We start from the raw sequence: 57,671 nt of genomic DNA on the forward strand, positions 1-57,671 counted from the left end.
CTGAAAGGCGAAATCTTCTACACGCTCAAGGAGGCTCAGATTGAGATTGAAACTTGGAGGCGCCACTACAATACCGTGCGCCCACATTCGTCGTTGGGCTACAGACCACCCGCACCCGAGACAGGGCTATGGCCGGCTGCGCAACCCCGGCCAACTCCGCCGGCCACCCCAGCCGTAGCGCCACGACCGATCATGCACTAACATTGACACCGGACCACCTCGTGGGGGCTGGCCAGTCTCCATTGGGACTTCGGAGTTCGGTGAGGACTATGATGCGCTTGTCGCACGATACTCGGGCGAGAGTGCGCCGATAGCGTCGGTTGAGCATGATGATCCGTGCTGGTTCTTTTTCACGTCCGGCACGACCGGGCGCCCCAAAGCCGCCGTTCTCACCCATGGCCAGATGGCCTTCGTGGTGACGAACCATCTCTGCGATCTGATGCCAGGGACCACGCATCAGGACTCATCTCTTGTGGTGGCACCGTTGTCGCACGGTGCGGGTGTTCATCAACTCACTCAGGTGGCGCGCGGAGCCAAAACCGTGCTCCTCTCAAGCGAGCGGTTCGATGTCGATGAAGCCTGGAAGCTCATCGAGCAGTGGGAGATTACGAATCTTTTTACCGTTCCCACCATCGTCAAGATGCTGACCGAGCATTCCTCCGTGGACAAGTACGATCACTCATCTCTCCGCTATGTGATCTATGCCGGGGCACCCATGTACCGGGAGGACCAGAAGCATGCCCTCAAGAAGCTGGGAAAGGTGCTTGTCCAGTATTTCGGCCTCGGCGAGGTCACTGGAAACATCACCGTGCTTCCGCCGGCGCTCCACGAGCCCGACGACGGTCCGGATGTAAAGGTCGGAACCTGCGGTTACGAGCGGACCGGTATGCAGGTTTCGATCCAGGACGAGCAGGGACATGAGTTGGCACCCGGCGAGACAGGAGAGATCTGCGTCTGCGGTCCGGCCGTATTCGCGGGGTACTACAATAACCCGGAGGCCAATGCGAAAGCCTTCCGGAATGGGTGGTTCCGGACAGGCGATTTGGGGCATGTGGACAGAGAAGGCTATCTCTACATTACCGGTCGCGCCTCGGACATGTACATTTCGGGCGGATCGAACGTGTATCCGCGTGAGATTGAAGAGAAGATCCTGACACACACTGACATCGCGGAGGTTGCCATCTTGGGCGTGCCGGATAGGACCTGGGGTGAGGTCGGCGTAGCCGTCTGCGTCCTGAAACCGGCAGCGGATGTCGGCGAGAACGAGCTCCTGGCTTGGATGGAGGGCAAAGTCGCTCGCTACAAGCTTCCAAAGCGTGTGTTCTTTTGGGAAGCCCTGCCGAGATCAGCCTACGGCAAGATCACCAAGAAAGATATTCGGGCGGAGTTGGAGGCTCGCGGTTGCCTGCCATTATCGGGCACGACCTGAGATCAAGGCATCTGGTCCGCCACAGAAAAGCGTATGTCGATCCTGAGGAGAGAGGGAAGCATGGCTCAGCAGCAGACGGTGCTCGTGACTGGAGGGGCCTCTGGCATCGGGCTTTCAGTCGTTGAAGCTATTCTGGCCGAAGGTTGGCGGGCCATCGTGGCGGATCTCGAACGTAAGAATCTCGACCGCTGCAGGGATACTCTCTCACCGTCCAATAACCGCGTCCGGTTCGAGCGGATGGATGTCGCGGACGAAGATGAGGTTGTCCGCACCATTGCGGCGTGCGAGGCCGAGTTCGGACCAATCACGGGCGTTGTGAATTCGGCTGGAATCGGTCGAGACGTGCCTGCTCTTGATACCAGCGTCGATCTGTTCCGGAAGATGCTGGAGGTCAATCTGATCGGGAGTTTCGTCGTGTCACGTGAAGCCGCAAAGCTAATGCAGACACGGGGAGAGGGCTCCATTGTCAATGTTGCGTCCGTGTCCGGCGTCATGGGTAACAAGGGGCGCGTAGCTTATGGTGCTTCGAAGGGCGGTGTCATCACCATGACGAAGGTCATGGCTGTCGAATTGGCTTCTCTTGGGATCCGCGTGAATGCTATCGCACCCGGCCCGATTGAAACGCCGCTCGTTCAGAAGGTTCATACTCCCGAAGTGCGCGCGGCCTGGATGACGACCGTGCCTCAACGCCGCTACGGATCGCCGGATGAGATTGCAGGGGCGGCGGTTTTCCTGCTCGATCAGCGCAAGTCCAGCTACGTCACCGGCCAGACCATCTGCGTCGATGGCGGCTTCTCCATCGCCGGTATTCTTGATCCAGGACCAAGCCCTTAGACTACCCTCGGTAATGGGCATGGATGAGGTCAAGATGGGCGAGCGTCTAAAGGACAAGACTGCCATCATATTCGGGGCAGGATCGTCTGGGCCGGGATGGGGAAATGGAAAGGCGGCCGCCGTTGCCTATGCCCGGGAGGGCGCTAGCGTTGTCTGCATCGATCTCATCCAGGCCGCCGCGGAGGAATCAGCTGCTATCATCGGCAGCGAGGGCGGCACCGCTCTTGCCATATCGGCCGACGTTACGGATTTGAACTCGATCAATAATGCGGTCGAAAAGGCGATTGCGGAGTTCGGTAGGCTTGACATCCTTCACAACAATGTCGGAGTGACCCATATGGGCGGTCCCGTCGAGTTGAGCGAAGAGCAGTTCGCCGCTGCGCTTGATCTCAACATCGGGCCGATCTACCGGACCTGCAAATCGGTCATTCCGCACATGTTGCGCCAGGATGGAGGTGCGATCGTCAACATATCCTCGCTCGCAGCGATCCGATGGACTGGCTATCCCTATTTCGCTTATTCCGCGACAAAAGCGGCAGTAAACCAGGCAACCGTTGCCATCGCCATGCAATATGCCCGTCAAGGCATCCGGGCCAATTGCATCATGCCTGGTCTCATCGATACTCCGCTGATCTATAAGCAGATTTCCGGGCAATATGCCTCCGTAGAGGAGATGGTGGCCGCCCGTAACGCAGCTGTTCCTCTCGGGAAAATGGGAACGGCCTGGGATATTGCGAATGCTGCTGTCTTCCTGGCATCCGACGAGGCGAAGTTCATTACAGGCGTCTGTCTGCCTGTGGACGGCGGTCAGAGTTGCGCCGTATCGGAGTTTCGTTGACGATTACGCATGTTGCCCGGGAGTAAGGTATGACATTGAGAGCAATTCGCCACCCGGGCCCCATATCTCCCGAGCGCACAGCCGCCATTGCCGGGTCGTCCATCCCGCTGAAATTCACCCTTGAGCCGGGTCAGCCTGTCGATGTAGCGATTTCTAAGGGATTCGCGGATTTCGGGTGCGTCAGCGGGTTCGTGGAATTCAACGGTGGGCGGTGCGAGCCATTCCAGTTCGTCATGCCGGCTGCATCTCCGGACGCTCTTCATGCTGCCTGGTACAGCGAACCGTTTGCGCCTCCCGGTCCAGTCGACATTGAGCGCGCCTGTGCCATCGTCGGCTGGCGTGACAGCAAGTCGTTCATTCACTGTCACGGGATCTGGAATTCCAGCGACGGCCGCCAAATGGGCCACATGCTGGGACCAGCTACAATTGTAGCGGAGCCGATCATCGTAACCGGAATCGGATCACGAACCGCTGCCTTCAAGGCGCTACCGGATGCTGAGACGAACTTCACATTGTTCGAACCGGTGCCGGTCTTCGAAGACTCGGCAACGGCATCACATCCTCATGTGCTGCTGGCAAAAGTCAGGCCGAATACGGATGTCTGTCTCGCCATCGAAGCCATCTGTCTGCAACACGGCATCAAAGCGGCAAGTCTCTATGGAATCGGCAGCCTGAACGAGGTCCGCTTCAATAATGGAGCCCGTGTCGATTCCCATGCCACCGAGGTGCTGATCCGCACGGGCACGGTGACGACCATCGACGGATCACCAAGGGCAAGCCTCGATATCGACGTCGTGGACATGCAGGGTAGGATCTTCGCAGGTGAGGTCGTGCGAGGCGACAATCCAGTCTGCGTCACCTTCGAGCTAGTCATCGAACCGAAGTCAGACTGATCCCATCTGGCTTTGTATACTGCCGGTTAGCCTAGCCGGTAGGTTCCGTAGTGGATGGTTCCCGACCAGTTTGCTCCGCATAGGCTCTCGCCAGGACCGCGCAAACAAGCAACTGAATCTGATGGAATAGCATCAGAGGCAGGATGATCGCGCCGATCATGCTGGCGGGAAAGAGAATGCTGGCGATCGGAACGCCGCTGCCGAGACTTTTCTTGGAGCCGCAGAATACAATGGCGACCTCATCCCGCTGCGAGAAGCCGAAGAGGCGGCTTGTCATGGTTGTGATCACCAGAACCGCAGCAAGGAGCGCGCAGCTGAGGACAACGACCAGGATCATGTCCTTCGGTTCCAGCTGGTGCCATAGATTGTTAATGGCGGCTTCCCCGAAGGCGTAATACACGACCAACAGGATTGCGCCGCGGTCGACGATACCGGTGAGTGTTCGCTGTTTCTCCACCCATCGACCGATCCAGGGACGCACGAGATGGCCGATCAAGAACGGCACGAGAATCTGCAGGACGATCTCGCCGATGGCCTCGAAAGACACCCCTCCCTGCGTCTGCATGAAGAGCCCCATGAGGAGAGGGGTGAGGAAAACCCCTAGGACATTCGATGCCGACGCGCTGCATACGGCAGCCGCGACATTGCCGCCGGCGAGCGATGTGAACGTGATCGAAGATTGAATCGTGGATGGGAGAAGGCAGAGGTAAAGAATGCCCAAGGCGATGCCGGGCGCGAGATACGATTGCAGATATATCTTTGTGAGCAACCCCAGAATTGGAAACAGGATGAAAGTCGCGGCAAACACCATCAGGTGAAGGCGCCAGTGGATAGCCCCCTGGATGATGGCCTGCCGCGAAAGGCGGGCTCCCTGAAGGAAGAACAGGAGCGCGATCGAGCCGACGATGACCATCTTGAGAATAGGGGCGGCAGCTCCCGTCGCCGGCAGAACCGTTGCGATGATGGCCGTCGCCACAAGGGCAATGGTGAAGCGGTCGGGTCGAAGGAGGGAGAGGAAAGCCATCGAACATACACTCCTGGGCCGCTCTTAGGCCCGATGTCCGAAGAAGCGCGTATCTTGTTCCCGGCGGAGCCTCAACAGCGCCGATGTTTCATCTAGCTCAAGGTCGCTCATCCGGATGTCCTGCCCCTTGGAGATCGGTGCCGTCAGCCGGCAGTCGGCAGCGAGGTAGAACGGGGCAGGGGCCGTCGCAGCCAGCGGCCCAGCGGGTCGGAATTCGGCAGTGACCCCGGAGATCGTATGGTGATGCCCTCCCATGGAGAGGGCCGTTCCGGCTGGCAAGTCTTCGGTGGCGACAGCGACCAGATCGTAACGCGGGCGATAGTCGGAGCCATAGCCAGAGATCTGATGAATCGCGGCGTCGAGGATGCTCGTGGCTGCCTCGAGCCCAAGTAGGTGGCGCGGTAGGAATACCATGGCGGTTGAACCCGTCCGGCTGACGATATGCCCCTTCTGGGCCAGCATGTCCCAGCTCTTCGCATCGTCGCAGCGAATGACCACGAAGATGCCGCCCGCGAAGCTGATCTCGTCGGGCTTGCGCAAGCAGTGGAACACGTCGAGACGCCGGTCGCCGGAAAGAATGCCGCCGTTCTCGCGTTGCGAGAAAATCGTAGGAACTTCATTGATGCGCGCAAGAGGCGCATGGAGATCGAAACGATCCGGCTGCAGACCTGTGGCATTCGCAACGACCGTGAGCTCGCACAAATCCGGCACGGCTCGCTGCGGGAAATCGGCGATGGCGTTGCTTCTGGCAGCCAGGATTTCGCTGACATCGCGTCCGCCGAGAGCCCAATGGGGCCCCAGATCCACGTTGTCCGCAGACCGCTCATTGCTGATGAGGCGGCTGGTCGCAGGATCGAACACGAAATCGTACTCGCTTGACTTGCCAGCGGCAACGATATGGAAGCCCATGACCTCGGCCCAGGTGGCGAGGCCGATCAACAGGCTCGGCTGGTCACCATCGACTGTCGTGACGATGCGGCCACGCTCAGCCGCAAGCACTTTGAGACCGGGCCCCACGACGCTGTCGAGTTCCTTCGTGACAAGCGCAAGGTGCTTTTCGGCCTCCACAGCGATGACGGCATGGCGGGCTGCCGCTATCGGCCGTCCGGTCGCTTCGACGATGACATCGAAAGGAAGATCCGACACGAACGCGAGATCCTTGGTCGCGATGTAGTCTCCGCGCTCCCATGCGACCTTCGCATCGCGCGCCGACTCGCAGATTTGGATCTTTCTCGGATCGATGCCAGCGGCCTTCAATCCTGATACCGCGCTCTCGGCAGTGAGATCGACGGCTATGCGCGCATTCATCAGAGGAACCCGCTGCGCCTGGGCAAGGAAGCTCTGACCGAAACCGCCGGTGCCGACAACACAGGTTTCGACGGGGCGATCCGCTTTTGCGTAGTAATCATGAAAATTCATCGCGCATATCTCCCCTTCCGATGGGCGGTCACCATCGGCTTATTGTGTCGCTGAGTGCATAGGTTTTCTGAATGGAATCTCTACCGAAGCATGTTCCAGGCCTTCAGGAAGAAGTCGGGAGTTCCGAAGTTGCCTGATTTGAGCGCGAGTGCGAGATCAATCCCCGCAACCGAGCGCGTCCAAGGCACGCCGGGGTCGATCTCGGGCCCAATGGCCAGCGCATCGACATCGAGAGCGTTCACGACTGCGCCGGAGGTCTCGCCTCCGGCCACGATGAGACGGGTGAAACCAAGAGACGGGAGCGCCTTGGCAATTTCGGCAAGGGTGTTCTCGACGATCTCCCCGGCATTCATGCGTCCGAGCTTGCTTTGGACCTCCTGGACCTCTTCAGGCGTTGCTGTGGAGTAGATCAGGGCTGGTCCGTTTGCAGGCTGCAACGTCAGCCAATCGAGAGCCACCTGCGCATTCAGTGTCCCCGAAGCAAGACCCAACGCATCGAGCCGGAAGGCAGGGATGCCTGCATCAAGGGCCGCCTTGACTTGGCCCCTCGTCGCACTTGAGCACGATCCGGCGAGGATAATGCTGCGGCCGGCAGGAGCATCGAAACCTGTCGCGGAGACGGGAGCAGTCGAGCGCTCGCTGTCGCGGTAAGCTGCAGGAAGGCCCATGGCGACGCCCGAGCCACCGGTCATGAGAGGAAAATGGGCAGCCGCGAGGCCGATCGCCCGGAGATGGATGTCGCTCAGGGCATCGACGATGACGATCTGATGACCCGCTGCCTTCTCGCGCTTGAAGGCGGAGCGGATGGCATCTTGCCCTGCTTCCACATCTTCATAGGAGACGAGGCCTACCGAAAGATTTGTCTGCCGCTGCAGAACTCGCACGAGATTGGAATCGCGCATGGGTGTCAGCGGATGATCCTTCATGCTGCTTTCGTGCAGCGGCACTCCGTTCACGAAGAGGTGGCCCTTGTAGACCGTGCGGCCGTTGACCGGAAAGGCCGGGCAGGCAAGAGTGAAATCGCTTCCGGTGAAGGCGAGAAGAGCCTCTGCAACCGGTCCGATATTGCCTTCGTCCGTGGAATCGAAGGTCGAGCAATATTTGAAGAACAGGTGCTGAGCGCCGGCATTCTTAAGAGCCTTGGCCGCGGCCAGCGATTGCTCGATGGCTTCCTGCGCAGGGCTGGTCCTGGACTTCAGGGCGACGACAACAGCGTCCGCGCCGGACAAATCGAGGTCTGCACGCGGTACGCCGATCGTCTGGATAGTCCTAAGCCCTTCGCGGGCCAGCATGAGGGCAAGGTCGGTCGCTCCGGTCAAATCGTCGGCGATACATCCGAGCTTCATGCCACAGCTCCACGGGCGTTTGAGGATTGATCTTGGGTCCAGGCTGAAAGCCAGCCGAGACCATCTTGCGTCCGACCGCGAGGCTTGTATTCGGCTCCAATCCAGCCGCCATATCCGATACTGTCGAGGGACCGGCAGATATGGAGATAATCGATCTCGCCTTCATCCGGCTCGGCACGACTCGGGACAGCGGCGATCTGAACATGGCCGATCAACTCGACGTGATTCTTGAGCCGCCGTGTCAGATCGCCCTGCATGATCTGCGTGTGATAGCAATCTAACATGATTTTCACGTTTCGGCGGCCGACCTGACCGATGATCGATGCGGCTTGCTCGATGGTGTGCAGAAAATATCCGGGTTTGTCCCGGTGGTTGATCGGCTCGATCAGAATCGTCATGCCGGCCTGGTCAACCTTGTCGGCGGCAAGCTTCAGGTTCTCCACGAATGTACGCTCGGCGACTGCAGCGGAATCCGGAGAAATGAGTCCGGACATGCAGTGCACCGCAGTCGCGCCAATGGCATGCCCGTAGGAAACGGCCTGATCGACGGACTGCTGAAATTCGTTCTCGCGGCCCGATAAGGCTCCGAGTCCGAAATCGCCTGCTGCGGCATTGCCGACCGGTGTGTTCAGTCCAAGCATGGTGACCTGGCTGCGGCTCAAGGCGCTGCGCATCTCGGCGGCAGGCACTTGATAGGGCCAGTGCATCTCGACGGCTTTGAAGCCCGCTGCGGCTGCGGCTGCGACCCGTTCGATTTCAGAGTACTCAGTGAATAGAAAGCCTAGATTGGCTGAGAAACGAGGCATCGATTCATCCGCACTTGTGTGAATGGTGATGAGGAGTGGAACAACATTCCTGAGCGCTATCGGAGGTTTCTTCGGCGATCGGCTCGTCCAGCTTGAAATGCGTTACCAGATCCCGAACTTGCGCACGGGTCAGCAGGCGTGGGCTGAGGCCGTGGAGGAGGAGGCGCAGCTTCGCGGTTTCTTCCAGTTCTTCCGTGGCATAGACAGCAGCTTCTAGATCCCTGCCGGCCACCACAGGGCCATGGTTGGCGAGAAGGACGGCGCTGTATTTTCCTGCGAGCCCACGGATCGCATCCGCAACTGCCGGATCTCCCGGCCGATAGTAAGGAACGAGAGCCGTTCGGCCGACACGCATGACATAATAGGCCGTCATGGGCGGCAGAGCATTGGCCGGGTCGACATCAGGCAGCATCGAGACAGCGACGGAATGGGTAGAGTGCAGATGGACGATCGCGCCTGCGTCCTTTCGGGTTGCGTAGAGAGCCGAGTGGAGCGGTAATTCCTTCGTAGGTGCATCGCCCGAGAGAAGACGACCGTCGGCATCGAGCTTGCTCAAGCGGGCCGGGTCGAGAAAGCCGAGGGAGCTATTAGTCGGTGTCGTCAGCCAGCCCCCATCGCTCAATCGAACCGAAATGTTGCCGGATGATCCTGCCGTCAGACCACGCTCGAAGAGAGAGCGTCCGAAAAGGCAGATCATCTTACGAAGCTGGCTCTCATCGCTCATGTCTAAGCCTTTGAAATCTCAGGTATTCAAAAGGAAGCCGAGTGGCAGAAAATGTCAGATCGCGTTTTTGACGCGATCCCAAGTTTTTTCCATATGAACTGTCAGGATCTTCGACAGGCGTTCGGCATCGCGCGCTTCTAGAGCACTGATCATCTCTTCATGATCGGCGACGGCCCCGGCCCATTTTTCCGGCCCTTCGTTGCCGATGTAGCGGATCCGTTTCAGACGGGCCTGCAGAACGCTGTGAACCGAGACCAGAGCCTCGTTCTTGGAGATGCGGAGAATGGCCGAATGAATGCTCTGGTTCAGCTTGAAATAGGGCAAGCGGTCGCGCTTCTCGTACATGTCCATCATGCGATCATGCAGTTGCCGGACCTCACGGATTTCGGCGTCCGTGGCATGCTCACAGGCCAGTCGTCCTGCGAGGCCCTCGAGATTGCCGAGGACGATCAGGCTGTCATGAACATCCTTCGCGGAGAACTGCCGCACCACGGCGCCTCGGCCGGGCGATAGCTCCAGCAATCCCTCGCTGACCAGAAATTTGAGAGCTTCCCGCAACGGTGTCCGGGAGACCCCGAGCATTTTGCCCAGGTTGCCCTCGTGAAGTCGCGTTCCTGGGACGAGTTCACCCTCGATGATCATGTCGCGCACACGCGCCACGATGGCATCGTGAAGGGTCGGGCGGACGATTGGGCCGCGCGAATCGAACTCGTCGATCAGCTGGGCTGCAGCCTCAGATGCCATGGCTCGTTCCATCTTTGCCGTCTTTCCATAGTCCTGACGGGACTGGCCTCTCTATACAACCTTTCTCCGACTCCTCGCAAACAAAATTCTGTATGCAGCATACTTGTGTACGAAATTAAGCGCTGTTACTGTCCTTGCGTTATCCCGAGAAGAGGTTGCCGTGAGCGCTCAAACGTTATCGACCCCGTCAGCAAAGCCGACTGTCGCGTTCGCGATGGGCGACCCGGCAGGCATCAGCCCGGAGCTTGCTGCCAAGCTCGTTGCATCCGATGAGTTCCGCTCCGGAGCAGACCTCGTGATTTTCGGCGATCTGCGGATTCTGGAACAGGGCGCCAAGGTTGCGGGTGTTGATGTTGATGTGGAGGTTGTCGCGTCCGAGCAGGCGATCCCTGAGCACTCGACCCGTCCCGTCTTCGTCGATCTCAAGAATCTGAAACCGGATCAGGTCGTGCCTGCCACCGCCACGCTCGAAGGCGGCCTGTTCGCGACCGGAAACTTCCGGCGTGCTTTGCTGCTGGCCCAGTCGGGCCGCGCGGATGCGGTGTTCTTCACACCGTTCAATAAGAAGGCGATGCGCCTCGCCTATGACGGATATGACGATGAGATTCGCTTTGTGCGCGATGTTCTCAAGACGTCGGTCGCCGCGAGTGAGTTCAACGTTCTGGGCAGGACCTGGAATGCCCGTGTCACCTCGCACATCCCGCTGTCGCAAGTAGCCTCTGCCATTTCCGAGAAGTCGATCCTCAAGTCGCTGACACTGGCCGATCAGTGCATGCGCGCTGCGGGCTTCAATCCGCCGCGCATCGCGGTGGCGGGTCTCAATCCGCACGCGGGCGATGGCGGCAATTTCGGCACCGAGGAAATCGAGGTCATCGAACCGGCCGTTCGTCAAGCGCAGGCGCAGGGCTTCACCGTCGAAGGTCCGTTCCCGTCGGATACCGTATTCCTGCGCGCCAAGAATGGCGACTTCGATGCCGTTCTGACGATGTACCACGATCAGGGCCAGATCGCGATGAAGCTCATGGGCTTCGATCGTGGTGTGACGCTGATCGGCGGCTTCGAATTCCCGATCTGCACGCCCGCTCACGGCACGGCCTACGAGATTGCAGGCCGTGGTATCGCCAATCTCGGTGCCAGCCGCGAGGCACTCTCGCTTGCCATTCGTATGGGCGCCGAGATGCGGGCCCGCCGATCTCAGGCTGAAATGCCCAGATTATCGGCCGTCAATTCCTAAATAGTCAGTTCCGAGAACCGACGCCATCGGTTGGAAACATCACAGGGAGGAAGAACGATGCTTAAAAAGACTTCATTTTTAGTCGCCACAGCCGTCGCGGCGACATTCGGCGGCATGGCACAGGCGGATTGGAAGCCGACAAAACCGGTCGAGTTCGTGGTCACATCGAGCCCCGGCGGTGGCACGGACAACTTCGCTCGCGTCGTGCAGTCGATCATCTCTAAGCATAAGCTGATGGAACAGCCCATCGTCGTCACCAACAAGGGTGGCGGCAGCGGTGCGGAAGGCTTCATCTATACAAAGGTTGCGAATGGCGATAGCCACAAGCTCACCTTCGGCACGAACAACGCCTACCTCCTGCCATATGTGGCAAAACTCGCCTACAAACCCGATGAGCTGACCCCTGTCGCAGCCATGGCCCTCGACGAGTTCCTGCTCTGGGTAAAAGCGGACGCCCCCTACAAGGATGCCAAGAGCTATATCGAAGCGGTCAAGGCAAAGCCTGACAGCTTCAAGATGGGCGGAAGCCAGTCTAAGGACACGGATCAGACCCTTACCAGCCTGATCCAGGATGCGACGGGCGCCAAGTTCATCTACGTTCCGTTCCAAGGCGGTGGTGCGGCTGGTGTCCAGCTTGCCGGTGGTCACATCGACTCGAACACCAACAATCCGAACGAGAACGCAGGTCAGTGGAAGGCCGGCGCGATCACTCCGCTCTGCGTCTTCAGCCCGGCACGCCTGCAGGGTGGGGTCAAGGTGACGGCCACGATGGGTTGGTCCGACATTCCGACGTGTAAGGAAGCTGGCATCCCGATCGACCAGTTCCAGATGCCGCGCACGGTATGGTTGCCGGGTGGCGTTCCTGCCGAGGCGGTGGCGTTCTACGCCGATGTCCTCAAGAAGGTGAGCGCTACGCCCGAGTGGAAAGAATACATCGAGCGCACGTCCCAGACCGACCGCTTCCTGGCGGGTCAGGATTTGAAGACCTTCATCGCCTCGGATGACACCAAGAACCGCAAGGTCTTCGAACAGGAAGGCTGGGTCGTTCGCTAATCACGACAATCTTGTGGCTGGCGGAGGAAAACTCCGCCAGCCCTTATTCTATACGGCATTCATCGGACCGGGACGGACGCCATGATTTCTCGTTATACGGCTGAGGTCGGAACTGCGACTTTGACGGCGGGTTTAGGACTCACTGCGGTGGTCGGCGCTCTGGAGTTCGGGATCGGCTGGGGAGATGCAGGACCGGAGCCCGGCGCATTTCCTTTCTATATAGGTTTGTTGGTTGTTGCCGCCAGCATCGGCACCTTGGTCCAGGCCACTATCGGCCGACACGGATTGCGGTCGGTTTTCCTGCATAAGGAAGAGGCCAAGCGTGTCGCATCGTTCTTCTTGCCAATGCTCGCCTTCGTGGTGGTGGCGCGCTTCCTTAGTCTCTATGTGGCAACGACGCTCTATATCGCTTTCGTCATGTGGACGCAGGGCAAGTACCGGCTCGTCATATCCGTCGCCTCTGGCCTCGTTGCTGCCGTGATCTTCTATTTCGTGCTCGAAGTCGCCTTCCAGGTCCCGCTCCTGAAGGGGCCGCTCGAAGCCGCGCTGGGCCTCTACTAAGCTCCAATCCTGACGGAGACAGGTCGTGGAAAATTTCGCATCACTCCTTCATGGTTTTGGCGTCGCGCTGACAACCTACCACGTCATGCTGATGATGATCGGCGTCCTGCTGGGCATCCTCGTCGGGGTTCTGCCAGGACTCGGTGCGCCCAATGGCGTTTCGCTGCTGCTGCCACTGACCTTCACCATGGATCCCGTTGCCGCGATCATTCTGCTTACCAGCATGTATTGGGGAGCGCTTTTTGGGGGCTCGACCACCTCGATCCTTTTCAACATTCCAGGCGAACCGTCATCCGTCGCGACAACTTTTGACGGGTATCCCATGGCCCGGCAAGGACAGGCGACGCAAGCACTGACACTCGCCTTCCTGTCTGCCGGGTTCGGCGCTCTGGTCGGCGTGATTCTGATCACCGTGCTGTCGACCTGGGTCGCCAAGTTCGCCCTTCGCTTCAGCTCGCCGGAATACTTCGCCGTCTATTTCCTGGCCTTCGCCAGCTTCATTGGACTTGGCGCCGCGTCGCCGTTCAAGACGGTCGTGTCCATGGGCCTCGGCTTCGCCTTCGCGGCAGTCGGCATGGACACGGTCTCGGGTGGTTTGCGTCTGACCTATGGTTTCAATGAGCTTCTGTCCGGCATCAGCTTCCTCATCGCGGTCATCGGCCTCTTCGGCCTCGGCGAACTCATGATCACCATGGAGGAGGGGCTGCGCTTCGACGGCATCCGAGCTCGGGTCAAGGTGCGCGATGTGTTCAAGACCATCGCAACCCTGCCGCGCTATTGGGTGACGCTGCTGCGCAGCAGCGCCATCGGATGCTGGATGGGCATCACGCCGGGCGGGCCGACAGCGGCTTCCTTCATGAGCTATGGTCTCGCCAAGCGCCTTTCCCGTCGCAAGGAAGGCTTCGGACAGGGTGAGCCGGAGGGCGTCGTTGCTCCGGAGACAGCGGACCACGCCGCTGGCAGCAGCGCCATCCTGCCCATGCTCGCGCTCGGCGTTCCCGGTTCTGCGACCGCAGCCGTCATGATGGGCGGCCTGATGATCTGGGGCCTGAATCCTGGACCGATGCTGTTCATCGAACGACCGGACTTCGTCTGGGGCCTGATCGCCAGCATGTATCTCGGCAATATCGTCGCTGTGCTTCTGGTGCTTGCAACCATTCCGCTCTTCGCGTCGATCCTGCGTATTCCCTTCGCCATCATCGGTCCGGTCATCGTGGTCGTGTGCTTCATCGGCGCCTATACCGTTGCGGGCCGTCCGTTCGATCTCTGGCTGGCGCTGGCTTTCGGCGTAGTAGGTTACCTGTTCAAGAAGCTGGATTACCCGATCGCGCCGCTCGTGCTGGCGATGGTGCTTGGTGACAAGGCGGAGGACGCCTTCCGGCAATCCATGATCATGTCGCGGGGATCGCTCTCGATCTTCTGGTCGAACGGACTCGTCGCGACGCTCATGCTGATCGGTCTTGCGCTCGCTCTTGGTCCGCTCTTGAGCACCCTGCTGGGCCGCATGGTGAAGCCTAAGGCCTCATCCGCTGTCGCCTGAATCTGAGATTCAAAAAGGCCCATTCCGAATATGGGGCGGGCCATATTGCGAGGAAAATCCAATGCCGACGTCCACATCAGGCACAGTTGCGTTCCTCGGCATTGGTCTCATGGGATCGCGCCAAGCGAAACGATTGCTCGAAGCCGGCTACGCGTTAACGGTCTGGAACCGCTCGCGCGAGAAGGCCGAGGCTCTTTCGCCCTTCGGCGCGCGTGTCGTGGATACAGCCTCTGAAGCAGTGAGCGGTGCCGACGTTGTCATCCTCATGCTGGAGAACGGCAAGATCGTCACCGATGTACTGTTCTCGCAAGGTGTGGCGGAAGCCCTGAGGTCAGGCGCCATCCTGGTCGATATGAGCTCCATCAAGCCTGCCGAGGCACAGGAGCACGCGAAGCATCTCGCGGAGCGTGGCGTCCATCACATCGATGCGCCTGTTTCCGGGGGGACCACCGGCGCAGAGCAGGGCACTTTGGCGATCATGGCTGGCGGTGATGCAGATGTCTTCACCCGTGTCGAGTCAATTCTGAAGATCATGGGCAGGCCTGTTCATGTGGGCCCGCACGGGGCAGGGCAACTGGCGAAATTGGCCAACCAGATCATCGTCGGCGTGACTATCGGTGCCGTGGCTGAAGCGCTTCTGCTGGCGCAGCGCGGGGGTGCCGATCCCGCCAAAGTCCGAGAGGCTCTCCGCGGCGGCTTTGCCGAAAGCCGCATCCTCGAACTGCACGGCCAGCGCATGGTCGAGCGGGATTTCATCACGAAGGGGCGTTCGGTCACACATCTCAAGGATCTCGACAACGCCTTGGATGCCGCAGGGCGGATCGACTTGAATGCGCTGCCTTACACCACACTGACCGCCGATTTGTTCCGAGGTCTCATCGCGAATGCCGGCGATCTTGATCACAGCGGGTTACTTGTCGAGCTTGAACATAGAAACAACATCCTGCCCTCAGGTTGAGAGCCGACGGACGGACTTTGTCACGGCAAGATACTTGGTTTTGTCGTCCGCTGTGGCGCCTCGCTGAAATAAGCCGAGTATGTGTTCAAGCAAGAACGATTAGATGTTTCTAACGACAGGGGGTCTCTGGTTTGATCTGGACGAACTTTGCCCATCTGATTTGCTGACCGGACCGTACCCTAAGTCAAAATCAATGCTTTGAACCGTTTTGAGGCATCAGCCCGTCTCTACGGCTGATGTCTATGATGTTTATGTTAAATCGCAGACATTCCACGTCTCCGACCTCATCGAGCCGAACAGGTTGCGTGTCGAGTTCAACTTTTATTAATCTATGTTACCGTAAGGTAACATAGATTAATAAAATAGAAATCCTCAGTAAAACGACTCGACCTGTAGGCGCCAATTCTTATTACTGCCATCGCGACAGCAGTTTCAGGCGGGGACTGCCGAACACCTCAACGATAACGATCAATAGTGTCGCGTGACGGCACGGCCATCCAGGGCTCCAGACCTTGTGATCGGCCAGGGGGCATGACATGGCGGGTAGTCTCGAGGGAATTCAGGTTAAGATCACCCTGACTTTACAGGGATTTTTCGAAAGTGCGCCTCCATACGTGTTCACCTCAGTACTCGTCGGTCAGGGGGCTGAACTCGTTGTGCCGCTATCCGCAAGGATCCTGTCCGACACGGATGGAGACGGCGACATGGAGCCGGTTCAAGGGCCGAACGGCCTTTTGAGTGGCACCGTCACTATAGACATTTCCGGCAATCAGGTCTTCGCCCAGTTCCAAGGAACGGCTCAAGCGGCCGGATTCAACATCACCATCGAAGGCTTGGCGCCAGCAGGCGTGGCTCCGGGGACGATTGCCCAGCAAGGTTCGATGAGTGGCGTCAACACGGTTTACGCCCCGACCTATGATGCTGAGACCAAGACTTTGGATCTGGACTGGTACTTCCTAGGGTTCCAGCCCGGAACGAATGTCAATCAGACGGTCTTCTATGACAATCTTCTGGAAGATGCCCCGGACGCGGTCAATGATGCGTTCAATGCCACGGCGGGTGTGCTGCTGACGGGCAAGAACGTTCTCGCGAACGACACGGACCTCGACAATGGCGGTCCGCTTGGTGTCGTCGACCTGCAGACGATTACTGCGATCGATGGATCCGCGGCCGGTGTCGGTCAATGGGTCAATCTGGCTGGTGGCGGGCGCGCTCAGCTGAATGCGGATGGCACCTTGCAGTTCTCCGATGACGGCGACTTTGCCGACCTGAGGGCAGGACAGACACGCACCACGTCCTTCGTGTTACGGTAGCGGACTCGACCGGACGGTCCGATACTGCCACTGCGACCTTCACCGTCGAGGGCGTCAATGATGCGCCGACGGCCACTAATCTGACCCAATCCAAAAGCGGTACGGAGGACGGTGGAGCGATTTCTCTCGACAACATCGTCGTGACGGATGTCGACAGCGGTGAGACCGTCACCGCAACCCTAACCCTGAGCAACCCAGTCGCCGGCAGCCTATCCACCGGCACGTTTGGGGCCGCGACCGCGACCTACAACGCCGGAACGGGCGTTTGGACCGTCACCGGATCGGTCGCCGACGTCAATGCCGCGCTCGCTGCCGTGGCCTTCTCGCCGGCGGCCAACTGGGCTCAGGACGTCACGATCACAACCCAGATCCTCGATGCGGCTGGAACCGGCCCGGCGGACGGCGTCATCACCCTTGACGTGACCCCGGTCAACGACGCGCCGACATCCGCCGACAGCGCCGTGACCCTGCTTGAGGACACGTCGTACACGTTCAAGGCCGGGGATTTCACCTTCGCCGATCCGAGCGATGCTCCTCCGTCCAATGCTTTCATGTCCATCGTGATCGAGACCCTGCCGGTGCGCGGCACCTTGACGATCGATGGTGCCATGATCACGGCGGGGAGCGAAATCGACTTTGACGATATCGGCAGGCTGGTGTTCACGCCTGGTGCCAATGAAAACGGGGCGGGAGCCCAGTACAGCGGCTTCACGTTCCGGGTGAAGGACGATGGTGGCACGGCGAACGGGGGCAGCAGCACATCCATTCCCTACGCGATGCGTATCGACGTGACTGCGGTGAACGACGCAGCAGCCATCGGCGGCGATCTCGGAGGATCAGTCAAGGAGGACGCTGTCACGACTGCCTCCGGCGTACTGATGGTGGCCGACATAGATGTCGGCGAGGATGCGTTCCTTCCCATGGCTGACGTGCAGGGCACCTATGGTACCTTCTCGTTCGATCATCTGACGGGCGCGTGGACTTACGAACTCGACAACGCCCTCAGCGCCGTCCAGGCTCTGCGGGAAGGCGAGGTGAAGCACGACACCTTCACCGTGAAATCATCGGACGGAACCGAACGAATCGTTACCATCACGGTCAACGGCACTCAGGATGCCGATGTGATCGACGGCGTGGACGTAGTGCGGACAGAGGTTGACAACGGCGATGGCACGTTCTCGCAGGTCATCACGATCCCTGTCGTAACCGGTGGTCGAGGCGAGACGGACGGTGACGGACGGTACGCCGACATCCCGCTCATGAATGTCGGCGGGCGCAACCTGCTGACCGCTCAGCTCGGCGTCGGTATTGGCCTGACCGTCACCGGGCTTTCCGCTCCGAAGGCGGCTGGCTCCTCGCTCGACGATCTGATTCGCGAGATTCAATCCCACACGACCGCGGGATCGACCGACCAAGTGTCTCTGACCGGCGGCGGATCAGGCTTTCTCGCGAGCCTCCCGACCGACAGACCGCTTCTTGTGCAGAGCATCGTCGCAACTCAGAGCGGCGCCACCTCTGGCGTGCCCCTCGTTATCAGCGGCAGCAAGGATCCAGATGCCCCAGCGACTGCGCTTGTGATCGACGCCCGTGGCCTCGCCGCAGGAACTGTCATAGAGCTTCAGGACATCGCCTTCGCGACGGTCATCGGCAACGTGCAAGTCACCGGCGGCGCTGGTTCACAGGTGGTTTACGGCGACGGCTCAAGCCAGTCTATCGTGCTTGGAGCGGATGACGATACACTTCATGGTGGAGCGGGCGACGACTATGTCGGCTCGCTTAGTGGCAATGACTGGCTCTACGGCGACGATGGCAACGACACCGTTTCCGGCGGTGTCGGTAACGACTTCCTTTTCGGCGGTACCGGTGTCGACCGACTTGAAGGCGGCGACGGTCATGATCGGATCGATGGCGGAACTGGCGCCGATGTGATGATCGGTGGCCGGGGGAACGACACCTATATCGTCGACACTGCGGATGATCGAATCGCGGAAGTTGCCAAAGCTGGCACCGACACGGTGCTCGCACCGGTGAATCATCGCCTGGCTGCCAATGTTGAGAACCTCACGCTCTCGGGTGATGCCCTCTTCGGCTATGGCAATAGCCTGAGTAACGTCCTCCGCAGCACAGACCAAGGCAGTCGCCTCTATGGCCAGGGCGGCAATGACACGCTCTACAGCGGCAAGGGCGATGATCGCCTCCATGGTTCATCCGGAAACGATAGGGTCTATGGACGGGACAGTCACGATTATCTGACCGGCTCTTCCGGCAAGGACCGTCTCGATGGTGGTGCCGGAGAAGACTCCCTCTCAGGCGGTTCGGGTAACGACATCCTGATCGGAGGCGATGGCCGGGACAGCATCTTCGGAGGCTTCGGCGACGATGTGATCTATGGCGGACTCGGGGCAGACGTGCTCGAGGACAACTATGGGCGCGACACGTTCGTCTTCAACACACGGCTCGGCAAGGGCGAGGTAGACACGATCAAGAATTTTAATGTCGGTCCGGACACTATCCGGCTTGAGAACGCGATCTTCACGAAGGTTGGTGGTCGCGGCTGGCTGGACGCGGATGCCTTCCACATCGGTTCCAGAGCCTCCGATAAGGATGACCGCATCATCTATGATAGCAAGAAGGGCATTCTCTACTACGATAGCGACGGCTCTGGGTCGAAGGCGCAAATCGCCTTTGCCAAGTTGTCGAAGAATCTGAAGATGACGGAGAAAGATTTCTACATCATCTGAGCCGGTTCCAATGACGATCCCCTTTCCGAACATGGAAAGGGGATCAATTGGCCGTTTGAACTCTCAGTTCCCGATATTATCCGGAAGGAGCCCGCGGCTGCGTTCCAACAGGTCCGGGAGCCGAGGTGAGCCAAGGCGGCCCCCGAAATGTTCGCACTTCATGGCGGCCGCCACGTTGGCCATCCAAACGGTCCGGGACAGGTTCCAGCCGTTGATAAGGCCATAGACATACGCGCCGTGCCAGACATCGCCGGCGTTCAAGGTGTCTACGGCGCGAATGGGTATCGACGGGAATTCATACAGTGCGCTTGCCGCACTTCCCCTGTGCCATATCAATGCGCCTGCCACGCCGAGTGTCACTCCGACCACGTTTGCTTCGAGGCGCGCTGCGACCTCCATCAACGCCTCTCGGGGCGAGGTGCTTGAAACAAGGGAGAGCAGGGCAGGTTCCGAAAACAGAACGTGGTCTGCAAGAGAGATCATCTCGCGGAGCAATTCGGGAGGTGCAACATCGGCGTCGAGGATGGTTGGAACACCATGACGGCGCGCCTCCGTCAGCACGGCCTTTGCACCTTCAAGCCACCGCATGTCGACGAGAACGGCAGCGGCATTCGCGACCTCGTAAAGCGGGAGCCAACTCGGATCGGAATCGAGTGACGGATCGGTGTACGGCACCACCAGCCTTTCACCAGCGCTGTCGACGAGAATGGTCGAGAAGGCTGTACGGGCATCCGGGATCCTACGGATCCGGTCGATGCGCACGCTCTCACGGGACAGGTCGCGCAGGAAGCTGTCGCCGGCTGAATCGTCGCCAACGCGTGCCCAGAGTTCGACATTGGCCCCGAGGCGAGCGATGGTAGCCGCCGCGGCCGTCGCCATCCCGGAGGCTGCTTGGACAGCTTTTTCCGGCAGCACCTTGGCGCCATGTCCCGGAATCCGGTCAATCTTGAAGATGGTGTCCCAGAAAGCGCACCCGAGGCAAATCACCGGCTTCTGGTTCATCGCTTTCATCAATATCGATTCTCACCCCGGGTCAGATCGCATCGTCTATCGACACATTGGAAGGGCGAAGGCGGTTATTCAAGCCTGAGCGCCCGCGCCCGAGCGTTCATGATGTGCGCAATTGCGGCGTCCACGGCGGCCGGGGTATCCCGCTGCTTCATGGCCGCGATGATGGCGAGGTGTTCTCGCATGACCGGGATCACGAGATCCTCATCGAGGCTCGTCTCGTTCTGGCGAATGAGGCGGACCTTGATCCAGTTCACGCGGTAGGCTTTCGAGATGATGTCGTTGTTGAGATCATCGATGATCTTCTCGTGGAACTCCCGGTCCACCTGCTGAGCCTCGGCGACGAGGCCTTCCGTCAGCCCATTTTGAGCGGAAGCGACAATGGATTGATGCGCAGCTTCAATCCGCTCGATGGCGGCATCGCTGGCTATCTGGCTGAATGACGCGATTGCTTCGCGCTCGAGGATAAGCCGAAACTGAAATGCGTTTCGGATCAACGTGATGTCGAGGGGCAGGATCTGCAATCCGCGCTGCGGGACGGTGACGATCAACCCCTCCGCCTCCAATCGCGGGATCAACTCACGGATTGCGCCAAGAGGTTGTCCTGTGAGGGCGACCAATTCCCGCTGGGTCACGAACTGACCGGGTTTGATCTCACTTCGCAATAACTGTTCGGTGAAGGCGTCATAGGCCCGCTCACGCAGCTTGAGCTCCGAGCGGGGCGCGTGGCGGGCCATGTTCATGCAACAGCCTTGATGACGTTTCCGAATGGCTCGAGCAATGAGACGGCTCGTGCCGCGGCTTGTTCGTCCAGTGTCGGAAGCGGAGGCCGGGCAACCGCCCAAATAGGATCTCTGTGCACATGAGCCACGAGCGCTTTCACCATGGGAATGATCGGGTGACGGCAAATCTCATGGACCAATTCGACGATGCGCGGGTCGTCTCGGCCGTTCTCCGCAAGAGAAATCACGGCTTCCGGCAGAATGTTGGCAACCCCACAGATGGATCCGGCGGCACCTGCGGCACACGCCCGACCAAGATAGGTTTCATCGCCGACCAGGATATGGAGATCGGGGAAGGCGTTGATCAGGGCGAATGTCGCGTCGGGATTACAGGCGCTATCTTTGACGCCTCTGATAGCACCTGGATAGCGATCCTTCAGGCGCGATATGACCGTGTGTGACAGGGGTACGCCGGTCATGGCGGGGATATGATAGAGAATGACATCGCGAAGATCGCTCCCAACGGAATCGAACACGGCGGAATACCAGCCGAACACGGCTTCGTCCGGAGCTGGGCGGAAGTAGAAGGGCGGCGCAAGCAGGACGGCATGGGCACCGCGGCGCAACGCTTGGCTCGTGCTGATAGCGGCCTCCTCAGGCGAACAGGCGATCACGCCTTCCACCAGTTTTTCCGCCGGGATGCCAAGATTGACGATTTCGGCCGCGACACGCTCGCGCTCGGCCGCGCCGACGGAGGGACCTTCACCGGTCGTCCCGAATAGCGTCGCCGTCCGGCACCCGCGAGCGAGGCAGTCTTTGGCGTGTATGGCCAGACGTTGAACGTCGACCTTTCCATCCAGAAAGGGAGTGACAAGGGCGGGACTGATGCCAAAGCTGAGCGACAAGAGAGCCTCCGGTAACAGCTTCGGCGCCGGGCCGAGCAAGTGTTGTGTTGACACTAACATGTTACATGGTGCTTAATCGGTTGCAAGCGCTGAAAAGAGTCCGAAAGGACCGTTACATTACATCACGGAGGAAATGGGCAATGGCTGCAACAGGCGGATCGGTTACGCGTCGTACATTTCTCGCAAGCACAGCGGCGGCTGCCGCATATGGCCTCGGCGGCACAATGCCTGCCTTTGCGGATGTGAACTGGAAGAAATACGCCGGCACGAAGATCGGAGTGAATCTCGTCAAGAGCCCGCGCGGTGAGGTTCTTCAAAAGTACGAGAAGGAATTTACCGACCTGACTGGCATTGAGGTCTCATCCGAGCAGACGCCGGAGCAGCAGCAACGGCAGAAAGCCGTCATCGAGCTGAACTCGGGTAGCCCGAGCTTCGATGTGGTTCATATCAGCTATCACGTTCAGAAGCGCCAGTTCGAGAAGGCCAATTGGCTGGCCGATCTCAGCGCGTTCATGAAGAATCCGGAACTTACGGAAGCGAGCCTGACCGAAAGCGACTTCTCGCAGGCTGGCCTGCTCTATGCAAAGAATCCGCAGGGACAGATGTTGTCGCTGCCGTTCTCGGTCGATTACTGGATGGTCTACTGGAACAAGGACCTCTTTGCGAAGAAGGGCCTTTCCTATCCGCAGACCTTCGAGGAGATGGTGAAGGTCGCGGAGGCGCTGACGGATTCGAAGGAGGGGACTTACGGCTTCGTCGCACGCGGTCTGAAGAACGCCAATGTTCCCGTCTGGACAAGCTTCCTGCTCGGCTACGGCATCGATCCTGTCGACGCCAATGGCAATCTGATGACGGATTCACCCGAAGCCATTGAGGCTGCGAAACTCTATCAGCGCTTGCTCACCAAGTCTGCACCGACGGGTGTCGCCGGCTTCAACTGGTCGGAATGTCAATCCGCCTTCTTGCAGGGCAAGATCGGCATGTGGCTCGACGGCGTCGGCTTTGCGCCTCCGCTGGAAGATCCGGAAAAGTCGAGGGTCGTCGGCAAGGTTGGCTACGGCGTCATGCCGCGCGGACCGAAGGCTCAGGCCTCCGCAACCTTCGGCGACGGGATCGGCGTCACCGCCGCCAGCAAGAACAAGGAAGCCGCCTATCTCTATTGCCAATGGGCGGTTTCGAAGCTGATGGGCGCACGTCTCCTGCAGGCTGGTGGCGGCGTTCCGTTCCGCCAGTCGATCCTCAGCGATGCAGAAACCCGTAAGGGCGTGAAGATGCCGCCGGCCTGGATCGACGCGGTGGTGGAATCGGGCAAGATCAGCAAGCTCGGCCTTCCCGTCATCCAGCCGGTGACGGAGTTCCGCGATATCATTGGCATCGGGTTGACGAATCTTCTGGCGGGAGGAGGGGATCCGGCGACCGAAATGAAGAAAGCGACGGAGCAGTTCAGACCCATCCTCGAGCGCAGTGAGAAGGCTTGATGCGATCCGGACGGGAGAAGATCGGCATGGTGGAGCATGTTCATGTCCACCATTGCTGAACACCAGGTCACGCCGCTGACAAAGGCAGCGTCCGCTACGGACGCTCGCCCGAAAAGCACCTACTGGCCCTTTGTCGTTCCCGCCGTGGCGGTGGTGGGATCGGTGATCGTGTTCCCGTGGGTCTTCACGGTGTGGATGAGCATGCAGGAATGGACAGTCGGTGGAGCCCGTCGCTTCACCGGCTTGTCCAACTACATGCGGCTCGTATCGGACGAGCGCTTCCTGACCTCTGTCGGTCATACACTCATCTATACGTTCCTGGCCGTGATCCTGCCGCTGATCTTCGGTACCCTGGCGGCTCTCATCTTCAACTCCCGCCTGCCGTTCCGAGGCATCCTGCGCGGCGTGTTCGTCATGCCGATGATGGCCACGCCCGTCGCGATCGCCCTGGTTTGGACAATGATGTTCCATCCGCAACTGGGGGTGCTGAACTATCTCCTGTCCCTGATCGGTATCGGTCCGCAGGCCTGGGTCTTCAATCCCTCGACGGTGATCCCGTCGCTGGTTCTGGTCGAGACATGGCAGTGGACGCCGCTCGTCATGCTGATCGTCCTGGGTGGACTCGCGGCCATTCCGACGGAACCTTACGAAAGCGCCGCCATCGACGGAGCGACCATCCTACAGCGGTTCCGCTACATCACGCTGCCGATGATCGCACCGTTCCTGATGGTCGCCGTGATCATCAGAACCATCGATGCCCTGAAGAGCTTCGATATCATCTACGCCATCACCCAGGGCGGTCCGGGCACCGCGTCGGAAACGATCAATCTCTATCTCTACAGCGTCGCCTTCGCCTATTACGACGTGGGCTACGGATCGGCGATTGCGGTCGTGTTCTTTGCGATCGTCATCGCCCTGTCCCTTCTCATGCTCCATCTTCGCCAGCGCACGAAGTGGACCGATGTTCAGGATGGCGCATGAACCTCCGGAAAGCCGCTAATTCGCTCGGCATGCTATTCGTCGGCCTCGTGCTGGTCTCGCCGGCCGTGCTGTTCTTCCTTTGGATGATTTCACTCTCGCTGAAGTTCGAGGTCGACAATGCGGCCTATCCGCCGATCCTGATCCCTGAAAGATTTGCCTGGAAGAATTATACCGGCGTGTTCGAATCGAACCGCTTCGGCCTCTTCTTCATCAACAGCCTGATCGTGACCGGTGCCGCGACCGGGCTCGCTCTCCTCATCGGCGTTCCAGCCGGCTACGGGATCGCTCGCATGAAGGCGACCAAGGCGGCCGTGGTCGTTCTCATCGCGCGCATGACCCCTGGTCTGTCCTATCTGATTCCGCTCTTTCTGCTCTTTCAGTGGCTGGGTCTGATGGGCACGCTCGTGCCGCAGATCATCGCTCACCTCGTGATCACGGTCCCGATCGTGATCTGGATCATGATCGGTTATTTCGAAACGACCCCGCTTGAACTCGAGGAAGCGGCCGTCATCGATGGGGCCAACCGGTGGGATGTTTTTCGCCACATTGCACTGCCGATTGCGAAGCCGGGCATCACAGTCGCTTTCATCCTCGCGGTGATTTTCTCCTGGAACAACTTCGTCTTCGGCGTGGTGCTGGCAGGCCGGGAAACCAGAACTCTGCCAGTCGCAGTCTACAACATGCTCTCTTTCGAGCAGCTAAGCTGGGGGCCTTTGGCCGCGGCGGCACTGATCGTCACCTTGCCAGTTCTCATTCTGACCATCGTTGCACAGCGGCAAATCGTGGCAGGCCTTACAGCCGGTGCCGTGAAGGGTGGATGATGCAAGGAGCCTGAGAGGCAGGCTCCCTGCAAGATCAGTACTTTCGATTGACTCAATGGAGACAATCAAGAGCCGTGTCCGAGGGTCTCTTCTTACAACTGTCGTGGTGGGACTCCGCCCGCTGACTGAACGGAGAGAGCGCCCGCCTTGATGCCGGCCGCGAGGCTCTTCTCGAGATCGAAGGTTCCGAGCCAGGAATGGAGGAAGCCTGCGTTGAAAGCGTCGCCCGCACCGGTGGTATCAACCACTTTGACCGGGAGTGCTTCTGCCGAAACGCAGGTCGACGCATGGGATGCCATGGCGCCATGCTCGCCGCGCTTCAGCACCACTAGGGGAAAATGCTGCTGCAGAGCGTGCAGGATGGCCTTGACCGATGTTTCGCCGGTCAGCGCCTCTCCCTCTTCGACATTCGGGAGGAAGACGTCGATTCCTGTACACGCCTCAAAGAAGCCGGTATCCTGACGGATCAGTTGATCGTCCCAGCTCGGATCGAGCGAGACCGTCAGACCCCGATCCTTCGCCATGGCGATCACGTCGGGATTGTCCTTGAGAGTGGCAAATTCCGCGATGTGCAAATGCGCGATCTCGGGTGCCGAGAGGGCCTTCTCGAGCGAGGCCGGACGGGACGTGCCGGCGCGGCGGGACACGAAGGCCCGTTCGCCGTCCTTCACCAGAGCAACGGTCGGCTGAGGCCCGGCGTCGTGGAACCGCTCGACGAAAGTGAGATCAATCCCGCTGCCTTCAAGCTCCGGATTGAGGCTCTTTGAGAGAGGGTCCGTTCCAAGGCGTGTGAGCAGCGCTGAAGGCCGGCTAAGAGATGCAAGATGCGCCGCGGTGATATAGGCGCCACCGCCCGCGACGATCGTCACGTCCTCGGCAAAGCGCTCGCGACCAAGCGCCGGCATGTCGCGCAGACCCGTGAAGATGATGTCGCAATAGATCCGGCCAAGGCAGAGGACCTTGCTCCGCTTAAGGGAAGTCCCGGTCATTGGGCAGCCAATGCCTTCTCTGTCGCCTTGTCGAAATAATAGAGTCTCTCCGCCGGAGCATGCAGAGTCAGCTGCTCGCCGATTTTTGGAATCTGCCGGCCGGGCGCGGAACCAATGATGGTCTGATTGCCGCTTTCGATATGAACGAGGGTCTCGGAGCCGAGGGTTTCCACGACGACGACGGTGCCCGACACAGCCAAGCCCGGCATTCCGAATGATGCCGGGGCGAGGTCTTGCGGGCGAACGCCGACCAGAATCTCGGAGGTCGAGGCCGACAAGGATGGAACATGGACGGAGCCGCCAATCGACAGATTCGCTTGGGCCTCCTTCAATGCGGCCGGAAGAAGATTCATGGTCGGGCTGCCGATGAAGCGCGCGGTAAAGACATCGACCGGCTTTTCGTAGAGCTCCAGAGGCGAACCGACCTGCAGGATCCTGCCGTCGCGCATCACGACGATCCTGTCGGCCATGGTCATGGCTTCGACCTGATCGTGGGTCACGAACACGGATGTGGTACCAAGCCGATGATGCAGCCGCTTGATCTCGATGCGCATCTGGGTACGCAATTGGGCATCGAGATTGGACAGTGGCTCGTCGAACAGGAACGCGGCAGGGTCGCGGACCATCGCGCGTCCGATGGCGACGCGCTGGCGCTGGCCGCCCGACAGGGCCGAGGGACGGCGCTCCAGGAGATGCGACAGACCGAGGGTCTGTGCGACCTGTTCCACCCGCGCGCGTTTTTCGTTCTTCGAGAGCTTCGAGCGGTAAAGACCGAAAGCGATGTTCTCGGCCACGCTCATGTGCGGATAGATGGCGTAGTTCTGGAACACCATGGCGATGTTCCGGTCCTTGGGCTGGAGGTCGTTGACGACGCGTCCGTCGATCCTGATCTCGCCGTCGCTGATCTCCTCAAGACCGGCGATCATCCGCAGCGTTGTGGATTTGCCGCATCCCGAGGGGCCGACCAGAACGACGAACTCGCCGTCCTGGATCGCGAGGTCGATCCCATGGACGACCGCCGTCTGCCCATATCTCTTGACGAGGCGATCGATTTCGATGGTCGCCATTAGCGGTCTCCGAGCAGTGCGTTGAAACGGGATTGAAGGTCCTGGGCGGATGCCTCGGTGCGGCTCTTCGCGTTCTGCATCCGGGTCCGAAAGCCTGCAATTTCCTGATTGTAACCGGTAATCGCCTGGGACAGCGCCTTCGGCGCCGGTCCGCCGAACCGGTCGCGGACGGCAACGAAGTTTTCGGCCGAGACGATTTCGGCGAACTGGGCCGGATTGACGCTCGTGCCGCGACCCGCACAGTGTTGGAAGGCCTTCTGAAAGGCGTCAAATCCATCGCTCGCGATATCCCCGCCGATGGCAACGACGGAGCGTGCGACCTCTGCCGCAATCTCGTGCGCTTCGCGGAAGGACAGGCCTTCCAGGCGCACGAGGCTGTCGGCAAGTTCCGTCACGGTGATGCAGCTGCGGCGGATATTCTGGCGGACCCTGTCGGCATCGACCCGTAGGGATGGAACCAGCGCTGCGAGCAGATCGAGGACACGACCGCCGCTCTCGAAGGCGCCATAGCCGAAGCCCTGGCTCTCGCCTTCGCTGTCGTTCATGTCGGTGAACGGCGTGTTGTGCATGATCGTGAGCATCGCCTGCGCCCGTCCTACAGTCTGGGACGCGAGGTGGCGCATATGCTCGATCGGAACGGGATTGCGCTTCTGCGGCATGATCGAGGAGATCTGCACGAAGGCATTGGGAACATAGATCTGCCCGACCTCGAAGCTCGTCCAGAACTGCAGATCCTGGATGAAGCGGCCGAGATGCAGGAAGATCAGCTCGATGGCCGCATAGGTCGACGTGATGTAATCGATGGATGCGATGCAACCGTAGGAATTCTGCAATGGCCGGCTGAAGCCGAGCAGATGAGCCATCAACTCGCGATCGATGGGAAAGCCGCTCGTGGTGATGGCGGCGGCCCCCATCGGACTCCGGTCGACGATGTCGCGCGCCGCCTCCAGGCGGGCGATGTCGCGCAGCAGGGTCTCGAGAACGGCGGAGAGATAATGACCCAGAACGGTCGGTTGTGCCGGCTGGCCATGCGTATAGGCGACGATCAGTGTCCTGCTTTCCCGTTCCGCCACGGCGGCGAGGGTCTCGGCCAGATGCACTAGGCGCTCCAGCAACGGATCGATGCGATGCTTGAGACCGAGCTTGAACAGGGTGTGGTCGATGTCGTTGCGCGAGCGCGCCGTGTGCAGGCGTCCTGCGAGGTCTGGCCCGAGGCGGGCGCGAAGCTGCTTTTCGATGAGGAAGAAGAAGTCCTCGACCTCGCCAGTATAGGTCAGGCTGCTCACATCGACTTCGCGATCAATGGCTTCGAGAGCCTGAGCGATGGACCGGGCCTGCTCGATGGTCAGGATCCCGGTCTCGTGGAGCATGACGAGATGCGCCCGGTCGATGAGGCGGAAGCTCTCGACGTGATGATCCTTGGCGCCGTCGAACAGGGGACGCAGCACGGTCTCCTTGTAGACCGGATCCGGGAATTTGGATGTGTCGTTGAAGGGACCTGCATTCATCGGCTTCAGCCTTTAAGTCCGGCCAGCATCACGCCGCGGACGATGTAGCGTTGGAGGAACAGGAAGATGATGAGAGTGGGAAGGGTGGCGATGCTCGCGCCCGTCATGATCTTTTCCCACTGTATGGATTGCTCGACCGCGAAGCTAGAGAGCCCGACCGGCAACGTGTAGAGCTCTGCGCTCGTCGTCACGATGAGCGGCCAGAAGAAAGCCGTCCAGTTGCCAAGAAATGTGAATATCGCGAGAGCCGACAGGGCAGGGGTTACGAGCGGCATGGCGATCTTCCACCAGATGGTGAATTCATTCAGGCCGTCGATCCTCGCCGCTTCCAGGAAGTCATCCGGCACGCCCTCGAAGAACTGCTTCATCAGGAAGGTGCCGAAGGCCGTCATCATGCCCGGGAACATGATCCCCCAATAGCTGTCGAGCCATCCGAACTGGCTCGCCATGAGATACCAGGGCAGGACCAGCATCTCGGTCGGGATCATCAGCGTGGACAGGATGGCGATGAAAACGATGTACCGGCCGCGGAACTTGAACTTTGCCAGCGTGTAGCCGACGAGACTGTCGAAGAAGACGTTCGAGAGGGTGACGATCACTGCCACGATCATCGAATTGATGAACCAGCGTGTGAAGCGCCCGTCGCCCAGGATCTCGATATAGTTGTCGAGGGTCGGCGCTGCCGGGATGGCGCGCAGATCGTAGACCTGCGAAGCGTCCTTGAGGGATGTCGACAGCATGAAGAGGAGGGGCGTCACCATGATGACGCCGCCGATGAACAGGAGCGTCCAGGCGACAACCTTGCCGGGCCTGATCCGCGACATGGGCAGAGCCGATCTGTGGGACGATGCGACCTGGGTCATCAGCGGTCTCTCATGATGCGCAGTTGGACGAGGGAGATCACGAGCAGGATGACGAACAGGACGACCGTCTGGGCGGCTGCGTATCCCATCTCGTAGGAGCTGAAGGCCGTCTGATAGATCATCAGCACGAGCGGCTTGGTCGAATTCAGCGGACCGCCTGGATCGTTGGTGTTGATGTTGTAGACCTGATCAAAGATACGCAGGAAGCCGATGGACGAGAACACGACCAGGAAGACGAGGGTCGGCTTGAGCAGCGGAATGGTGATCTTGCGCAGGATCGCGCCTTCCGACAGGCCGTCGATCCGTGCGGCCTCGTAATAGGTCACCGGAATGGCCCGCAATCCGGCGAGGAAGATGATGATCTGGAAGCCGAGGCCGGCCCAGACAGCCGGCGCGAGAACCGCAGGCAAGGCCTGCGTGGTCGAGCGCAGGAACGGCTGCTGCGGAATGCCGAAGCCAGCGAGGATGTCATTGATTACGCCGATGGGCACGGGCTGGTAGAACCAGCGCCACACCCATGCCATCGCGGCTGCCGTCGTCAGAAACGGCAGGAAGTACAGCGCGCGGATGAACGAGTGCATGAACCGCACCCGGTCGAGATAATAGGCCACGACGAACGAGATCAGCAGGCTGATTGGCGTGCCGAGGATCAGGTACAGGAAGGTGTTGCGGAACACCTGCCAGAAGAGGGGATCCGCAAACAGCCTCGTGTAGTTCTCCAGACCGACGAAGGAGGCGGGCTTCGTGATGGTCCAGTCGGTGACGGACAGGTAGAAGGCCTGGAAGGTGGGCCAGAATCGGATCACCACATAGAAGATCAGCGGAACCGCGAGGAAGCCCCACGCCCATATCACCTGTTTCTGGCCGAGGCTCATCCTCGACCAGAGGCCGCCGGAGGCGGCCTCTCGATGTGCGACAACGGACATTGGTTCGATCCTCGCGGGCTATGGCTCAGCGCTTGGCGCGGTCGAGAATCGCCTGTTCGGCTTCGGCTGCCTTGGCGAGCGAGGTCTTCGGATCCACGCCGCCGATCAGGACACGGTTGGCCATGTCGATGGCGACCTGACGCTGGGCTGCCTCATCCTTGAACAGGGTCGTGTGGGCGTATTCCAGCCCCTTGAGGAACGGACCGTAGATCGGATGAGCGGCGTTCTCGGGCGTGAGAGCCGCAGCGCGCCGTGCCGGCAATTCGCCCACGACCTCCATCCAGATCTTCATGGCTTCCGGCGAGGAGACGTAGGTCAGGAACTTCTCGGCCGCCGCAAGCTTCTCACCCTCCGCCTTCGTGGTGATTGCATTGGCGAAATAGCTCGCATAGTTGCTGCGCACGCCCTGGGCGTTGGCGGGAAGTTCGGTCACGCCCCATTCGAAGCTTTTGATCGTGCCGAAGGAGCCGAGACGGAACGTGCCGTCGATGGTCATGGCGGCAAGGCCCGCGCGGAAGGCAGCCTGGCCCTCGTCCATGAAGCCCGTCTGGCCAACCTTATGCTTCTTCTGCAGGTCCGTGTAGAAGGTGAGGGCCTTCAGGCCTGCCTCGTCGTTGTAGGCTACCTTCGTGTCGTTCTCCGTGTAGGGAACGCCGCCGAACTGGCGGATCAGGACTTCGCGCCACCATTGGTGATCCTGCCCGCCCATGTCGAGCGTCATGCCGGCGGAGGTGATGTTGCCGCTGCCGTCGCGCTTGGTGGTTTTCTCAGCGGCGGCGACAAGCTCCTCGAGCGTCTTGGGCGGATTGTTGGGATCGAGGCCGGCGTCCTTGAAGGCCTTCTTGTTGTAGAAGAGCGCGAGAGACCGCACAGCGGTCGGCAGGCCGTAATAGTCGTTGCCGCGCTTCATGGCGCTCACGATCGGGAAGAAATCGCGTTCGATATTCGCGGCCGGGAAAGCCTCAGCACGCAGAGGACGGATCATCTTGCCGGCGATGAAATTGTCGGTCCAGCCATAGAAGAGCTGCACCACATCCGGTCCCTGACCGGCGAGAATCGCAGCAGCGACCTTCGTCTGGTAGTCGGCATAGGGGAAGGTGGTCTGCTTGACCTTGATGTCCGGATTGGCCTCCTGGAACTTCGCGATCAGCTGGGTCATCGCCTTGACACGTGTGTCAAAGACATACTGCCAGTATTCGATCTCGACGGCCTTCGCGCCGGAGGTGGCCAAGGTGACGACGCCTAGGGCGACGCTCGCAAGCATGTGACGAAAACGCATATCCCTCTCCATTCTTCTGGCGCGGGGCGCCGACATTTCTCTGGTGCGGCCTTCGAAAGGGCCGTTCCGGGGCCAAGGCTCCCTTAGAGTCATGAGACTGTCAATAAGATAATTCACTTGAGTTATTCATTGCTCCGGTTCATCGTCCTGTGCACGGAGTGGTGGAGATGCCGAGAAAAGCCAAAGCCGGGACGCCATCGACGATCGGAAGCAATCCGGAGCGGAATCGCTCCCACAACCGGCGTGTTGTGCTGGATGTGGTGCGTCAGCTTGGGCCGGTCGGGCGAATGGAAATTTCGCGCCATGCGCACTTAAGCACCCAGGCCGTCTCGAACATCGTCGAGGATCTCGTCGCCGATGGGTTGCTGATCAGGACCGGACGGCTCAGGGCAGGCCGCGGCCTGCCGCCGATCCAGTTCGCCGTCAATCCGAATGGCGGAATGACTGCCGGAATCGAGATCGCGGCCGACCATGTTTCCACGCTTCTGGTCGATATCGGCGGTCGTGTCCGCGCCCAGCGGAGCGTCCCGATTCCGCGCAACGATCCCGAAACGGTGCTTCCCGTCATCAAGGCCGAAATCGAAGCCGCGCAGGCGCAATTGAAGTCGCCCGTGCCGCAACTCCTCGGCGTCGGAGTCGTGATGCCCGGTCCGTTCAACGTCGAGGGCATGACGTCGGTCGGGCCGACGACCTTGTCCGGGTGGCTGGACTTCGACGCGGTCGCCAGTATCGGCGACATGCTGGATGTCCCCATTACGTTGGAGAACGACGCCACCGCCGCTGCCGTCGGCGAGCGCCTGCACGGCGCAGCCAAGGACCTGAAGAATTTCTGCCTGATTTATTTCGGGCAAGGGTTGGGCCTAGGCATCATGATCGACGGCCGGCCGTTTCGCGGGGCGAACGGCAATGCGGGCGAGATCGGGCATGTGCTGGTCGAGAAAGGCGGACGCCTCTGCTCATGCGGCCAGCATGGCTGCCTTGAAGCCTATGCCTCGTTCCATTCCCTCGCGCAGCAATCGGCAAAGGCTGGCATCCACGGAGTGGAATACGCGGATCTGGAACGCCTTCATCGCGAGAAGCATCCCGTCGTCCTAATGTGGATCGAGGAAGCGGCCGGCTATCTGGCGCCTCAGGTCGCCATGCTCGAAAACCTCTTCGATCCGGAGGCCATCGTCCTTGGCGGCGTTCTTCCGCCGGGTCTGCTGGAGGATCTCGTGCAGGCCATGCAGCCGCTTCCCCTGTCGGTCGCGCGGCGCAGGAACCGGAGCGAGGCCCGCCTGATCCATGGGCGCACCGGCCGCCTCACGGCAGCGCTCGGCGCTGCCGCCCTGCCGCTCCTGGAAACGATGACCCCGCGTCTCGATACCGCCCATGCAGCCCGACGTGACCAACCGAACGAGGAGATTTCTCTTGCTGGATGACCATAGCCGCCTTGCCCGCGCCGTTCATCAGCCGGCCCTGGTCCGCCTGCACCGTGCCTTGAGCCGGCTCCCATCTGTGCTGACCGTGATGAATACGGGAGCGCACCCGGACGACGAGATGAACGGCCTATTGGCAGCCATGCGCTTTGCCTATGGTATGCGGATCGTGGTTGCGTGTTCGACCCGGGGTGAGGGCGGTCAGAATGCGCTCGGGCCGGAGCGGGGTGGCGCGCTCGGGGCTTTAAGAACCGCCGAGATGGAGGAGGCCGCTCGCCGCATCGATGCCGATGTGGCTTGGCTCGGCCATGGACCGGACGATCCGGTTCACGATTTCGGATTCTCCAAAAGCGGCGACGACACCCTTCGGCGGTGGAGCGAGCAACGGATCATTGAGCGGCTCGTGCGGGCCTATCGCCAGTATCGGCCCGACATCGTGATTCCCACCTTCCTAGACGTGCCGGGACAGCATGGCCATCACCGCGCGATGACCCGTGCCGCCGAAACCGCGTTGGCTTTGGCGGCCGATCCTGCGGCCTATCCGGAACATGCGGAACGCGGCCTCACGTCGTGGCAGGTTTCGAAGTTCTATCTGCCGGCATGGTCGGGCGCTGGCTATGCCTACGATGACGAGGTGCCTCCGCCGCCCGCAACGCTCAGCATTCAGGTTGTCGGCGGAGATCCGGTGACCGGCCTGGCATACAAGCAGCTCGGCGAATGGTCGCGCGAAGCGCACGCTTCGCAGGGCATGGGCGTATGGCGCGACAATCCGACCGATCAATGGAGCCTTCATCTAAAACTCCAGGCTGATGCTTCGCCGGACCACGAGCGCGACGTCCGCGATCACCTGCCTACGAACCTTCGCGATCTTGCCGGCACGCCGGGTCTGACGGAGAAGGCGGGCGCTGCTCTGCGGGATGCTCAGGAGCGCATCGATGCAGCCATCGCGGCGTTCCCCGATCGCAAGGTAATCAGTGAGGCGCTCAGTCATGCGGCACGGTTAATTGAGGAAGCACAGACGAGCATGGATCGCTCGGCCAACGATCTGCTTGGGCATCGTCTCGACCGCAAGCTGCGCGAAATCGATGCGGTGATCTTCGAAGCGAATGCGAAGACGGCAAGAGCAATCTTCCACGGAGCAGCGCATCCGGGAGCGCAGGTCGACCTGGATGTGGCCATCGATGTGACCGATTTTAAGAGACTAACAATCGTGCCGTGGCTTCCCGATGGGATCGAGGCGGCCGAGATTTCCCGCGAACCGGGACATGTTCGCTATACGATCGCGATCCCTGAAGCGACCTCTTACACAGGACAGTATCCGGCAGCCTTCGATCCCATGGGCGGCAATGGCCCGGTCGGCCTTCGCGTCTCCGGCGAGATCCACGGCCGCACAGTCACGATAGATCTGGATCCCGAAGAGCCTCTGAGGATCGGCCCGCAACAGTCCCTGTCGCTCGATCCGGCCGTCGTGATCGTGAGGACCGATGCACCGGCATCCGGCATCCGGGTCCAGACATTGGGGGCGGAGCCGACCAACTGGCAGGTGCCGCAGGGCTGGACCATCCGGCGTCAGGACAACGATTGGATGATCGACCCGCCGCGTGAGATAAATCCCGGCGTTTCAACCCTTACCCCGATCCTCGACGGCAGGCCGGCTAGCACCATTCGGACCATCGCCTATCCGCACATCCGGCCGACCGCGTTCATTGCACCGGCTGAGCTGAAAGTTCTGGCCCTTGATGTAGCTCTGCCAAAAGGCGCGCGCATCGGATATGTCGGCGGCGGCAGCGACAATGTCGGAACGCATATGCGCCATCTCGGGCTCGATGTGACGGATCTGACAGAGGCGGATCTGAAGGCAGGTTCCCTTTCCGATTACACCACCATCGTCATCGGCATCTTCGCGTTCGGCTTGAGGCGCGACCTGCAGGCTGCGATGGGCCGCTTGCACCGGTTCGTGAAAGAGGGCGGCCATCTGGTGACGCTCTACCATCGCCCGACGGATGGCTGGGATCCGGATCGGACGCCGCCTCGCCGCCTCGCTATCGGCTCGCCGTCGCTGCGGTGGCGCGTCACCGATCCATCCGCTCCAGTGACGGTTCTGGAGCCGGATAATCCTCTGCTGACCTCTCCGAACAAGATTGAGTCGAGTGACTGGCAGGGCTGGGACAAGGAGAGGGGACTCTATTTCGCGGCCGATTACGACCCTGCATATGAAGAGCTTTTGTCGCTCAACGATCCGGGCGAGAATCCGCTGAAAGGTTCGCTGATTTCGGCCCGCATCGGTCGAGGGCGGCACACGCATGTGGCGCTCGTGCTGCATCATCAGTTGGACAAACTCGTGCCCGGTGCCTTCCGCCTTCTAGCGAATCTCGTTCAGCCTGTCTGACAGAGGACATGGAACCTGAGCCGGAAAGCAGGTCGAGCGCGCCTCCTGTTCCTCTGTGGATCAGCGCAGGATGGCTGTTGCTCGACATGGCCCTGGTCACGACCATGCAGGCCATCGTCAAGGCCGAGGGCGAGACCTATCCGGCCGTGCAATTGGTCTTTCTGCGCTCGCTCGTCGGGTTTATCTCGGTGGCGCCGCTGGTGTGGCGCCATCGCAAGAAGCTGACGGACCTGTCGAACATTCGCGGCCATCTCGCCCGCGTCGCCTTCAACTCCGCCGCGCTGACCCTCAATTTCGCGGCCTTTGCTGCTTTGCCTCTGGCTCTGGTCACTGCCATCGGATTCAGCCGGCCGCTCATGCTGCTGGTGATGGCGGCGATCATGCTGGGAGAGAGCGTGAGCCGGACGCGCTATGTTTTCACGGCACTCGGCTTTCTCGGCGTCATCATCATGGTGCAGCCGGATGCGATTCCGTGGAACATGGGGCTTCTCGCAGCTTTCGGATCGGTCTTCTTCGGCTCCCTCGCCGTCGTTCAGACAAGGCGGCTTGCCGGCGAAAATACTGTCATCCTGATGCTCTTCTATACGGTCGGTCTGATGATCCTGACATTGATCCCCGCTGCATTCGTCTGGGTGCCGATCCCGTGGAGTGCGGCACCGAACATCATCCTCATCGGCGTCTTGGCGCAGCTCGGCCAATATTGCTGGCTGCAGGCCTATCAGAAGCAGGAAGCGCGCCTCCTTGCACCGATCGGTTATCTGTCGATCCTCTTTTCGGGCTTCGCAGGCTGGATCTACTTTGGCGAGATCCCGTCCCTGTCCCTCGGCATTGGCGCCGCCATCGTGGTCCTGACCACGGTACTGGCCACGCCCACTGAGCGCTGGCTCGTGAACAGGAAAGAGGCGTAGAAGGCTTCATTGAAGTGACTTTTCTTATCCCAGCCAGGGCTGCCGCACCTGAGCTTGGGAGAAAGATCGCTGTTGATGTTTGCGTTGATCTGCGAACAAGCTGAAGCCCTGCTCGGGGCATGCCAACCCGCCCCTATGGTCAAGTGCCGGCCTCCGCTGCGTCTGGTCCGGGAGGCCCGCCCACAACACCCCGGCCCCACTTATTTGCCATGCAGGGCTCACGCCATTCCGTTCGTCAAAAATGCCAAGTGCTTGTCCCAAACGATCAAGCAAGATCGCCGGAAGTGATCACAATATGTCCTCCTTGTACTCCCGGGCTCATGCCTTGGGTGCACGAACTGGCGAAAGGGAGGATGGCGGTGAACGGGACTCTCTTGGCTATCTGCGCTCTCGCAGTGAGCGCTCTTCTCATTCCGGGTGACGCTTACGCTCAGCGGTTCGGCGGCCGCGGCGGCGGCGCTGGCGCCCGTATCGGCGGCGGTGGTTTCGGCGGAGGTGGAGGTTTCCGTGGCGGTGGCGCCGCCTTCAGAGGTGGCAACTTCGGCGGAGGCCAACGAATGTTCATTCCTCGAGGAGGGATGGGTGGTTCCCGAGTCGCGATCGGAGGCGGCGGTTTCCGTACCGGCGCAATTGCGGCTCCTCGGCCCGGTCGAGGGGATTTTCGCATGGCCGCCATCGGGAGGCCCGGCTTTGGCGCCCGAGGCCCGTATTACGGCCGCGTCGGAGGTGCCTATCGGCCCTACTACCGGGGCAACTACGGCCGCTACCCGTATTATCGCAACTATTATGGCAACTACTATCGTGGCTATCCGTATTACGGCGGATTACTGGCCGCAGGACTGACGCTCGGCGCTTTGAGCTACCCATATTACGGATATGGCTACAATTACCCGTACTACGGCGCTTATCCGTACGACGTGGCGGCCGCCGAGGACTGCTATTGGGTCCGTCGCCGTGTCGTCAATGCATATGGACGGGTCGTCATTCGGCGACAACAGGTCTGCAATTATTGAAGGCTGCCGGTCGCGAAGGGTCATCCCTTCGGTGATTTCGCGGAAGCCGGCCGATACCGGGAGGACTGATTACCGATGAGAAGGATCATCGCGCTCGCGCTCGTCCCAATCGTCACCACGGTGCCGGGACTTGCAGCTCCAGGCGTCACCACGACCAGCGTCAACTTCCGCTCAGGCCCGGGAACGCAGTTTTCCTCCCTTCGCACCCTTCCGGCCGGCACTGCCGTCGATATCGGCGATTGCGAGGATGCGGGAAGCTGGTGCGCCATCACCGTGGATGGACGAAGCGGCTTCGTCAGCGGCCGTTACCTCCAGGAGAACAAGGAATCCGAGGATTGGCCGCGGTCGTACGAGACCGGCAAGGGGCGCATGATCTTCTATCAGCCACAGTTCACCGAATGGAACGACTTCAAGTCCATTGAGGCACTGGTGGCGGCTCAATTCCTGAGAACACCCGAGGCCAACCCGGTGTTCGGCGTGATCGGACTGAAGGGCAAGACGTCCTATGACGAGGATGCCGGTGAGGTCGTGATCACCGACGTCACCGTTACCGAGTTGAACTTCTCGGGGCTCGGCCGCGACGAACTGGCGGCGCTTGCGGTCGAGACCGGCAAGATTCTGCCGACAGGCCCGATCACGGTATCGGAGACACGTATAACGGCAAGTCTCGCCGAACAGAAGCGCATGACCGACGTGCAGGGGCTTAAGGCCGACCCGCCGCCGATCTTCGTGTCGAAATCTCCGGCGATCCTGCTGCAGACCGATGGTGAGACTGCCTATGCGCCGGTCAAGGGCAAGGCAGGGCTCTCCTTCGTGGTCAATACGAACTGGGATCTCTTCCGCATCGATGACGGTGGCGCCCTCTATCTGCGCGACGACACACATTGGCTGAGCGCGAGCGCCATGACGGGTCCGTGGACATCGGTGTCCGAACTGCCCGCACTGCTGAAGGACCTGCCGGACGACGGCAACTGGGCGGATGCTCGCGGCGCCATGCCGCCCGAGGCCTACACCGGCGGTGCCATGCCGAAGGTGATCACCACGGGCAAGCCAGCCGAGCTGATCCTGTTCGAGGGTGAGCCCGCTCTCCAGGATGTTCCCGGGACGGCGCTCCAATGGGCGTCGAACAGCGAGTCCGACGTGTTTTTCGACAAGACCGGGAAGCAGTGGTACGTGCTCCTGTCCGGCCGCTGGTTCCGCGCGACGACGCTGGATGGGCCGTGGACGTTTGCCACCCCTGACCTGCCGGCGGATTTTCGCAATATCCCGGAAGACGCGCCCTATTATGCCGTGCGCTCATCCGTGCCGGGAACCTCGGAGAGCGAGGAGGCGCGGCTGAAGGCCAGCATTCCCACGACGGCACGGGTCGAGACCGGCTCGATCACGCCAACGATCGCCTATGCCGGAGACGCTCAGTTCGCGCCGATCGAAACAACCGATCTTGCCTATGCGACGAACACGACCGAGACCGTGATCAAGGTCGGAGAGCGCTACTTCCTGCTGCAGGATGGCGTGTGGTTCGTGGCCAACAATCCGAACGGCCCGTGGCAGATTGCCCGTGAAGTACCGGAAGCGATCTACCAGATCCCGCCATCCTCCCCTGTCTACAATGCCACCTATGTGCGCGTGTACGATACCGAGCCCGATGCGGTCTGGTACAGCTACACCATGGGCTACCTCTACGGCTTCCCGGCCTGGGGCACCTATGTCTACGGGACCGGCTGGGCCTATCCGCCGTATTGGTACAATTGGGCCGGCTACGGTTACCCGATCTATTATCCACGGCCGGCCACTTGGGGCCTCGGGGCCTACTACAATCCGGTCCGGGGCATGTATGGCCGCTATGGCTATGCCTATGGTCCCTATCGTGGGATTGCGGGGGCGCGGGCTTGGAATCCAGGTATCGGCACCTATGCCCGTGCAGGAGCAGCCTGGGGGCCGCGCGGCTCGGCTGGATTTGTCGGTGCGTATAATCCACGCACGGACGGAGGCGGGTTTGTCGCGGGCGGTCGCAATGTCTACGGCGCGTGGAAATCGGCCGGCGTGAAGCGCGGGTCCGAATGGGCGCGGGTGACGGCGCGCGACAACGTGGCAGGCGGCTCGTCGCTGCGCTGGAACACGTCCAACGGCCAGGGCTTCGTCCGCGAGGGCCGGCGTGGCGACCTCTATGCCGGTCGCGACGGCAATGTCTATCGCAACACCGGGGATGGCTGGCAGCGCTACGATGGTGGCTGGCAGGATGTAGCGCGGCCGGAACGCGGAGACCTGCTCCAGCGCGGCGAGGGGCGCGAAGGCCTTTCGCCGGAGGCGCGCGAGCGGTTCCAGGAGCGGGGCGGCGGAGAGGCGCTGAGAGGTCTCGCTGGAGCCGGAGCCGCCGGTGCGGCGGGCGCGGCACTCGGTCAGCGCCTGAGTGGCGGTGAGCAGGTTCGGCGGGACGCTGCCGACCGCGATGCAATCCGCGAGCGTGCGCAGCAGCGCCAGACGCCCCAGCAGCGTCCGGCAACGCAACAGCGGCAGGCGACACGGGAGCGTCCGGCTCAGGCACAGCGACCTGCTGCACAGCGTCCCGCAGCCCGCCAGCAGCTGCCGTCGAACGTCATGCGTGACGTCCAAGCCCGTCATGTCGGCAATCAGCGTCAGATGGCGAGCCGCCAGTTTTCCCGGCCGCCGGCGCAGTTCTCCCGTTCGGCATCCTTTGGGCCATCACGGAGCATGGGTCCGCGAGGCGGATTCGGGGGAGGCGGGCGCGGCGGAGGCTTCGGGGGCGGACGAGGAGGACGTCGCTAAAGCATTTTGCGGACAAGCGGAGTCACTTGTCCACACGATCTCACAATCTGTTCGCTCACATCGAACATTCAGAAGTCGCGCTGGACGCGCAGACGGCCTTCCCACGTATCTTCCGATCCGGTTGACCGGAAGGTTCCCGTCGGATCGCCGGAAGCCGTTGTCAGTGGAACGGCCACGCGCTCGCGCGGATCGACCCTGATGTAAAGCGCCTCGACGCCAATGCGGAATTCTTTCACCGGCATCCAGATCACGTTGGCGCCGACACGTTACTCGTCGAAGTCGACGAGGCCCGTGGTTGTCCCTGCCGTTCCAGCAGCGATCGTCGCGACGGTCGTAGGCACCACGTATTGCGCAACTCCCGGCGCATCGAAGCGCATCCAGGACCCGAACACGTTCGTCTGGACGGTTGGCGTCCAATTGTGATTGAGACCGCCGGCAATGGCATAGGCCTTGTTGGTCTTGAAGTCGCCCGTAAACGGATCGACGAAGGCGTCCGTGAATGGCATGGCGAGCGAACCGGCGCCGATGAACCCATTGCTGATCGGGCCAGCCTGGCCGGCATTGAGATAGCCGATCGCTCCGTCCGTATAGGTTGCCATCATCCATACGGTATCGCCGACCCCGAGGGCGGGCACGTTGGCATAGCCAAGGGCGGCCAGGGCGAAACCGTAATCCGTGTCCGCGTAGGTCGGATTGGGCAGACCGGTAATGGGGTTGATGACTGGGACGGTCACACCGCTCACCGTTGCGAGGCCGGCCGCCACGTCACGGATCTGGTGCAGGGCGCCGGACAACTGCACTTCGCCCCAGGTGCCTTTGTAGCGCATGTTGGCGACGACATCCGGCATGCGCTCGCCCGCATAGGTGGAGGCGATCGGAGCAAAGACCGGGAACGGGCTGGCGACCCCAAATAGCGGGAAATCGAGCTCGTTATTGACCTGACGCTCCGTGCCGTCCTCGAGCGACAGGGTGGCCGAGAAGCCGTTGCCGAACGAGAAGGTGTAAGCGAGCAGGTTCACTTCGGCATTGGCCGGATCGTCGAAGCGCAGATCGCCGAAGTTCGGGGTCGGCAAGTCCGGGCTTGTGAAGAACGAAACCGCGCGACCTGCAGTCAGGCCACCGAACTGGACGAAGGCTTGAGAAATCTCGGGGCTCGTGGAACTGAAGCCGTAAGCACCGGTGTTCCGGGTCATCTCCATGCGGATATAGGTGCGCAGCATGCCGTAAGCGGTGGCAGTCCGCGCGTCGAGGTTGATGCGGCCACGCCCTCGGAACCCGATCGTGTCCTGCGAGCGATCGACCGGTTCGACATACAGATACTCGGCTCGAACGCGGCCGCTGACACGGAGGCAGGTCTCGGTGCCGGGGACGTAGAAGAAGCCTGCGCCATGGGTAGAGCAGATCCGGACATACTCGACGGGAGCTGCGGTTTTGGCCGGCAGGTCGGCGGCCTGTGCGCCACCGCTGATGATCGCCGCGCCTCCAAGCAACAGAGTTCGAACTGACGCCATGGTACAAGCTCCAAGACAAAGCCTAGCCGTGCTGATGAAAGAGTGTGCAGACAGGCGAAGGCCGTCAAGCGAGTCTCAGAAGGCGCTTATCTGGCTTCGCCCTAATCCTCTGACGTGTTGCCGAGAAGCATCATGCCGCCGGGCGCCGAGCGCTCTTCAACTCAGGAGAACCTGAACGGCGATGATTTTGACGATGGTCATGCTCGGGAAGCAGATTGCATAGCCGATGTCGGTTCTTTCGGTCGGAGCCAGACGTCCGGCCGCAACCACGATGGCGGGATTGCCGGTCGAGCCCGCACAGACGCCGAGCAGGTCGTCGAAGGGAATGCGCAACAGGTATCCCCCTGCCAGCACGATCAGCACCAGTGTGAACAGAACGGCGGCGCCGCCAAGAAGGATCTGAATCCCGTTGGTCGCCACGGTCTGGACGAAGGGGCTTCCAGCGCCAATGGCGACCGAGCCGATGAACACCGACAGGCCGAGGTTCCGCAGGACCAGGTTGGCGACTACCGGTATTCTCCAGCCCAAGGGGCCGGTGCGGCCGAGCCAGCCCAGAACGAGCGCCATGACGAGCGGCCCGCCAGCAACGCCGAGGCTGAAGGTGCCGCCTCCCGGTAAAGGCACGGGAATCATGCCGAGGAGAAGGCCAAGAGCGATCCCAACGCCGATCGAAACGAAGGACAGCTCGGCATTGCCCTTGATGCTGTCCCCGAAGTGCCGCTGGACTTCAGCTTTCCGATCCGAGGGCACCGCAGCCACGAGCAGATCGCCGAACTCGATTGTCAGATCGGATGACGCCATAATGTCGACGTCGCCCCGGCGGATATGCGAAATGACGACGGGAAAATCGGGAAGCGCGATTTCGCGCATGTTCTTACCGACGAAGGTCGCTTTCGAAACATAGACACGCACGACATCGTAATTGGCGCGGTCTCGGCTTATACGCCCCGGGTCCTCGTGCCCCATGGCTGCCTTTGCCTGCTCGATGCTCGCCGGGCTGCCGACCAGAAGCAGTCCGTCGCCTTCATGCAATCTCGTCCCTGCAAGGGGCGGCGCGTTCACATGGTGCTGGCGGACCGCGATGATCTTGATGTCGGACGGCAAGACCGCGGAAACATCTTCGACGGTCTGGTTCTCGCACTTCGACTCGAGGGTCAGTTCTGCGACCCGTACGTTCTGCGAAGGTGCCTTGAACGTAGGTTTGACCAAGGCGGCCATGATGGTCATCAGAACGATTGGTCCGATGACACCGAAGGGATAAGACACTGAGTAGCCAATTGCGGGATCCTGGTTGCCCGCCGCCGCCAATGCCGCCTGCAGGGTAGGCGTGCTCGTGCCGGAGCCGGCGAACAATCCGGCCGCCGTCGCCATCGAGATCCCAAGGGGAGAAGCAAGCGACATGGCGACGAGGAGCGAGGCGATCACGGCAACGGCCGCAAGTGCGATATATTTGACACCGGGACCGCGCAGGCTCGCGAAAAACTGCAGTCCGTATTGGATACCCACACCATAGACGAACATTACGAGGCCAAGCGTTCCGACCAATCCGGGCGGCGCCGCCTTCGGTGCAATGGCACCGATGATCAAGCCGGTGAACAACACGGCTCCCGCGCCGAAGGAGACGCCGGCAATCGAGATCTGCCCGAGCGCATAACCGGTGGCGATGGCGAGAAACAGCGCCAGCAAGGGAGAGGCTTCAAGCAGCGTACGAACGATATCGAGCATTGATTTTCCTCATCTTGCGCGACAACCGGCCTCATGAAACTGACCGATCACCCGCGCTACCAAGTCCGGCGAGGGGGAGGGGGTATCGGAGAGTTCGTAACTCAGGCCCATCGCCTTCCATTTGAAGGTGCCCATCTGATGAAACGGGAGGACCTCGACCTACTCCACGTTGCTCATCGGCGCCACGAAACGGGCGATGCCCTCAACATTGGCGGGATCGTCGGTCAAGCCGGGAACCAAAACAAACCGCACCCAGACCGGCTTGCCGAGAACTGCCAGACGCTCCGCGAACTGGATGGTCGGACGAATGTCCTGTCCTGTCGTCCGGCGATAGGTTTCCGGGTCCCAGGACTTGATGTCGAGCAGCACGAGATCCACTTGACGTAGATACTCATCGTCGGCGCGCGCACCGAGAAAGCCCGATGTGTCCAAAGCCGTATGGAGGCCCATTCCCTTGGCGGCCGCGAAGAGCCGTTTGGTGAAGTGCAATTGGACCATCGGCTCCCCACCCGATATCGTCATTCCGCCATCCATGGCACGCAGCGGTGCGGCGTAAGCCTGAAGCGCGGTTCTGGCACGCTCGAACGAGACACGCGTGCCATCCTTGAGATGCCACGTGTCCGGGTTGTGACAGTATAGGCATCGCAGCAGGCAGCCACTCATGAAGATCGTCACGCGAATGCCCGGACCGTCCACGGTGGATCCAGTCTCGTAGGAATGGATCCATCCGAAATCGCCCCGGAGATCATTGAAGCCGGCTGTCTCCGGGGCGTCTGGGGATCGCGCCTGTTGCAGGGCGTACCGGCTATGGGCCCAGGGCTCGTCGGCCATGACCTCAAGCATCTCCATGGAACGTTCGACTGATGACATCCATCTGCTGTTCCCGGGTCAGGCGCACGAAGTTGACCGCATAACCCGAGACCCGGATCGTCAGTTGGGGGTATTTGTCGGGATGCTCCATCGCGTCGAGCAGGGTGTCGCGGTTGAGGACATTGAGGTTCATGTGGAACCCGCCCTGGCCGCAATAGGTGTCGAGCACCTTCACCGCCTGCTTGATCTTTTCCCCCTGGTCCAGGCGATTGAGGCTCGGCGTGATTGACACGGTGTAGCTGATGCCGTCCTGCGCATCCGCATAGGGCAGCTTCGCCACCGACAAACACGAGGCGAGCCATCCGTGGCTGTCGCGGCCATGCATCGGATTGGCACCGGGAGCAAAGGGCTCGCCGGTCTTGCGGCCATCCGGCGTATTGCCGGTATGCTTGCCATAGACGACGTTGCTCGTGATGGTCAGCACCGATTGCGTATGAACGGCATTCCGGTAGGTCGGATGCTTGCGAATCTTTCTCATGAAGGTGGAGACAAGATCGGCCGCAATGGTGTCGACGCGATCATCGTTGTTGCCGTATTTCGGGAAGTCGCCCGTGATCTCGTAACCGACGATCAATCCGTCATCGCGCCGGACAGGTTTGACCTCCGCATGCTTGATGGCCGACAGGCTGTCAGCCACCACCGACAGTCCTGCAATGCCGAAGGCCATCGTGCGCAGGATCTGCTGATCGTGGAGCGCCATCTCGAGGCGTTCGTAATAGTACTTGTCATGCATGTAATGGATGCAATTCATGGCATGGACGTAGGTCCGCGCCAGCCATTCCATCATGGTGTCGAACTTCGCCATGACATCATCATAGACAAGAATGTCGCCGGAGACGGGCGATGCCGCCGGGCCGACCAGCTCACCACTCACCTCGTCCCGTCCGCCATTGATGGCATAAAGCAGGCATTTAGCGAGATTGACCCGCGCGCCGAAGAACTGCATCTGGTTCCCGATGCGCATTGCCGACACGCAGCAGGCGATGCCGTAATCATCGCCCCAATAGGGGCGCATGAGATCGTCGTTCTCGTACTGGAGAGACGACGTCTCGGCCGAAATCTTGATGCAGAAGCGTTTGAAGCCGTCGGGCAACTGCTTCGACCAGAGCACGGTCATGTTGGGTTCCGGTGCCGGGCCGAGATTCGTCAGCGTATGCAGCATACGGAAGCTTGTCCGCGTCACCAAGGGACGACCGTTGAGATCCATGCCGCCGACGCACTCGGTGGCCCAGTAGGGATCACCCGAAAACAGGGCATCGTAGTCGGGCGTGCGCAGGAAGCGGACGATACGCAGCTTCTGGACGAGCTGGTCGATGAGTTCCTGAGCACCGGCCTCATCGAGAGCGCCGCTCTTCAAATCGCGCTCGATATAGATGTCGAGGAAGGATGAGATGCGGCCGATGGACATGGCCGCGCCATTGGCCTCCTTGATGGCTCCGAGATAACCAAAATAGGTCCATTGCACGGCTTCGCGCGCATCCGCCGCCGGGCGCGTGATGTCGGAGCCGTAATTCCTGGCCATCTCCGCAAGGTCAGCCAGCGCCCGCATCTGTTCGGACAGCTCCTCCCTTTCGCGGATAACATCGTCCGTTGGCCACTTAGCATCAAGCAGTGCCCGCTCGGCGCGCTTGGCCGCAAGCAATTTGTCTGTGCCATACAGGGCGATCCGGCGATAGTCGCCGATAATCCGTCCACGACCATAGGAGTCGGGCAGGCCCGTGATGATGTGGCTGCGCCGGCAGGCCATGATCTCCGGTGTATAGGCATCGAAGACCCCGTCATTATGGGTCTTGCGGTACTTGGTGAAGACGTCGTGTACAATCGGATCGGGCTCGAATCCTGCCGCCTTGAGTCCAGCCTCCACCATGCGCAGCCCGCCGTATGGCATGATGGCGCGGCGGAACGGCGCGTCGGTCTGCAGCCCGACGATCACCTCGTTGTCGCGGTCGATATAGCCGGGATTGTGGGAGGTCATCGAGGAAGGCGTCTTGGCGTCGACATCCAGGACACCTTTGCGGATTTCCTCCTTGAAATAGGGCTGCAGCTTTGCCCAGACGGCTTTCGTGCGCTCGCTGGGCGCGGCCAGAAACGCTTCGTCTCCGTCATAAGGTGTGACGTTCCGCTGGATGAAATCACGGACATCAACTGTGTTCTGCCAGCGTCCGGATGTGAAACCCACCCATTCATTGACCGAATCTGCCGCTTCGGAGGCACCAGCCTGATGATGGATTGCCTCGTGCTTTCCTGGCTGTTGCTTCGGCGTATCCGTGGACCTGTGAGCAGCAGTGGCTTCATCTGGCATGACGGCCTCCTCCCACGACGCTGATGGGATCTTCCTTCGATATCTTCCGCCGCTCACGCGCGGCCGCTGTGCAACTCAGCAGAGCACCAGGTTCTGGGCGAGCCCGACCTCGCTCGTTTCCTTGTATTTCGGGTTCATGTCCCGGGCGGTGTTGGCGAGCGTCTTGATCGTCGTGTCGAGATCCACCCGGTGCCGGCTCGCGATCTCGTTGGTGGCGATCATGGCGGCTGCCCAGGCCTTCACCGCACCGAAGGCACAGCGCTCGATGCAGGGAACCTGCACATAGCCGGCGACAGGATCGCAGGTCATTCCGAGGTGATGCTCGAGAGCGGACTCCGCTGCGTTCTCGATCACGCGCGGTGGGCTGTTCAGGACCTGCGTGATCAGCGCGGCAGCCATCGCGGAGGCGACACCGATTTCGGCTTGACACCCGCCTTCCGCCGCCGCGAGTGTCGCGTTGTGCTTGCACAGATAGCCGACGGCAGCACCGGCCAGCAGACCTTCCCGGATCTTGTCCATCGGCACCGCCCGGCCGCTCTGCGTCAGAGCATAGACGATAGCCGGCATCACGCCTGCGGAGCCGCCGGTCGGCGCGGTGATGACCAGATGACCGCGGGCATTCTCTTCGGAGGCTGCCAGGGCAAAGGCGGAAACCAGCCCAATGGCCCGGTCGCTCATATAGGTGTCGCCCATCGCCCGCTCATAGACCGTGGCGGCCTTGGAGTGGAGCTTGATCGGTCCAGGCAGGACATCGTCCTTGTAGGACAGGCCGGTCTTCACGGTGGCGATCATTGCGTTGGCGATCTTGTCGAGGAAGGCGTTGATCTGCTCCTCGCTCTTGCCGGACACGGCGATTTCGTTCGCCATCACCACATCGGCGACGGAAAGGTTGTTCTTCTCCGCGTGCTCGCGCAGTTCCTTCATCGTCGCATAGGGATATTTTGGCTGTCCCTTCTTGGGCGGCTCATAGCCTTTCCATTCGATGAAGCCGCCGCCAACCGAGTAGTACTCCTGCTCGTAAAGGACCTTGTCGCCGGCCATGAGGCGGGCCGTCATGGTGTTTGGATGCGGGAAATCGCCCTTCGTCGCATCGTAGACGATATCGGCCAGAGACAGGTTGAACGTCTTGTTCCCCAGCTTCACCGGATAGGTCTGATCCGGCTTGGCGATCATCTCGTCGAGAAAGCGCGGATCGACGGTCGCCGGCTCCTTGCCGACCAGACCAGCCAAAGATGCGCGCTCGGTTGCCTGTGGCGCTCAGGCTACCGAAAAGATGAACCTTGAGGCCCGTGGCCTGGGCCAGCTGATCCGCAGGGAGTTTTGTGCAGCGCTGGTAGAAATCGTAGGTGATGCGCATCGGCCCGATCGTGTGCGAGCTCGAGGGGCCGGGACCGACCTTGTAGAACTCGTCCGCCACGGTCATGACCGGTCCTTTCGACGTCTTGATGACGTCGAGATCTGGCGACAGGGCCGAACTCATCTTGAGACCGGCATCACCTCCCGCAGCGGCCTTCGCGGCCTGTTGTGCGGCAGCCTCCGTCGCAGCCTGCTGCGCGCGCGCCTCTGGAGCCCATGTCGTGCCGGTCATCACGGCTGCAGCGCCGATGGCGGCGTTGCGCATGAGAAACGCCCGGCGGTCGATGCCTGAGGGGGGGGCTGATCGGTTCTGACGATGCCGGAAACAGATCGTCGTCCTTGCTGGAGCGTGTCATTGGCGCGTCCTCCTGTTCGAGGTATGGAGACGCCACATGGATTCGAGGCGGCTCCGCCCTCGTTCATTAAGGCCAGGGAAGATTTCCCTTTCCTTTTGGCATCATGTTAGGTTGGGCGGCGACGTATGCTTGATCGATGGGGACATTCTCTTGACAGTTTGAGCCGTTGTTGCAGGTCCTGTTTGCTCACCAGACAGGCATCCCTCAGCGGCATCGATCCGATGCTCTGGGAGTGCCGCGAGTAGGCCGGTTCAGCTCAGGGATCAGCGGGCTTGCGACGCAGGATCGGCGAGCGCGGCGACCAATGCGGGGAGGGGTGGCTCATTCAGATTGGTCGCCTCCGCTGTGTCCGCCCCTTGTCCCGCTCCTCGGCCTGCCGACACCCGCATCATTGTCCGCACGACACGCCAGACGGCATGATTGCCCCTACCGGGGCTGATAACAGGCAGCAGCTGCCGCATTCACCCGTGGTGCGGGCTTCAGTAGTATCGGCGATACGCGACCCGGGGGCCATAGTAGCGTGGGCCGTAATAGCCGCGATAGCCGCCATAATAGCGAGGCCCGTAATAGACCGGTCTGGGATAGAAGCGCGACCCATAATAGACCGGACGCGGATAATAATAGCGCGGCGCATAATAGACGGGGCGCGGATAGGCATAGCCGGGCCATGGGCCGTAATATCCATAGCCGTAGCCCGGATACCCATACCCGTAACCGTAGGCCGGCGTTGCGGCTGCGGTGATCAGGCTTCCAAGGATCGCTCCGCCGATGAGCCCAGCGGCGACGGCACCGCCACCCCAGCCATAGTTGTAGCCGCGATAATAGCCCGGGCCTCGCCGGTATTGCGCATGGGCTGTTTCGGCACTGCCGGCCACGATCAAAGCAGCAGCGGCGATTGTTGCAAGTTTGCGCATGACAACCTCCAGGTCTCTGCGTGTACCCCTCCATGGTCTTAGCGGCTTCGTTTTTGGCCCCTCCCGATATGACCGAGTGCGATCGGTCATATCGGGAATCGATCGATCAGACATTGATGATGTAGCGGTAGTTCATATCGGCAGCGCTGCCAGCTCCGGTCAGAATGACACCGGTCTCAAACCGGTTGTCGTTGTTCAGATCCGAGAGCAGATAGCCGGTGTCCGTCTGAGCGTTGTACAGGAACACATGCGCGATGCTTGCGCTGGTGAAAGTTGACTCGGCCTGGGATGCTGCATCTTCAATGGAGGTTGCGCTTGTGCGGGCCTCGCGGTAATTGGCCGATGTCCCGGCGATTCGCATGTCAATCCAATCCGTGGCAGCACTCCAGTCGGTGATCGTGTCCACACTCGTGCTGGTGATGCCGGACGAACCTCGCATGAACACGAAGGCGTCATCACCCGTTCCTCCAGTGAGCCTGTCGCGTCCCGATCCGCCGTCGAGAAGATCATCGCTAGAACCTCCGGAGAGAGAATCCAGCCCCGAACCTCCATAGAGGTTGTCGAAATTCGCTCCACCGGACAGGCGGTCATTCCCGCTTTCTCCGAAAAGAAAGTCAAAGCCGTATCCGCCGATGAGACTGTCGTTGCCCGATCCGCCGTAAATGTCGTCGGGGCTATCTCCACCATTTAGATAGTCATTGCCATTTCCACCGACGAGAATGTCATAGCCCCAGCTGCCATAGATGTCGTCATTACCGCCGAAACCGTAGAGATCGTCATCACTGCCGAAGCCGTAAATCACATCGCGTCTGGATGTTCCGTCGATCAGGTTGGGCCAGTCATCCCCATAAAAGGTGGCCATAGTTTCCTCCGCATCTGCCCCCTCGGATGTCTCAAACAGTCCGGGCCTTTGTCGGAGATCAGTTCCTAGTAATTATACGCCATCTGCCTTTGACATTGTGGGAAAATGCTAGGGTCTCACGTGGGAAATTCGCGCCATTCTTCCCTTGCGATCACTCCCAGCTGGAGTGATATCGAGGCACGATCCGACAATGTTCCGCTCGTAGTCTCTCAGGCCACGGCCAAGCTCAACTTCCGTCGGACAAAAGGGCAGGGGGAGGTGTTCGATTGCTAGGACAGAGACTTGACAGTTTGAGGCGGATCTTCCGGCATGTGTGCTCGGGGAGGGAATCCATCATATCTTCTACCGACTGTGGGGTCAGCGCGAGCAACGCTGATAAGAGGTTCCGGTCGTGTCCCGCTCATTGAGGTAGCGCTTGAGAGATCCATCGGGCATCATGGCCATGAGAACTCTCACTTCATTGCCTGCCACTGCGTTGGCGCAATCGAGAAAGAGGGTGTGGCGGTCCTCTGTTGGCCTGGTGGACCGGATCCGACAGGATGCCATCGGTGTTCTCAGGCGATTGCCGGAGACGATGAATGCGGGGGCAAAAATGTCCACCGGCCTCCTGAAGGATGCCGCCTTGCCGTCGGATGAATAGACGTCGGCACAAGAGGGACCTTGCGCGAGCCAAGCCCCCTGGAACGCGGACAGACCTCCCTCGGCCGCGAGGGCGCCTGAAAGGGCAATTGACGCAAAGATCGAAGCAAAGCCAGCAACAGCAGGAAATCCCGCCACTCCCATTGTGACCTCCAAAGGGTCAGACATTGTCAAGCCGACCTACTCTTGGAAGATCGACCATGAGGCCATCGTAAGTACGTGAGAGCGCTACGCTTGATCGAAGAAGACAATTCCTTGACAGTTTGGGCCATAGGATTGTGATACGATGGATCAAGACGCCTTGATCCATCGGCCGCCCTTGTCGCTTTTGCGGGGTTTCCGCGTCTCCAAACGCAAAAACCCTCGAAGGCGGAGCCATTCGAGGGTTTTTCGTGTTGGTTGCGGGGACCTGAAACCACCGACGCTTAGAGCCGCAAGGTAGTTTGATCTCCGTCCGAGGACCGATTCAGATAAGTTGTGGTAGTCAAAACATAATTTCCAAAATGTGAGGAAGAATCGTAGAGGGTCTGACTTTTAACTAGAGGGTCCTGGGTTCGAGTCCCAGCGCGCTCACCAAACCTTTTCAGGTACTTAGCTGCTGATCCGGTTTGGTCCTGCTTCGCTTAAGGACTGCTTTTGACCCTAGCGTACCATCTATGCTGCGAGATTAGATGGACCTGGCGACAGAGCCGTCGACTGGTTTGTTCCGCCCGTCGACCCAAGCCTGATTCGGTCCCCGAAGTGATCTCTCGACTTGTACGGCAGCGGCTCGCGCCTGTTGCGGCAGACGATCACCCGCCAACTCGCCGGACAGCTTGACATCTGGTACGAGCGCGATGGCGTGTGCTGCGCCATCAACGTCCCCGTTGGGTCTGCCGGCCAGCAGGCGGCTTGAGCCGTGCGATGAGGCATCATCGGAAATGACGGACGACCGGCGTTTTGGTCAGTCAGGCGGCCAAGGCCCGCATCCGCTCCTTCACGGCCTCGAGTTGCCGGACGTAAGGCGCACGCCGCTCCCGGTGGCGCTCCTCGAGCTTGGGATCACGGTCTGCTTGAGCCACCCCTCCGCACCGCTTCCCCTCACGGCCTCGACATCGCTCTCATGCGCGGAATCGATGTCGGCCAGGGCGGCCAGGAGCGATTGCAGCAGCGGTAGGATTTCCGGCGTGTACATCCGAGAGGCGTCCTGGGTGCCCGAGGACGGTCCAGACGTGGTGGGCATGGACTTCCTCCGCTGCCTGCCATGTCAGTCAGGTGCCGGCCATGGTCGTGGTCATCCATCATAAGGAATTGGTTCGTCAAGGTTGCCTCTCCGACCGAAGGGTCGTCAGCAGGTCAATGTAGGGCTGTCGCTTCCTCTGATGGGCCGCCTGTATCTTTTGCTTGATGTAATTCTTCAGATCTTCGTCGGAAAAGACGCCGTCAATCCTGTGAAGTTCGACGTCGTTCTGATAATCAAGCTCGCCAATTCTAAGCAAGGCCTCTCGGACAATGCTATATAACTCGGGAGAGTATGACCTGTATCCAAAATTGGAGGTTCTGGGCATACAATCTCCTCCCATATACATCAATTCTTACTGCATAAAATGCTTTCTATACTTGGTTGGCTACCGGAGATTCGCGGCGAAAATGCGCCGGATCGGGTTGTCCGACATCGGTCCCGAGGCGCTCAGGGAGCCTCGCGCGTTCGGGCGACGCCAGCAGGGGTGCGAACGTTGATCCACGGAGAGTCGATCGCGGTGCCGAACCATGCGATCCACTCTCGGGCGTTGCCTGGTGATACAGGTGAAACAGCCGGGGACATTGGTGTGGGACCGGTCGCGACGGGCATGGTGACAGGGTGGGCTGTTCAACCCTCTGAAGCCATCCTGCCGCCAAACCCGACAGCGATTGTCGGGCCTCCTTTGCTCTTCGTGACGGGCGTATCTTATCTGTCCCATGCAGGCGCTTCCGCGAATTACCTAGCCGCGCCGCTCAGCTCCTCAACGGAGAAACGCAACCAGAGCATGGCCTGTCCCACGTCGTCGGTGACCTCCATATGCCAATCCGGGCCGTGCCAGGATTTTATGCCGCTGTCACGAATGATCTCACCGGCGGTCCGGACTGCTTGCCGTCGAGCCTCTCCAAGCCCTGGAAGCTCGATTCCATCCATATCGGGGTAGGCATGTCCATTGAAGGTATGAAAGAAATAGCGAGGCATGGGGTACTCCTCTGCCAACAGGCGGGAGCACTTGTCTCTCAGTCACCGGCGCCTGGATCATCCATGCCAGCGATAGGGGTCAACGGTTCTAAACTGCTTCCGTTCGGATCGGCTCTCGGAGAGCGGTCCATTCCATAAATGGCATTTTTCGACTTACGCCTGGTTAGAGTTAGAGGGGCAATGGAAATCGCACGCAGGTCCGTATCCCTTTCTCGACCGGTTCCTGCTCGACTTGGCCATCCAGTTGAGTGGTGAAGGCGTCGATGAGCGTCAGGCCGAGCCCACCCGTGCGCGGTGGCCCCATCCCGCGCCCGTTGTCCTCAACGGCAAGGTAAGCCTCACCGGTTTCAGGGCTCATGGTGAAGCTAACCCGGATCGCCCCGCCTTTCTCATCAAACGCATACTTGAGTGAGTTGGTAACCAGCTCATTGACGATGAGACCGGCAGCCACCGCTCGGTCGAGGGGGAGCAGCGCCCCTTGGTCGGTCTCGACCTCAATCGTCACCGTGTCCTGCCGTGGGTCGATATTGGCACAAAGAGCCCGCAGGTAGTCGCCGAACTCCACGTTGCTGACGCCCGCCTCAAACGACAGTTGGTCCTGTGCCAGAGCAATGGCGTGAACCCGGTCCATGACGCTCACGAAGCGATCCCGGTCCTCCGGTGTCGACGCATGACGCCGTTGGAGCACAAGAAAGGAGATGATGGTCTGGAGGTTGTTCTTCACCCGGTGCTGAAACTCGCGCAGAAGGACCTCAGCAAAGGCCTTCTCTCGGGCATGTTCGGCGACCGCTTCAGCCGCCTTGCGTTCGGTCTCCTGGCGCAACAGGGCGACTCCGAGAATGTTGGCCATGGTTGTCAGGAAGGTGACATCGCCGTCATTGAAGGTGCGCGGCTCCTCCGCATCGACCTCCAGCACGCCCCAAGTGCGTCCATCGATCCGCACGGGCACATTGAGAACTGAGATGATGCCATGCTCGCGCAGGATCGGCGATAGGCGGAACTCGGTGTCGTGCGGCAGGTCCTCGATGATGACCGCCGCAGCCGTCTGCATTGACCGGCCAGGAGGCGAAGCGTTGTCGAGGGCGAAGGTCGCGTTGCCCACCACACCGGGCTTCCAGCCGACGCCTGCCACGAGCAGGAGATCTCCTTTGTCCGGTCGGTAGCACAGGACTTTGACGTGCTTGATGTTAGTGACACGGGACACCTGGGCGGTAACGTGGTGCAACAGTCGGTCGGTGGGCAGGACCTCGGAGACGACCCGGCTGAAGGCGGCGAGCACACGCTGGTATTCCAGTAATCGCTTGAGTTCAGGGGCTGGATGGTCGCTCTTCCTGGGCACGGTTCCTCTCACATGCCTGCGGGCGCTTTCACTGCTGTGCTGGAAAGCAAAGCAACGGCGCTCAGTTCCATAGAGGGGCTTACGCGCAATTCGGGGCTCTCTGTCAGGTGCTTGCTGCTGAGCCATGGGATGGGTTTTCCACGACCAGCGAAAGCGTAACCCGCCAAACGATCTGTCCGGCCGCGTCCTTCATATCGACGGTAAAGTCACGCCGATAACCGTCCGACATTTCTTCCTTCACAATGTTGGGAAGGGCTTTTTTGGCCTCATCCTTGGCCGCTTCAAAGCCCTCCAGTTCCACCCCTTGACGGTCAGGCGTGAAGTCCTCGCCATCATGGATGTCGAAGAAAAAGCGAGGCATGGGCGCTCCGGCGCTTGAGAACAATGCCCGTTAACGCCGGAGGGCTCGCTCCCTGTTCCATAACGGCTTATCGGCATTCTGCCGCTCTCAGGTCGCCCATGTTTTCAAGACGCCAATCACCTGAGCCATCCTATAGGGCTTCGAGATGATGATCCCTCCCGGGACAGGCTGCATTTGCTCCGCATAACCTGTCACATACAGGACGGGCAGATCGGGAAAGTGCTCGCGATAGGCCCGGGCCACCGCCCAGCCATTGGCTCCTGGCAGGCGAATGTCGGTCAGCAGGGCATCGACGGCAATCCCGGCTTGCAGGAGTCTCAGAGCCTCTCCGCCGCTGGCCGCTTCAGTGACCTCGAACCCGGCCTCCTCCAATCCCGCCACAGCCATCTCGCGCTGGGTGACCTGCGTCGCTATCACGGTGGCGAGCGCCGTAATGCCGCGAAAGCCACCAGGACGACGCCAATGACGGCCAGCGCCCCGGGGAACACGCGCCTTCTGCAACAGCCGAGTGAGGGGTGCCAGCACGAAGCTCAGGAGAATGGCGAGCGCCACCGGAACGAAGACCTCGCGACCGAAGTACAAGGCCGCAATGACGAGGGCAATCATGCCAACGACGCCAAGGCCGGCGGAAGAGGGACCAGACGGGAGGATGTCCCGCTCGGCGAGCTTTGGTTTCAAGTCTGGCATCGATAGGGTTTCCGGGCCGCCGTCAGCCCTGGTGCATCGGCCCGGCCCAAGCCATAAACGCCGGACGACCGAAGCGCTCCCTTGTCCCGGGTTAGCACTGCGGGCCATTCCTCAGTAATCTGCCGGTTGGTGGGGGAACCGTTCAGACTCCGAGCCGTTGCCATATTGCGACGCAGCAAAAACCGTTCGCCGTTGCGAGGTAGTCTTCCTAGCGCCTGCGCCGCTGCTCTTCAAAGTCCAGTTGATTCCGCAGTCCGATCGCATCGGAGGGCTATTGCTGCGCCCTGCCGCTGCGATGCTTGAAGTTCGGCTCGGATACCGACGTCACCACTCAGTATTGCGTCTGGCTCCAATTTTTCATGAGGACGACATGACGACCATCAGGCAACTGCTTCAGACCGGACCGGCCAAGGCCAACGAGCTCTTCGCCAAGCTCGTGGATACCTCGGACGGTGCGGTCAAGACGCGCGAGAGGCTGTTCGCGGACCTCAAGGCTGAACTCGATCTGCTTGCGAGGCTCGAAGAGGAGCACCTGTTCCCGGTGCTCAGGAAACACAAGGCCACCAAGGGGCTCGTGTCCGAAGCGCTCGCCGACAACAAGCAAACCAGAATCCTTCTCGACGAGCTTGAAGCTACCCCCAAGGACAGCGAGGAGTTTGCTACCAAGGTGGCCGAGCTGCGCAAGATCCATCAGCAGAGCGTGCGCGACGGGAAGAACGCGCTGCTGCCGGCGGTCCTGAAGGCGCTGAGCGACGAGGAGGCACAGGCCATCGTCGATCGCATCGAGGCCGAGAAGGCCGAGATTGAGGAAGCCCGGCAGGTAGAGGCCGAACAGCGCCGCATCGAGGCGAGGCTCGAGCGCGAGCAGGAAGCGAGGCTCGTTGCCGAGCAGCAGGACGAGGCCGAGCGCGTGGAGAGCGCCCGCACGGCCGTCCGCCAGACCGTGGACGCCGTCGCACGGACAGGCGAGGTCGCCGCCGAGAGTGCCACGCAGATGGTCCGGACTACGGCAGAGGTCGCGCAGCGGGTCGCGACGGCGCCCATGAGCACCGGCTCGGTCCTCTGGGATTCGATGTTCAACCTGTGGACGGCGCCGCTGGGCCGTGCCGTGGCTCGACCCACCAATGGCCTGCCGTCCGCGCAGGCGGAGGAGGTCATCCCGCTCGCCGAGGAGACCCTGGTGGTGGGCAAGCAGACGGTCACCAGCGGCACCACCACCGTGCGCCGCGTGGTCGTGGAAACGCCGGTTCAGCAGCAGGTGTCGCTTTATGATGAGAAGGTCATCGTGGAACGGCGCAAGCCGGTTACCGATGCCGTGACGGGAGAGATCCTGACCGAGGTCACGATCGAGATGATCGAGACTTCCGAGGTGCCCGTGGTTGGCAAGAGCGTGAAGGTGCGGGAAGAGGTCGTCGTGCGCCGGGAGCGCACCCAACGGACCGAGACCGTGCGGGACACCGTCCGTCGGGACGAGATCGAGATCCAGCGCTCCGACGAGAACCACCGTTCCGGCAAGGCGCGATCCGCGATCGCCTCCAACCGCAAGTAAGGTCACGAAAGCAACGCCTCAGCATGCACACAGGTCGCGGTTCTTGACCGCGACCTGTGTGCCCGTAACCGGAACAGGAATCCGGCCACGTCAGGGGCTGCACCGGATCACCAGATCACGTGCCGTGACAGCCACCATGCTTCCCTTCGAGAAGCTGGTTTGCGCGATGTCGCACGCTATCTCTCGAGGAGAACGGACAAGCGCTCCCTAGCTCGAATAAGGCGTTCACCATGCATGACGCCTGATGTGCCACGAAGCGACCGTGTCAGCCGCCCACGGATCACGGCCCCAGGGTCGCGGGCCGGGGCATGAACCGGATCATGGGCGGAAACTCCGAACCAGCCCTGTTGATCGCCGCTGTCTTGGAGATCCACGTCGGCCAAATGGCTGACCTCCGAAAGGAAACTTCAGATGAAAGTCACGATGAACGTTGATTGCACACCGGAAGAAGCACGCGCCTTCTTCGGCTTGCCGGATGTGC

General features: G+C 60.7%; 52 protein-coding genes and 2 pseudogenes (1 of these 54 running past the window's edge). 24 read left to right on the forward strand and 30 right to left on the reverse strand.

What is annotated here, in order from left to right:
* From ACS5Q1_RS20460 to ACS5Q1_RS20480, 5 genes and pseudogenes are all read left to right on the forward strand, one after another.
* Positions 1–201 (forward strand): integrase core domain-containing protein (locus ACS5Q1_RS20460; RefSeq protein WP_473099903.1); only part of this gene is annotated, 201 nt, incomplete at its 5' end.
* Between the two features lie 34 nt (positions 202–235).
* Positions 236–1,429, forward strand: a pseudogene (locus ACS5Q1_RS20465) (acyl-CoA synthetase); the annotation flags it as partial.
* A gap of 60 nt (positions 1,430–1,489) precedes the next feature.
* Positions 1,490–2,263 (forward strand): SDR family NAD(P)-dependent oxidoreductase, encoded by a 774-nt coding sequence (locus ACS5Q1_RS20470; protein ID WP_473099904.1) that lies wholly within the window; start codon positions 1,490–1,492, stop codon positions 2,261–2,263.
* A 34-nt stretch (positions 2,264–2,297) separates the two neighbouring features.
* Entirely contained in the window at positions 2,298–3,101 is an 804-nt protein-coding gene (locus ACS5Q1_RS20475) for an SDR family NAD(P)-dependent oxidoreductase (protein ID WP_473099905.1), read from the forward strand.
* Positions 3,102–3,130: 29 nt separating this feature from the next.
* The gene (locus ACS5Q1_RS20480) at positions 3,131–3,994 is read left to right on the forward strand and encodes a PPC domain-containing DNA-binding protein (protein ID WP_473099906.1); all 864 of its coding nucleotides are present in this window, start codon (positions 3,131–3,133) and stop codon (positions 3,992–3,994) included.
* Positions 3,995–4,025: 31 nt separating this feature from the next.
* On the opposite strand, the gene ACS5Q1_RS20485 is transcribed toward ACS5Q1_RS20480, so the two are convergent.
* The 6 genes from ACS5Q1_RS20485 to ACS5Q1_RS20510 all read right to left on the reverse strand — a co-directional run bounded on the left by ACS5Q1_RS20485 (position 4,026) and on the right by ACS5Q1_RS20510 (position 10,057).
* A complete protein-coding gene (locus ACS5Q1_RS20485) occupies positions 4,026–5,018 on the reverse strand; it encodes a bile acid:sodium symporter family protein (RefSeq protein ID WP_473099907.1) in 993 nt (330 codons plus the stop codon).
* 24 nt (positions 5,019–5,042) lie between these two features.
* Positions 5,043–6,437, reverse strand: coding sequence for an NAD(P)H-dependent oxidoreductase (locus ACS5Q1_RS20490; protein WP_473099908.1), 1,395 nt, complete (start codon positions 6,435–6,437; stop codon positions 5,043–5,045).
* Between the two features lie 80 nt (positions 6,438–6,517).
* A complete protein-coding gene (otnK, locus tag ACS5Q1_RS20495) occupies positions 6,518–7,783 on the reverse strand; it encodes a 3-oxo-tetronate kinase (protein ID WP_473099909.1) in 1,266 nt (421 codons plus the stop codon).
* On the reverse strand, positions 7,780–8,589 hold the full coding sequence (locus ACS5Q1_RS20500; protein ID WP_473099910.1) for a hydroxypyruvate isomerase family protein: 810 nt from the start codon (positions 8,587–8,589) through the stop codon (positions 7,780–7,782). The genes otnK and ACS5Q1_RS20500 overlap by 4 nt, the downstream gene beginning before the upstream one ends.
* A 4-nt stretch (positions 8,590–8,593) precedes the next feature.
* Positions 8,594–9,313: a 3-oxo-tetronate 4-phosphate decarboxylase gene (gene otnC / locus ACS5Q1_RS20505; protein WP_473099911.1), complete on the reverse strand. Its 720-nt coding sequence runs from the start codon at positions 9,311–9,313 to the stop codon at positions 8,594–8,596.
* 54 nt (positions 9,314–9,367) lie between these two features.
* Positions 9,368–10,057, reverse strand: a complete 690-nt coding sequence (locus tag ACS5Q1_RS20510) for a GntR family transcriptional regulator (protein ID WP_473099912.1) — start codon at positions 10,055–10,057, stop codon at positions 9,368–9,370.
* A 214-nt stretch (positions 10,058–10,271) separates the two neighbouring features.
* On the opposite strand from ACS5Q1_RS20510, the gene ACS5Q1_RS20515 reads away from it, so the two are divergent.
* The 7 genes from ACS5Q1_RS20515 to ACS5Q1_RS20545 all read left to right on the forward strand — a co-directional run bounded on the left by ACS5Q1_RS20515 (position 10,272) and on the right by ACS5Q1_RS20545 (position 19,457).
* A complete protein-coding gene (locus ACS5Q1_RS20515; RefSeq protein ID WP_473099956.1) occupies positions 10,272–11,291 on the forward strand; it encodes a 4-hydroxythreonine-4-phosphate dehydrogenase PdxA in 1,020 nt (339 codons plus the stop codon).
* 57 nt (positions 11,292–11,348) lie between these two features.
* Positions 11,349–12,344: a Bug family tripartite tricarboxylate transporter substrate binding protein gene (locus ACS5Q1_RS20520; RefSeq protein ID WP_473099913.1), complete on the forward strand. Its 996-nt coding sequence runs from the start codon at positions 11,349–11,351 to the stop codon at positions 12,342–12,344.
* Positions 12,345–12,425: 81 nt separating this feature from the next.
* Positions 12,426–12,905 carry a tripartite tricarboxylate transporter TctB family protein gene (locus ACS5Q1_RS20525; RefSeq protein ID WP_473099914.1) on the forward strand — a complete coding sequence of 160 codons (480 nt, stop codon included), beginning with the start codon at positions 12,426–12,428 and terminating at the stop codon, positions 12,903–12,905.
* A gap of 25 nt (positions 12,906–12,930) precedes the next feature.
* Complete coding sequence (locus ACS5Q1_RS20530; RefSeq protein WP_473099915.1) at positions 12,931–14,445, forward strand: tripartite tricarboxylate transporter permease; 1,515 nt, start codon at positions 12,931–12,933, stop codon at positions 14,443–14,445.
* Positions 14,446–14,506: 61 nt separating this feature from the next.
* Complete coding sequence (locus tag ACS5Q1_RS20535; protein WP_473099916.1) at positions 14,507–15,403, forward strand: NAD(P)-dependent oxidoreductase; 897 nt, start codon at positions 14,507–14,509, stop codon at positions 15,401–15,403.
* 536 nt (positions 15,404–15,939) lie between these two features.
* Positions 15,940–16,716, forward strand: a complete 777-nt coding sequence (locus ACS5Q1_RS20540) for a hypothetical protein (RefSeq protein WP_473099917.1) — start codon at positions 15,940–15,942, stop codon at positions 16,714–16,716.
* Positions 16,717–16,856: 140 nt separating this feature from the next.
* Complete coding sequence (locus ACS5Q1_RS20545; RefSeq protein WP_473099918.1) at positions 16,857–19,457, forward strand: VCBS domain-containing protein; 2,601 nt, start codon at positions 16,857–16,859, stop codon at positions 19,455–19,457.
* Positions 19,458–19,520: 63 nt separating this feature from the next.
* Here the strand turns inward: ACS5Q1_RS20545 and ACS5Q1_RS20550 are convergent, their stop codons facing one another.
* The 3 genes from ACS5Q1_RS20550 to ACS5Q1_RS20560 form a co-directional block, all read right to left on the reverse strand.
* A complete protein-coding gene (locus ACS5Q1_RS20550; RefSeq protein ID WP_473099919.1) occupies positions 19,521–20,459 on the reverse strand; it encodes a PfkB family carbohydrate kinase in 939 nt (312 codons plus the stop codon).
* 74 nt (positions 20,460–20,533) lie between these two features.
* Positions 20,534–21,208 carry a GntR family transcriptional regulator gene (locus ACS5Q1_RS20555; RefSeq protein WP_473099920.1) on the reverse strand — a complete coding sequence of 225 codons (675 nt, stop codon included), beginning with the start codon at positions 21,206–21,208 and terminating at the stop codon, positions 20,534–20,536.
* Positions 21,205–22,092, reverse strand: a complete 888-nt coding sequence (locus tag ACS5Q1_RS20560) for a dihydrodipicolinate synthase family protein (protein ID WP_473099921.1) — start codon at positions 22,090–22,092, stop codon at positions 21,205–21,207. Before ACS5Q1_RS20560 ends, ACS5Q1_RS20555 begins: the two co-directional genes overlap by 4 nt.
* A gap of 140 nt (positions 22,093–22,232) precedes the next feature.
* On the opposite strand from ACS5Q1_RS20560, the gene ACS5Q1_RS20565 reads away from it, so the two are divergent.
* The 3 genes from ACS5Q1_RS20565 to ACS5Q1_RS20575 are packed head-to-tail and all read left to right on the forward strand — an operon-like array spanning position 22,233 to position 25,372.
* Positions 22,233–23,570 carry an ABC transporter substrate-binding protein gene (locus ACS5Q1_RS20565; protein WP_473099922.1) on the forward strand — a complete coding sequence of 446 codons (1,338 nt, stop codon included), beginning with the start codon at positions 22,233–22,235 and terminating at the stop codon, positions 23,568–23,570.
* A gap of 42 nt (positions 23,571–23,612) precedes the next feature.
* On the forward strand, positions 23,613–24,551 hold the full coding sequence (locus tag ACS5Q1_RS20570) for a carbohydrate ABC transporter permease (RefSeq protein ID WP_473099923.1): 939 nt from the start codon (positions 23,613–23,615) through the stop codon (positions 24,549–24,551).
* Positions 24,548–25,372 (forward strand): carbohydrate ABC transporter permease, encoded by an 825-nt coding sequence (locus ACS5Q1_RS20575; protein ID WP_473099924.1) that lies wholly within the window; start codon positions 24,548–24,550, stop codon positions 25,370–25,372. The genes ACS5Q1_RS20570 and ACS5Q1_RS20575 overlap by 4 nt, the downstream gene beginning before the upstream one ends.
* 92 nt (positions 25,373–25,464) lie before the next feature.
* On the opposite strand, the gene ACS5Q1_RS20580 is transcribed toward ACS5Q1_RS20575, so the two are convergent.
* From ACS5Q1_RS20580 to ACS5Q1_RS20605, 6 genes are read right to left on the reverse strand one after another with little or no spacing between them, the layout of a single operon-like run.
* Entirely contained in the window at positions 25,465–26,361 is an 897-nt protein-coding gene (locus ACS5Q1_RS20580) for a carbohydrate kinase family protein (RefSeq protein ID WP_473099925.1), read from the reverse strand.
* Positions 26,358–27,428: an ABC transporter ATP-binding protein gene (locus tag ACS5Q1_RS20585; protein ID WP_473099926.1), complete on the reverse strand. Its 1,071-nt coding sequence runs from the start codon at positions 27,426–27,428 to the stop codon at positions 26,358–26,360. Before ACS5Q1_RS20585 ends, ACS5Q1_RS20580 begins: the two co-directional genes overlap by 4 nt.
* The gene (gene argH, locus ACS5Q1_RS20590; RefSeq protein ID WP_473099927.1) at positions 27,428–28,936 is read right to left on the reverse strand and encodes an argininosuccinate lyase; all 1,509 of its coding nucleotides are present in this window, start codon (positions 28,934–28,936) and stop codon (positions 27,428–27,430) included. The genes ACS5Q1_RS20585 and argH overlap by 1 nt, the downstream gene beginning before the upstream one ends.
* A gap of 5 nt (positions 28,937–28,941) precedes the next feature.
* Entirely contained in the window at positions 28,942–29,799 is an 858-nt protein-coding gene (locus ACS5Q1_RS20595) for a carbohydrate ABC transporter permease (protein ID WP_473099928.1), read from the reverse strand.
* A complete protein-coding gene (locus ACS5Q1_RS20600; protein WP_473099929.1) occupies positions 29,799–30,725 on the reverse strand; it encodes a carbohydrate ABC transporter permease in 927 nt (308 codons plus the stop codon). Before ACS5Q1_RS20600 ends, ACS5Q1_RS20595 begins: the two co-directional genes overlap by 1 nt.
* Before the next feature lie 25 nt (positions 30,726–30,750).
* Positions 30,751–32,004, reverse strand: a complete 1,254-nt coding sequence (locus ACS5Q1_RS20605; protein ID WP_473099930.1) for an extracellular solute-binding protein — start codon at positions 32,002–32,004, stop codon at positions 30,751–30,753.
* A gap of 167 nt (positions 32,005–32,171) precedes the next feature.
* Here ACS5Q1_RS20605 and ACS5Q1_RS20610 point away from each other — a divergent pair, with 167 nt between their 5' ends.
* From ACS5Q1_RS20610 to ACS5Q1_RS20630, 5 genes are all read left to right on the forward strand, one after another.
* Entirely contained in the window at positions 32,172–33,425 is a 1,254-nt protein-coding gene (locus ACS5Q1_RS20610) for an ROK family transcriptional regulator (RefSeq protein ID WP_473099931.1), read from the forward strand.
* A complete protein-coding gene (locus ACS5Q1_RS20615; protein WP_473099932.1) occupies positions 33,415–35,811 on the forward strand; it encodes a PIG-L family deacetylase in 2,397 nt (798 codons plus the stop codon). Before ACS5Q1_RS20610 ends, ACS5Q1_RS20615 begins: the two co-directional genes overlap by 11 nt.
* A gap of 8 nt (positions 35,812–35,819) precedes the next feature.
* The gene (locus ACS5Q1_RS20620; RefSeq protein WP_473099933.1) at positions 35,820–36,719 is read left to right on the forward strand and encodes a DMT family transporter; all 900 of its coding nucleotides are present in this window, start codon (positions 35,820–35,822) and stop codon (positions 36,717–36,719) included.
* Between the two features lie 359 nt (positions 36,720–37,078).
* On the forward strand, positions 37,079–37,732 hold the full coding sequence (locus tag ACS5Q1_RS20625) for a hypothetical protein (RefSeq protein WP_473099934.1): 654 nt from the start codon (positions 37,079–37,081) through the stop codon (positions 37,730–37,732).
* Positions 37,733–37,807: 75 nt separating this feature from the next.
* Positions 37,808–40,519, forward strand: coding sequence for an SH3 domain-containing protein (locus tag ACS5Q1_RS20630; RefSeq protein ID WP_473099935.1), 2,712 nt, complete (start codon positions 37,808–37,810; stop codon positions 40,517–40,519).
* Between the two features lie 68 nt (positions 40,520–40,587).
* On the opposite strand, the gene ACS5Q1_RS20635 is transcribed toward ACS5Q1_RS20630, so the two are convergent.
* The 7 genes and pseudogenes from ACS5Q1_RS20635 to ACS5Q1_RS20665 all read right to left on the reverse strand — a co-directional run.
* On the reverse strand, positions 40,588–40,761 hold the full coding sequence (locus ACS5Q1_RS20635; protein ID WP_473099936.1) for a hypothetical protein: 174 nt from the start codon (positions 40,759–40,761) through the stop codon (positions 40,588–40,590).
* Positions 40,762–40,785: 24 nt separating this feature from the next.
* Entirely contained in the window at positions 40,786–42,030 is a 1,245-nt protein-coding gene (locus ACS5Q1_RS20640; protein WP_473099937.1) for a porin, read from the reverse strand.
* Positions 42,031–42,186: 156 nt separating this feature from the next.
* Positions 42,187–43,755 carry an aspartate:alanine exchanger family transporter gene (locus tag ACS5Q1_RS20645; protein WP_473099938.1) on the reverse strand — a complete coding sequence of 523 codons (1,569 nt, stop codon included), beginning with the start codon at positions 43,753–43,755 and terminating at the stop codon, positions 42,187–42,189.
* Positions 43,756–43,914: 159 nt separating this feature from the next.
* Entirely contained in the window at positions 43,915–44,625 is a 711-nt protein-coding gene (gene pflA / locus ACS5Q1_RS20650; RefSeq protein ID WP_473099939.1) for a pyruvate formate-lyase-activating protein, read from the reverse strand.
* A complete protein-coding gene (pflB, locus tag ACS5Q1_RS20655; RefSeq protein ID WP_473099940.1) occupies positions 44,591–46,927 on the reverse strand; it encodes a formate C-acetyltransferase in 2,337 nt (778 codons plus the stop codon). The genes pflA and pflB overlap by 35 nt, the downstream gene beginning before the upstream one ends.
* 75 nt (positions 46,928–47,002) lie before the next feature.
* On the reverse strand, positions 47,003–47,983 hold the full coding sequence (locus ACS5Q1_RS20660; RefSeq protein WP_473099957.1) for an L-serine ammonia-lyase, iron-sulfur-dependent, subunit alpha: 981 nt from the start codon (positions 47,981–47,983) through the stop codon (positions 47,003–47,005).
* A pseudogene (locus ACS5Q1_RS20665) lies at positions 47,960–48,284 on the reverse strand (serine dehydratase beta chain); the annotation flags it as partial. The gene ACS5Q1_RS20660 and the pseudogene ACS5Q1_RS20665, both read right to left, overlap by 24 nt.
* On the opposite strand from ACS5Q1_RS20665, the gene ACS5Q1_RS20670 reads away from it, so the two are divergent.
* A complete protein-coding gene (locus ACS5Q1_RS20670) occupies positions 48,201–48,575 on the forward strand; it encodes a hypothetical protein (RefSeq protein ID WP_473099958.1) in 375 nt (124 codons plus the stop codon). The pseudogene ACS5Q1_RS20665 and the gene ACS5Q1_RS20670 overlap by 84 nt on opposite strands.
* A gap of 543 nt (positions 48,576–49,118) precedes the next feature.
* On the opposite strand, the gene ACS5Q1_RS20675 is transcribed toward ACS5Q1_RS20670, so the two are convergent.
* The 3 genes from ACS5Q1_RS20675 to ACS5Q1_RS20685 form a co-directional block, all read right to left on the reverse strand.
* Entirely contained in the window at positions 49,119–49,553 is a 435-nt protein-coding gene (locus ACS5Q1_RS20675; RefSeq protein ID WP_473099941.1) for a hypothetical protein, read from the reverse strand.
* A gap of 106 nt (positions 49,554–49,659) precedes the next feature.
* Entirely contained in the window at positions 49,660–50,415 is a 756-nt protein-coding gene (locus ACS5Q1_RS20680) for a calcium-binding protein (protein ID WP_473099942.1), read from the reverse strand.
* Between the two features lie 357 nt (positions 50,416–50,772).
* Complete coding sequence (locus ACS5Q1_RS20685) at positions 50,773–51,222, reverse strand: hypothetical protein (protein ID WP_473099943.1); 450 nt, start codon at positions 51,220–51,222, stop codon at positions 50,773–50,775.
* A gap of 586 nt (positions 51,223–51,808) precedes the next feature.
* On the opposite strand from ACS5Q1_RS20685, the gene ACS5Q1_RS20690 reads away from it, so the two are divergent.
* A complete protein-coding gene (locus tag ACS5Q1_RS20690; RefSeq protein ID WP_473099944.1) occupies positions 51,809–51,949 on the forward strand; it encodes a hypothetical protein in 141 nt (46 codons plus the stop codon).
* Positions 51,950–52,030: 81 nt separating this feature from the next.
* Here the strand turns inward: ACS5Q1_RS20690 and ACS5Q1_RS20695 are convergent, their stop codons facing one another.
* From ACS5Q1_RS20695 to ACS5Q1_RS20715, 5 genes are all read right to left on the reverse strand, one after another.
* Complete coding sequence (locus tag ACS5Q1_RS20695; protein ID WP_473099945.1) at positions 52,031–52,276, reverse strand: hypothetical protein; 246 nt, start codon at positions 52,274–52,276, stop codon at positions 52,031–52,033.
* A 735-nt stretch (positions 52,277–53,011) separates the two neighbouring features.
* Positions 53,012–53,254, reverse strand: a complete 243-nt coding sequence (locus ACS5Q1_RS20700) for a DUF6894 family protein (RefSeq protein WP_473099946.1) — start codon at positions 53,252–53,254, stop codon at positions 53,012–53,014.
* 169 nt (positions 53,255–53,423) lie between these two features.
* Complete coding sequence (locus ACS5Q1_RS20705; RefSeq protein ID WP_473099947.1) at positions 53,424–54,593, reverse strand: sensor histidine kinase; 1,170 nt, start codon at positions 54,591–54,593, stop codon at positions 53,424–53,426.
* Between the two features lie 103 nt (positions 54,594–54,696).
* Positions 54,697–54,954, reverse strand: coding sequence for a DUF6894 family protein (locus tag ACS5Q1_RS20710; protein ID WP_473099948.1), 258 nt, complete (start codon positions 54,952–54,954; stop codon positions 54,697–54,699).
* A gap of 87 nt (positions 54,955–55,041) precedes the next feature.
* Entirely contained in the window at positions 55,042–55,641 is a 600-nt protein-coding gene (locus tag ACS5Q1_RS20715; RefSeq protein ID WP_473099949.1) for a response regulator, read from the reverse strand.
* Between the two features lie 370 nt (positions 55,642–56,011).
* Between ACS5Q1_RS20715 and ACS5Q1_RS20720 the strand changes: the two genes are divergently transcribed.
* Positions 56,012–57,190, forward strand: coding sequence for a DUF2382 domain-containing protein (locus ACS5Q1_RS20720; protein WP_473099950.1), 1,179 nt, complete (start codon positions 56,012–56,014; stop codon positions 57,188–57,190).
* A gap of 411 nt (positions 57,191–57,601) precedes the next feature.
* Positions 57,602–57,671 carry the start of a DUF6489 family protein gene (locus ACS5Q1_RS20725; protein ID WP_473099951.1) on the forward strand. It continues 170 nt past the right edge of the window, so only the first 70 of its 240 coding nucleotides appear in the window; it begins with the start codon at positions 57,602–57,604; its stop codon lies off the right edge, out of view.

This window comes from Microvirga sp. GN3, assembly GCF_055792825.1.

Coding starts and splice junctions, on each gene's coding strand:
- ACS5Q1_RS20575 (WP_473099924.1), top strand. CDS start 24,548: ATGAACCTCCGGAAAGCCGCTAATTCGCTCGGCATGCTATTCGTCGGC.
- ACS5Q1_RS20510 (WP_473099912.1), bottom strand. CDS start 10,057: ATGGCATCTGAGGCTGCAGCCCAGCTGATCGACGAGTTCGATTCGCGC.
- ACS5Q1_RS20720 (WP_473099950.1), top strand. CDS start 56,012: ATGACGACCATCAGGCAACTGCTTCAGACCGGACCGGCCAAGGCCAAC.
- ACS5Q1_RS20620 (WP_473099933.1), top strand. CDS start 35,820: ATGGAACCTGAGCCGGAAAGCAGGTCGAGCGCGCCTCCTGTTCCTCTG.
- ACS5Q1_RS20605 (WP_473099930.1), bottom strand. CDS start 32,004: ATGCGTTTTCGTCACATGCTTGCGAGCGTCGCCCTAGGCGTCGTCACC.
- ACS5Q1_RS20475 (WP_473099905.1), top strand. CDS start 2,298: ATGGGCGAGCGTCTAAAGGACAAGACTGCCATCATATTCGGGGCAGGA.
- pflA (WP_473099939.1), bottom strand. CDS start 44,625: ATGTCATCAGTCGAACGTTCCATGGAGATGCTTGAGGTCATGGCCGAC.
- ACS5Q1_RS20675 (WP_473099941.1), bottom strand. CDS start 49,553: ATGCGCAAACTTGCAACAATCGCCGCTGCTGCTTTGATCGTGGCCGGC.
- ACS5Q1_RS20695 (WP_473099945.1), bottom strand. CDS start 52,276: ATGCCCACCACGTCTGGACCGTCCTCGGGCACCCAGGACGCCTCTCGG.
- ACS5Q1_RS20515 (WP_473099956.1), top strand. CDS start 10,272: ATGGGCGACCCGGCAGGCATCAGCCCGGAGCTTGCTGCCAAGCTCGTT.
- ACS5Q1_RS20595 (WP_473099928.1), bottom strand. CDS start 29,799: ATGACCCAGGTCGCATCGTCCCACAGATCGGCTCTGCCCATGTCGCGG.
- ACS5Q1_RS20580 (WP_473099925.1), bottom strand. CDS start 26,361: ATGACCGGGACTTCCCTTAAGCGGAGCAAGGTCCTCTGCCTTGGCCGG.
- ACS5Q1_RS20670 (WP_473099958.1), top strand. CDS start 48,201: ATGAACCTTGAGGCCCGTGGCCTGGGCCAGCTGATCCGCAGGGAGTTT.
- ACS5Q1_RS20685 (WP_473099943.1), bottom strand. CDS start 51,222: ATGTCTGACCCTTTGGAGGTCACAATGGGAGTGGCGGGATTTCCTGCT.
- ACS5Q1_RS20525 (WP_473099914.1), top strand. CDS start 12,426: ATGATTTCTCGTTATACGGCTGAGGTCGGAACTGCGACTTTGACGGCG.
- ACS5Q1_RS20710 (WP_473099948.1), bottom strand. CDS start 54,954: ATGCCTCGCTTTTTCTTCGACATCCATGATGGCGAGGACTTCACGCCT.
- ACS5Q1_RS20640 (WP_473099937.1), bottom strand. CDS start 42,030: ATGGCGTCAGTTCGAACTCTGTTGCTTGGAGGCGCGGCGATCATCAGC.
- ACS5Q1_RS20630 (WP_473099935.1), top strand. CDS start 37,808: ATGAGAAGGATCATCGCGCTCGCGCTCGTCCCAATCGTCACCACGGTG.
- pflB (WP_473099940.1), bottom strand. CDS start 46,927: ATGCCAGATGAAGCCACTGCTGCTCACAGGTCCACGGATACGCCGAAG.
- ACS5Q1_RS20540 (WP_473099917.1), top strand. CDS start 15,940: ATGGCGGGTAGTCTCGAGGGAATTCAGGTTAAGATCACCCTGACTTTA.
- ACS5Q1_RS20500 (WP_473099910.1), bottom strand. CDS start 8,589: ATGCCTCGTTTCTCAGCCAATCTAGGCTTTCTATTCACTGAGTACTCT.
- ACS5Q1_RS20585 (WP_473099926.1), bottom strand. CDS start 27,428: ATGGCGACCATCGAAATCGATCGCCTCGTCAAGAGATATGGGCAGACG.
- ACS5Q1_RS20660 (WP_473099957.1), bottom strand. CDS start 47,983: ATGACGGCCCGCCTCATGGCCGGCGACAAGGTCCTTTACGAGCAGGAG.
- ACS5Q1_RS20600 (WP_473099929.1), bottom strand. CDS start 30,725: ATGTCCGTTGTCGCACATCGAGAGGCCGCCTCCGGCGGCCTCTGGTCG.
- ACS5Q1_RS20565 (WP_473099922.1), top strand. CDS start 22,233: ATGGCTGCAACAGGCGGATCGGTTACGCGTCGTACATTTCTCGCAAGC.
- ACS5Q1_RS20555 (WP_473099920.1), bottom strand. CDS start 21,208: ATGAACATGGCCCGCCACGCGCCCCGCTCGGAGCTCAAGCTGCGTGAG.
- ACS5Q1_RS20715 (WP_473099949.1), bottom strand. CDS start 55,641: ATGCCAGACTTGAAACCAAAGCTCGCCGAGCGGGACATCCTCCCGTCT.
- argH (WP_473099927.1), bottom strand. CDS start 28,936: ATGAATGCAGGTCCCTTCAACGACACATCCAAATTCCCGGATCCGGTC.
- ACS5Q1_RS20480 (WP_473099906.1), top strand. CDS start 3,131: ATGACATTGAGAGCAATTCGCCACCCGGGCCCCATATCTCCCGAGCGC.
- otnK (WP_473099909.1), bottom strand. CDS start 7,783: ATGAAGCTCGGATGTATCGCCGACGATTTGACCGGAGCGACCGACCTT.
- ACS5Q1_RS20645 (WP_473099938.1), bottom strand. CDS start 43,755: ATGCTCGATATCGTTCGTACGCTGCTTGAAGCCTCTCCCTTGCTGGCG.
- ACS5Q1_RS20635 (WP_473099936.1), bottom strand. CDS start 40,761: ATGCCGGTGAAAGAATTCCGCATTGGCGTCGAGGCGCTTTACATCAGG.
- ACS5Q1_RS20550 (WP_473099919.1), bottom strand. CDS start 20,459: ATGAACCAGAAGCCGGTGATTTGCCTCGGGTGCGCTTTCTGGGACACC.
- ACS5Q1_RS20535 (WP_473099916.1), top strand. CDS start 14,507: ATGCCGACGTCCACATCAGGCACAGTTGCGTTCCTCGGCATTGGTCTC.
- ACS5Q1_RS20470 (WP_473099904.1), top strand. CDS start 1,490: ATGGCTCAGCAGCAGACGGTGCTCGTGACTGGAGGGGCCTCTGGCATC.
- ACS5Q1_RS20520 (WP_473099913.1), top strand. CDS start 11,349: ATGCTTAAAAAGACTTCATTTTTAGTCGCCACAGCCGTCGCGGCGACA.
- ACS5Q1_RS20610 (WP_473099931.1), top strand. CDS start 32,172: ATGCCGAGAAAAGCCAAAGCCGGGACGCCATCGACGATCGGAAGCAAT.
- otnC (WP_473099911.1), bottom strand. CDS start 9,313: ATGAGCGATGAGAGCCAGCTTCGTAAGATGATCTGCCTTTTCGGACGC.
- ACS5Q1_RS20490 (WP_473099908.1), bottom strand. CDS start 6,437: ATGAATTTTCATGATTACTACGCAAAAGCGGATCGCCCCGTCGAAACC.
- ACS5Q1_RS20700 (WP_473099946.1), bottom strand. CDS start 53,254: ATGCCTCGCTATTTCTTTCATACCTTCAATGGACATGCCTACCCCGAT.
- ACS5Q1_RS20680 (WP_473099942.1), bottom strand. CDS start 50,415: ATGGCCACCTTTTATGGGGATGACTGGCCCAACCTGATCGACGGAACA.
- ACS5Q1_RS20570 (WP_473099923.1), top strand. CDS start 23,613: ATGTCCACCATTGCTGAACACCAGGTCACGCCGCTGACAAAGGCAGCG.
- ACS5Q1_RS20485 (WP_473099907.1), bottom strand. CDS start 5,018: ATGGCTTTCCTCTCCCTCCTTCGACCCGACCGCTTCACCATTGCCCTT.